Annotated in this window: 52 protein-coding genes and 3 pseudogenes (1 of these 55 only partly in view); 35 read left to right on the top strand and 20 right to left on the bottom strand. The window is 46.6% G+C overall.

Annotated elements, in window-relative coordinates:
• Window positions 1-653 carry the start of an FdhF/YdeP family oxidoreductase gene (locus JK154_RS03350; protein ID WP_211991095.1) on the bottom strand. The gene continues 1,645 nt to the left of window position 1, outside the view, so the window shows 653 of its 2,298 coding nt (coding positions 1-653); the start codon lies at window positions 651-653; the stop codon falls past the left edge of the window.
• A 240-nt stretch (window positions 654-893) separates the two neighbouring features.
• Here JK154_RS03350 and JK154_RS03345 point away from each other — a divergent pair, with 240 nt between their 5' ends.
• The 3 genes from JK154_RS03345 to cybB all read left to right on the top strand — a co-directional run bounded on the left by JK154_RS03345 (window position 894) and on the right by cybB (window position 3,647).
• Entirely contained in the window at window positions 894-2,543 is a 1,650-nt protein-coding gene (locus JK154_RS03345) for a GGDEF and EAL domain-containing protein (RefSeq protein ID WP_211991094.1), read from the top strand.
• A gap of 180 nt (window positions 2,544-2,723) precedes the next feature.
• Window positions 2,724-3,005 (top strand): VF530 family protein, encoded by a 282-nt coding sequence (locus tag JK154_RS03340; protein WP_211991093.1) that lies wholly within the window; start codon window positions 2,724-2,726, stop codon window positions 3,003-3,005.
• Between the two features lie 105 nt (window positions 3,006-3,110).
• On the top strand, window positions 3,111-3,647 hold the full coding sequence (gene cybB, locus JK154_RS03335) for a cytochrome b561 (protein WP_211991092.1): 537 nt from the start codon (window positions 3,111-3,113) through the stop codon (window positions 3,645-3,647).
• A gap of 50 nt (window positions 3,648-3,697) precedes the next feature.
• Here the strand turns inward: cybB and JK154_RS03330 are convergent, their stop codons facing one another.
• From JK154_RS03330 to JK154_RS03320, 3 genes are all read right to left on the bottom strand, one after another.
• Window positions 3,698-3,877 carry a hypothetical protein gene (locus JK154_RS03330; protein WP_211991091.1) on the bottom strand — a complete coding sequence of 60 codons (180 nt, stop codon included), beginning with the start codon at window positions 3,875-3,877 and terminating at the stop codon, window positions 3,698-3,700.
• A 102-nt stretch (window positions 3,878-3,979) separates the two neighbouring features.
• Window positions 3,980-5,011: a methionine synthase gene (locus tag JK154_RS03325; protein WP_211991090.1), complete on the bottom strand. Its 1,032-nt coding sequence runs from the start codon at window positions 5,009-5,011 to the stop codon at window positions 3,980-3,982.
• A 26-nt stretch (window positions 5,012-5,037) separates the two neighbouring features.
• Window positions 5,038-6,021, bottom strand: a complete 984-nt coding sequence (locus tag JK154_RS03320; protein ID WP_211991089.1) for a DUF1852 domain-containing protein — start codon at window positions 6,019-6,021, stop codon at window positions 5,038-5,040.
• Window positions 6,022-6,404: 383 nt separating this feature from the next.
• On the opposite strand from JK154_RS03320, the gene JK154_RS03315 reads away from it, so the two are divergent.
• The 3 genes from JK154_RS03315 (at window position 6,405) to JK154_RS03305 (ending at window position 8,377) form a co-directional block, all read left to right on the top strand.
• Window positions 6,405-6,701 (top strand): hypothetical protein, encoded by a 297-nt coding sequence (locus JK154_RS03315; protein WP_211991088.1) that lies wholly within the window; start codon window positions 6,405-6,407, stop codon window positions 6,699-6,701.
• A 255-nt stretch (window positions 6,702-6,956) separates the two neighbouring features.
• Window positions 6,957-7,232 (top strand): metal/formaldehyde-sensitive transcriptional repressor, encoded by a 276-nt coding sequence (locus tag JK154_RS03310; RefSeq protein WP_211991087.1) that lies wholly within the window; start codon window positions 6,957-6,959, stop codon window positions 7,230-7,232.
• A gap of 26 nt (window positions 7,233-7,258) precedes the next feature.
• Window positions 7,259-8,377, top strand: a complete 1,119-nt coding sequence (locus JK154_RS03305; RefSeq protein WP_211991086.1) for an S-(hydroxymethyl)glutathione dehydrogenase/class III alcohol dehydrogenase — start codon at window positions 7,259-7,261, stop codon at window positions 8,375-8,377.
• Between the two features lie 65 nt (window positions 8,378-8,442).
• Here the strand turns inward: JK154_RS03305 and JK154_RS03300 are convergent, their stop codons facing one another.
• The 6 genes and pseudogenes from JK154_RS03300 to JK154_RS03275 all read right to left on the bottom strand — a co-directional run bounded on the left by JK154_RS03300 (window position 8,443) and on the right by JK154_RS03275 (window position 13,011).
• Entirely contained in the window at window positions 8,443-9,534 is a 1,092-nt protein-coding gene (locus tag JK154_RS03300; RefSeq protein ID WP_211991085.1) for a hypothetical protein, read from the bottom strand.
• Window positions 9,535-9,758: 224 nt separating this feature from the next.
• Window positions 9,759-9,995, bottom strand: a complete 237-nt coding sequence (locus JK154_RS03295; RefSeq protein WP_211991084.1) for a DUF2554 family protein — start codon at window positions 9,993-9,995, stop codon at window positions 9,759-9,761.
• A 209-nt stretch (window positions 9,996-10,204) separates the two neighbouring features.
• A pseudogene (locus tag JK154_RS17700) lies at window positions 10,205-10,402 on the bottom strand (AzlD domain-containing protein); the annotation flags it as partial.
• An 82-nt stretch (window positions 10,403-10,484) separates the two neighbouring features.
• Window positions 10,485-10,607: a DUF2474 family protein gene (locus tag JK154_RS03285; protein ID WP_211991082.1), complete on the bottom strand. Its 123-nt coding sequence runs from the start codon at window positions 10,605-10,607 to the stop codon at window positions 10,485-10,487.
• The gene (gene cydB / locus JK154_RS03280; RefSeq protein ID WP_211991081.1) at window positions 10,607-11,620 is read right to left on the bottom strand and encodes a cytochrome d ubiquinol oxidase subunit II; all 1,014 of its coding nucleotides are present in this window, start codon (window positions 11,618-11,620) and stop codon (window positions 10,607-10,609) included. Before cydB ends, JK154_RS03285 begins: the two co-directional genes overlap by 1 nt.
• Complete coding sequence (locus JK154_RS03275; protein ID WP_211991080.1) at window positions 11,620-13,011, bottom strand: cytochrome ubiquinol oxidase subunit I; 1,392 nt, start codon at window positions 13,009-13,011, stop codon at window positions 11,620-11,622. The genes cydB and JK154_RS03275 overlap by 1 nt, the downstream gene beginning before the upstream one ends.
• 140 nt (window positions 13,012-13,151) lie before the next feature.
• Here JK154_RS03275 and JK154_RS03270 point away from each other — a divergent pair, with 140 nt between their 5' ends.
• From JK154_RS03270 to JK154_RS03215, 12 genes are all read left to right on the top strand, one after another.
• Window positions 13,152-14,570 (top strand): PLP-dependent aminotransferase family protein, encoded by a 1,419-nt coding sequence (locus JK154_RS03270; protein WP_211991079.1) that lies wholly within the window; start codon window positions 13,152-13,154, stop codon window positions 14,568-14,570.
• A 695-nt stretch (window positions 14,571-15,265) separates the two neighbouring features.
• The gene (locus JK154_RS03265; protein ID WP_211991078.1) at window positions 15,266-15,559 is read left to right on the top strand and encodes a hypothetical protein; all 294 of its coding nucleotides are present in this window, start codon (window positions 15,266-15,268) and stop codon (window positions 15,557-15,559) included.
• A gap of 99 nt (window positions 15,560-15,658) precedes the next feature.
• A complete protein-coding gene (locus tag JK154_RS03260; protein WP_211991077.1) occupies window positions 15,659-16,306 on the top strand; it encodes a YjbF family lipoprotein in 648 nt (215 codons plus the stop codon).
• Complete coding sequence (locus JK154_RS03255; RefSeq protein WP_211991076.1) at window positions 16,303-17,049, top strand: capsule biosynthesis GfcC D2 domain-containing protein; 747 nt, start codon at window positions 16,303-16,305, stop codon at window positions 17,047-17,049. The genes JK154_RS03260 and JK154_RS03255 overlap by 4 nt, the downstream gene beginning before the upstream one ends.
• Window positions 17,046-19,142 carry a YjbH domain-containing protein gene (locus JK154_RS03250; RefSeq protein WP_211991075.1) on the top strand — a complete coding sequence of 699 codons (2,097 nt, stop codon included), beginning with the start codon at window positions 17,046-17,048 and terminating at the stop codon, window positions 19,140-19,142. The genes JK154_RS03255 and JK154_RS03250 overlap by 4 nt, the downstream gene beginning before the upstream one ends.
• 136 nt (window positions 19,143-19,278) lie before the next feature.
• Window positions 19,279-20,418: a polysaccharide export protein gene (locus JK154_RS03245; RefSeq protein WP_211991074.1), complete on the top strand. Its 1,140-nt coding sequence runs from the start codon at window positions 19,279-19,281 to the stop codon at window positions 20,416-20,418.
• Window positions 20,406-20,849, top strand: coding sequence for a protein tyrosine phosphatase (locus tag JK154_RS03240; RefSeq protein WP_211991073.1), 444 nt, complete (start codon window positions 20,406-20,408; stop codon window positions 20,847-20,849). Before JK154_RS03245 ends, JK154_RS03240 begins: the two co-directional genes overlap by 13 nt.
• Before the next feature lie 22 nt (window positions 20,850-20,871).
• Window positions 20,872-23,052, top strand: coding sequence for a polysaccharide biosynthesis tyrosine autokinase (locus JK154_RS03235; RefSeq protein WP_211991072.1), 2,181 nt, complete (start codon window positions 20,872-20,874; stop codon window positions 23,050-23,052).
• Between the two features lie 417 nt (window positions 23,053-23,469).
• Complete coding sequence (locus JK154_RS03230) at window positions 23,470-24,585, top strand: anhydro-N-acetylmuramic acid kinase (RefSeq protein WP_349291090.1); 1,116 nt, start codon at window positions 23,470-23,472, stop codon at window positions 24,583-24,585.
• A gap of 153 nt (window positions 24,586-24,738) precedes the next feature.
• A complete protein-coding gene (locus JK154_RS03225) occupies window positions 24,739-26,067 on the top strand; it encodes an MFS transporter (protein ID WP_211991071.1) in 1,329 nt (442 codons plus the stop codon).
• Between the two features lie 211 nt (window positions 26,068-26,278).
• On the top strand, window positions 26,279-26,452 hold the full coding sequence (locus JK154_RS03220; RefSeq protein WP_211991070.1) for a GhoT/OrtT family toxin: 174 nt from the start codon (window positions 26,279-26,281) through the stop codon (window positions 26,450-26,452).
• A gap of 481 nt (window positions 26,453-26,933) precedes the next feature.
• Window positions 26,934-27,590 carry an FCD domain-containing protein gene (locus tag JK154_RS03215; protein ID WP_211991069.1) on the top strand — a complete coding sequence of 219 codons (657 nt, stop codon included), beginning with the start codon at window positions 26,934-26,936 and terminating at the stop codon, window positions 27,588-27,590.
• Window positions 27,591-27,707: 117 nt separating this feature from the next.
• Here JK154_RS03215 and JK154_RS03210 read toward each other — a convergent pair whose 3' ends face one another.
• Together JK154_RS03210 and JK154_RS03205 are read right to left on the bottom strand one after the other, a co-directional pair.
• A complete protein-coding gene (locus JK154_RS03210) occupies window positions 27,708-28,853 on the bottom strand; it encodes a PLP-dependent aspartate aminotransferase family protein (RefSeq protein WP_211991068.1) in 1,146 nt (381 codons plus the stop codon).
• A gap of 27 nt (window positions 28,854-28,880) precedes the next feature.
• A pseudogene (locus JK154_RS03205) lies at window positions 28,881-29,837 on the bottom strand (cysteine synthase family protein); the annotation flags it as partial.
• A 364-nt stretch (window positions 29,838-30,201) separates the two neighbouring features.
• Here JK154_RS03205 and yqfB point away from each other — a divergent pair.
• Complete coding sequence (gene yqfB, locus JK154_RS03200; RefSeq protein ID WP_211991066.1) at window positions 30,202-30,519, top strand: N(4)-acetylcytidine aminohydrolase; 318 nt, start codon at window positions 30,202-30,204, stop codon at window positions 30,517-30,519.
• A gap of 43 nt (window positions 30,520-30,562) precedes the next feature.
• On the opposite strand, the gene JK154_RS03195 is transcribed toward yqfB, so the two are convergent.
• The 4 genes from JK154_RS03195 to ansP all read right to left on the bottom strand — a co-directional run bounded on the left by JK154_RS03195 (window position 30,563) and on the right by ansP (window position 34,175).
• The gene (locus JK154_RS03195) at window positions 30,563-31,657 is read right to left on the bottom strand and encodes a glycerol dehydrogenase (RefSeq protein ID WP_211991065.1); all 1,095 of its coding nucleotides are present in this window, start codon (window positions 31,655-31,657) and stop codon (window positions 30,563-30,565) included.
• 179 nt (window positions 31,658-31,836) lie between these two features.
• Window positions 31,837-32,061, bottom strand: coding sequence for a DUF465 domain-containing protein (locus tag JK154_RS03190; protein WP_211991064.1), 225 nt, complete (start codon window positions 32,059-32,061; stop codon window positions 31,837-31,839).
• Between the two features lie 132 nt (window positions 32,062-32,193).
• On the bottom strand, window positions 32,194-32,646 hold the full coding sequence (locus tag JK154_RS03185) for a GNAT family N-acetyltransferase (RefSeq protein ID WP_211991063.1): 453 nt from the start codon (window positions 32,644-32,646) through the stop codon (window positions 32,194-32,196).
• Window positions 32,647-32,732: 86 nt separating this feature from the next.
• Window positions 32,733-34,175, bottom strand: a complete 1,443-nt coding sequence (gene ansP / locus JK154_RS03180; RefSeq protein ID WP_211991062.1) for an L-asparagine permease — start codon at window positions 34,173-34,175, stop codon at window positions 32,733-32,735.
• A gap of 1,031 nt (window positions 34,176-35,206) precedes the next feature.
• Here ansP and pptA point away from each other — a divergent pair.
• The gene (gene pptA / locus JK154_RS03175; protein WP_211991345.1) at window positions 35,207-35,437 is read left to right on the top strand and encodes a tautomerase PptA; all 231 of its coding nucleotides are present in this window, start codon (window positions 35,207-35,209) and stop codon (window positions 35,435-35,437) included.
• A gap of 95 nt (window positions 35,438-35,532) precedes the next feature.
• Here the strand turns inward: pptA and tyrP are convergent, their stop codons facing one another.
• Together tyrP and JK154_RS03165 are read right to left on the bottom strand one after the other, a co-directional pair.
• A complete protein-coding gene (gene tyrP / locus JK154_RS03170) occupies window positions 35,533-36,744 on the bottom strand; it encodes a tyrosine transporter TyrP (protein ID WP_211991061.1) in 1,212 nt (403 codons plus the stop codon).
• A 225-nt stretch (window positions 36,745-36,969) separates the two neighbouring features.
• A complete protein-coding gene (locus tag JK154_RS03165) occupies window positions 36,970-38,667 on the bottom strand; it encodes an NAD-dependent malic enzyme (protein WP_211991060.1) in 1,698 nt (565 codons plus the stop codon).
• Window positions 38,668-38,880: 213 nt separating this feature from the next.
• Between JK154_RS03165 and JK154_RS03160 the strand changes: the two genes are divergently transcribed.
• From JK154_RS03160 to JK154_RS03145, 4 genes are all read left to right on the top strand, one after another.
• Window positions 38,881-39,804, top strand: coding sequence for an aminoimidazole riboside kinase (locus JK154_RS03160; RefSeq protein ID WP_211991059.1), 924 nt, complete (start codon window positions 38,881-38,883; stop codon window positions 39,802-39,804).
• A gap of 121 nt (window positions 39,805-39,925) precedes the next feature.
• Entirely contained in the window at window positions 39,926-41,473 is a 1,548-nt protein-coding gene (locus JK154_RS03155) for a carbohydrate porin (protein ID WP_211991058.1), read from the top strand.
• A gap of 150 nt (window positions 41,474-41,623) precedes the next feature.
• Window positions 41,624-42,655 carry a LacI family DNA-binding transcriptional regulator gene (locus tag JK154_RS03150; protein WP_211991057.1) on the top strand — a complete coding sequence of 344 codons (1,032 nt, stop codon included), beginning with the start codon at window positions 41,624-41,626 and terminating at the stop codon, window positions 42,653-42,655.
• Window positions 42,656-42,942: 287 nt separating this feature from the next.
• A complete protein-coding gene (locus JK154_RS03145) occupies window positions 42,943-43,242 on the top strand; it encodes an antibiotic biosynthesis monooxygenase (protein ID WP_211991056.1) in 300 nt (99 codons plus the stop codon).
• Window positions 43,243-43,361: 119 nt separating this feature from the next.
• Here JK154_RS03145 and JK154_RS03140 read toward each other — a convergent pair whose 3' ends face one another.
• The gene (locus JK154_RS03140; RefSeq protein WP_349291089.1) at window positions 43,362-44,270 is read right to left on the bottom strand and encodes a DMT family transporter; all 909 of its coding nucleotides are present in this window, start codon (window positions 44,268-44,270) and stop codon (window positions 43,362-43,364) included.
• Window positions 44,271-44,585: 315 nt separating this feature from the next.
• On the opposite strand from JK154_RS03140, the gene JK154_RS03135 reads away from it, so the two are divergent.
• The 10 genes and pseudogenes from JK154_RS03135 (at window position 44,586) to JK154_RS03090 (ending at window position 54,260) form a co-directional block, all read left to right on the top strand.
• The gene (locus JK154_RS03135) at window positions 44,586-45,689 is read left to right on the top strand and encodes an NADH:flavin oxidoreductase/NADH oxidase (protein ID WP_211991054.1); all 1,104 of its coding nucleotides are present in this window, start codon (window positions 44,586-44,588) and stop codon (window positions 45,687-45,689) included.
• 236 nt (window positions 45,690-45,925) lie between these two features.
• The gene (locus JK154_RS03130) at window positions 45,926-46,729 is read left to right on the top strand and encodes a hypothetical protein (RefSeq protein WP_211991053.1); all 804 of its coding nucleotides are present in this window, start codon (window positions 45,926-45,928) and stop codon (window positions 46,727-46,729) included.
• A 206-nt stretch (window positions 46,730-46,935) separates the two neighbouring features.
• Window positions 46,936-47,517 (top strand): TetR/AcrR family transcriptional regulator, encoded by a 582-nt coding sequence (locus JK154_RS03125; protein ID WP_211991052.1) that lies wholly within the window; start codon window positions 46,936-46,938, stop codon window positions 47,515-47,517.
• 32 nt (window positions 47,518-47,549) lie between these two features.
• Window positions 47,550-48,438: pseudogene (locus JK154_RS03120) on the top strand (arginase family protein).
• 189 nt (window positions 48,439-48,627) lie between these two features.
• A complete protein-coding gene (gene hmpA / locus JK154_RS03115) occupies window positions 48,628-49,860 on the top strand; it encodes an NO-inducible flavohemoprotein (RefSeq protein ID WP_211991051.1) in 1,233 nt (410 codons plus the stop codon).
• Between the two features lie 76 nt (window positions 49,861-49,936).
• Complete coding sequence (locus JK154_RS03110; RefSeq protein WP_211991050.1) at window positions 49,937-50,392, top strand: Rrf2 family transcriptional regulator; 456 nt, start codon at window positions 49,937-49,939, stop codon at window positions 50,390-50,392.
• Window positions 50,393-50,667: 275 nt separating this feature from the next.
• A complete protein-coding gene (locus tag JK154_RS03105; protein ID WP_211991049.1) occupies window positions 50,668-50,937 on the top strand; it encodes a hypothetical protein in 270 nt (89 codons plus the stop codon).
• A gap of 709 nt (window positions 50,938-51,646) precedes the next feature.
• Window positions 51,647-53,101 (top strand): DUF308 domain-containing protein, encoded by a 1,455-nt coding sequence (locus JK154_RS03100; protein WP_249215754.1) that lies wholly within the window; start codon window positions 51,647-51,649, stop codon window positions 53,099-53,101.
• A gap of 2 nt (window positions 53,102-53,103) precedes the next feature.
• Complete coding sequence (locus JK154_RS03095) at window positions 53,104-53,874, top strand: DUF4105 domain-containing protein (RefSeq protein WP_211991048.1); 771 nt, start codon at window positions 53,104-53,106, stop codon at window positions 53,872-53,874.
• Between the two features lie 194 nt (window positions 53,875-54,068).
• A complete protein-coding gene (locus JK154_RS03090) occupies window positions 54,069-54,260 on the top strand; it encodes a CopG family transcriptional regulator (protein ID WP_211991047.1) in 192 nt (63 codons plus the stop codon).
• 34 nt (window positions 54,261-54,294) lie between these two features.
• Here the strand turns inward: JK154_RS03090 and dauA are convergent, their stop codons facing one another.
• Window positions 54,295-56,007 carry a C4-dicarboxylic acid transporter DauA gene (gene dauA, locus JK154_RS03085; protein ID WP_211991046.1) on the bottom strand — a complete coding sequence of 571 codons (1,713 nt, stop codon included), beginning with the start codon at window positions 56,005-56,007 and terminating at the stop codon, window positions 54,295-54,297.
• A gap of 464 nt (window positions 56,008-56,471) precedes the next feature.
• On the opposite strand from dauA, the gene JK154_RS03080 reads away from it, so the two are divergent.
• Window positions 56,472-57,653 carry a 5-methyltetrahydropteroyltriglutamate--homocysteine S-methyltransferase gene (locus JK154_RS03080; RefSeq protein ID WP_211991045.1) on the top strand — a complete coding sequence of 394 codons (1,182 nt, stop codon included), beginning with the start codon at window positions 56,472-56,474 and terminating at the stop codon, window positions 57,651-57,653.
• Window positions 57,654-57,671: the final 18 nt, after the last annotated feature.

The raw sequence follows: 57,671 nt of genomic DNA, 5'->3' as shown, positions 1-57,671 counted from the left end.
TGACCGAAAACAAAAATGGCATCCGTTTTTTCAAAATCGCTAAGTTTGACGGTGCCTTTCCCCACGCCAAGACTGAGTTTTAACCCACCACCACTGGCTTCATGGCACAAGTTAGAACAGTCAGGAAAATGCGCGGTACCCACCATGCGCCCGAAAAGCTGATAAAGATAAGAGGACTCATTACTGGCACGCCCGGAGGTGTAGAGTACTAAACCGTCCGGTGTTGCCATCTCGGCGATATGTTGCGCAATCAGTTTAAAGGCGTCATCCCAGCTAATGGGTTCATAGTGGTCTGTGAGAGGGTTATAGCACAGGGGTTCCGTCAGGCGTCCTTGATATTCAAGAAAATAGTCGCTTTGCTGATAAAGTGTGGACACGCTGTGCTGCGCAAAAAATTCCGCGTTGATCGCACTACGCGTTGCTTCCCAGGCCACAGCCTTGGCTCCATTCTCACAGAAACTAAAGGTGCTTTTATTGTCGTCACCCCAGGCGCAACCCGGACAATCAAAGCCCTTCGCTTTATTCATGCGCATTAAATTACGCATATTCTTTATTGCATGTTTACTGTCAAATACAAAGCGTGCGGTTGACTCTAAAGAGTCCCAGCCTCCCGCTGCCTCAGTATAAGGTTTTATTGCCGATTTAAATTTCATACGACGGCTTCCTGTTTCATTACCAATGGCACGCATTAGGCGTGAAAACGATAAACATAGTTTACTGCAGAACAGGAGGAAACGGTAAAAAGAGTATTTTTAATAGCACATCAAATGATTAATAAAGGAAATAAATTATCCGTCCCGGTGTTCGTACTTATAAGTCCTCATAGCAGGTAAGTACAAAATACGGTAGATTAGTCTCCTTTGTTGTTTACGCTGATACGACATGTAGGTCTGATGAGTTCTGAAAATTTAACTGATATTGCCTATCGCCATTTTATTGAAAGCGTTAAAGATTATGCGATCTATATGCTTAATGTCGATGGTACCGTTGCCACCTGGAATGAAGGTGCTCGTCGTGCAAAGGGCTATACGCGTGATGAAGTGGTCGGTAAGTACTACGGGCTCTTTTACAGCGAGTCAGATCAGAACAACGATTTGCCAGCACGAAACCTGGAAATGGCCACAAAGAATGGGAAATTTGAAGGCGAAGGCTGGCGCTATCGAAAAGATGGTCGTCGTTTTTGGGCCCATGTCATTATTGATGCTATTTATGATGAAAATAATATCCTGCTGGGTTTTGCCAAAATAACCCGAGATATCAGTGAGCAAAAAGAGGTCATTGATAAAATTTCCTGGATGGCGCGTTTTGATACGTTGACGGGCTTGCCTAATCGGGTTGAATTTTTCACGTTTGTAGAGAAAATATTTCTTGAGTCTGACTACAGTCGGGTAGCTGTTTGCACGGTTGATTTAGATAAGTTTAAAGAAATCAATGATGCCGAGGGGCATTTAGTCGGTGACCAGTTGCTACAGCGGGTTTCAACAGCGGTTCAAAAAATACTGAAACAGGATGAAATTGTTGCCCGTTTTGGCGGGGATGAATTTGTTGCCGCCAAGCCTTATAACCACGATAGTGAATTGATTGATTTCACCGACAGGCTTTATGCCTGTTTCAGTGGAAAACAGTCATTTGCTCATTCTGAAATCAATGTCAGTGCCAGTATCGGCGTGGCAGTTTATCCTGACGATGCGACCGAAATTAATAAACTTATCAGCAACTCTGATTTGGCGATGTACCGCGCCAAAGAGAATCTGGATACCAAAGTGTGCTGGTATGAAAAGGATATGGATGAGAAAACCCGCCAGCGTAATATGCTGGCTGCGGATATTCGGCGGGGTATCAAGGAAGGTGAATTTTTTATTCATTATCAGGAAAAACGTGCCATCAAAGATAAGTCTATCACTGGTTATGAAGCCTTATTGCGCTGGAATCATCCCGAAAGAGGTTTGATCCCTCCTGATGTTTTTATCCCGATTGCGGAAGAGAGTGGCGCGATAGTCCCCCTTGGGTATTGGGTTATCGAAGCGGTTTGTAAGGAATCACTGGCCAATAAACTGGATAAGAAAATCTCCATCAATATTTCGCCGGTACAGTTACGCAACAGAAATTTTATTGAAAAAGTTCGGGAAATTTTAATGCGTACAGCCTGGCCAATAACCTTGCTGGAATTTGAAGTCACAGAAACCGCGTTTATTATCAATAAAAAACTGACGTTCAATATTCTTAATCAGTTCCAAAAAATGGGGATAAGTATTGCCCTGGATGATTTTGGCACGGGGTATTCTTCTCTTAGTACACTGCGTGAATTTCAGTTTGATGTGATTAAGCTCGACCGGAGTTTTTTGACCCATGTTGAGTCCAACCAACAGGCGCGTTCGTTTGTTCGGGCGATAATTTCACTGGGTAACTCAATTAATACACCATTGATAGCTGAAGGTGTTGAAACCACGGAACAGCTACGCATCCTCGAAGAAGAAGGATGCACGGAAATCCAAGGTTTTCTTTTTGGTCAACCTGTTGATATAAAAGAAATTAATCGCTGAGTGCCCACAGGGTGATCTCTTCTTTTTGTTGCCCTGTGGTTTTTCCATGATCTTCGAATATTGCACTATATTGCTTAATGTACTGATACCTATTGTGAAAAATTCTGCCATGACGTGAGTTGCATAATACTTTCACCCTCAGTAAGGTGTGCCCATCGATCACGTCATGCAGGTCCCACAATGGCAACGCAACAGAGTAACGATCCCTTACATGGGGTGACACTTGAGGCTTTATTAAACGCACTCGTGGAGCATTATGGCTGGGCCAGGCTCGCGCAAGAGGTCAAGATTAACTGCTTTAAGAGTGATCCCAGTATCAAATCCAGTCTGAAGTTTCTGCGACGTACCCCCTGGGCCCGTAAAGAGGTTGAAACGCTCTATCTTGACATGCTGGAAGAGGCGCCCAAGTATAATGAGGCCATTTCCGCAGAGGGCCCCTGGGCGAACTGGCATAAAAAATAGGTCATAACACTGATGCGCCTGAAGCATCAAATTACAGGGTGAGCGCGGTGTTGCCCACTGACGCCATTCCCATCAGCATTATTGGTATAATGTCAAAGGTCGACTATGCGTAGTAAATACACGACATTACAGATTTCAGTGCACTGGCTGGTATTTTTACTGGTAGTTATGGCTTATTGTGCGATGGAGTTACGGGGTTTTGCTCCTCGTAGTGACCGGCCACTTTTTAACGCGATTCACTTTACCTGTGGTATTTCTGTGCTGGTGCTGATGGTTGCCCGTTTGCTGGTGAGAGTGCGTTACCCGGCACCGCCTATTGTCCCTAAACCCCATCCGGCCATGACAGGGGTATCGCATTTGGTTCACACCCTGATTTACCTGTTGTTTATCTGCCTGCCTGTGCTGGGATGTCTTGCGGTTTATTATCGAGGCATGGAGTGGCATGCTTTTGGCCTGACTATGCCTTTTCGCCCCGAAGCGGATGAGGATGTGGAGTTTGCCCTTAAATCCTGGCATGGGGTACTCGCGAATACCGGGTATTTCCTGGTGGCGATTCATGCGGGAGGCGCACTCTTTCATCACTATTTTATCAAAGACAACACATTATTGAGAATGATGCCGAATAAAGGAAAGCGCCCGTAAGCTTCCCGGCTGACATGAATTTCAGATGTTATCCATTAGGTGATGAGAGGCTACTGGCGCGATTGTTCGCATTGCTGTCGTAATGCTGCTGCCGCGTCAGGAGAGAGTGGTGCCGTCATCATTGTACGGTACTTCATACATGCACGGGTTTCTGGTATTGGGGCATGGGAGGCGGCACAACCAGCCACCATAAGGGAAAGCGTGATGATCAATGGGGGAAGATATTTCATGTCAGATTCCCTGGAGTGTCTGGAATACGCGTACCCGGCCGGAAGCAAAACGATGACTTCATTCCGACTTGATACGCGTTACCTTAGCTGAGACTGACGAGGTTACTGCCCTAAAATCTCTTTGCGGACGATATCCGCGCCAGCGGTTAACGCCTGTAATTTACCTCTTGCTACCTGACGAGGTAAGGGAGCCATACCACAGTTGGTGGAAGGATAGAGCTTATCCGCATCAACAAACTGTAAAGCTTTACGCAGTGTACTGGCAACTTCTTCTGGCGTTTCAATAGTGTGATTTGCCACATCAATGGCACCGACCATGACTTTTTTACCACGAATAAGTTCAATTAAGTCCATAGGAACGCGTGAATTCTGGCACTCCAGTGAAATAATATCGATGCCTGAAGTTTGCAGTTTAGGGAACGCTTTTTCATATTCACGCCACTCTGAACCCAGCGTTTTCTTCCAGTCAGTATTGGCTTTAATACCGTAACCATAGCAGATATGCACCGCGGTTTCACATTTAAGCCCTTCAATGGCGCGTTCCAGGGTGGCAATACCCCAGTCATTAACCTCGTCAAAGAATACATTAAACGCGGGTTCATCAAACTGGATAATGTCGACACCGGCAGCTTCCAGCTCTTTGGCTTCCTGATTCAGGATTTTTGCAAATTCCCAGGCCAGTTTTTCGCGACTTTTGTAATGATTATCATACAGTGTATCGATCATCGTCATCGGCCCTGGCAGAGCCCATTTAATAGGCTGGTCAGTGAGCTTGCGCAGGTAACGGGCATCATCAACAAAAACAGGCTGCCGACGGGCGACAGCACCGACGACAGTCGGCACACTGGCATCATAACGATTACGAATTCTGACGGTTTCACGTTTCTGAAAATCAACACCATCCAAGTGTTCAATGAACGTCGTCACGAAATGCTGGCGGGTCTGCTCCCCATCACTGACAATATCGATACCAGCAAGCTGTTGATCCTGAAGCGATAAACGTAAAGCATCGTATTTGCCTTCGACAAGTATCTGATCTTGCAATTTCCATGGCGACCAGAGTTTTTCCGGTTCTGCCAGCCAGGAAGGTTTAGGCAAACTTCCCGCAGTGGACGTAGGTAATAATTTTTTCATTACAGGTGACCTTATCTTTTTAATTATTAAAGCGTGTAATTATCTGACCACTGTTCAAGCAGCGCTTGATGGGGCGTGATAAACAATTCTTTAACAAACAACCCCTGTTCAATCGCCAGTTGGCTGCGTTCTTCCCGATCATAAACAATGCGTGTTAGCGAATAATCCTGATGTTTCAGGCTGGGTTGAAAAGCCTGCCCGGCAGCGGAGTTTGCATTGTAAATTTCAGGGCGATAAATTTTCTGGAACGTTTCCATGGTACTGATCGTGCTGACAAGTTCTAGGTTGGTATAATCACTCAGCAAATCACCAGCAAAATAGAATGCCAAAGGTGACACACTTCCCTGAGGCATGAAGTAGCGAACGTTTAAGCCCATCTTCTTGAAGTAGTCATCCGTTAAAGAGTATTCATCTTGCTGATATTCGATGCCCAACACGGGGTGCTGATTCGCGGTACGGTAATAGGTTTTGGTGTTTGAAACACTGAGGCAGATAACCGGGGATTTATTGAAGTTTTCTTTATAAGTATTTGAGTTTATAAAGCTCTTGAACAGATTACCATGCAGAACACCAAACTTTTCAGGTACACTGAATGAAGGCTTGTCTTTGTTGTGTTCTAACAACCAAACGCTAAAATCATAATCCCTTAAATAAGAGGAGAAATTGTTTCCAACAATTCCTTCAATGCGCTCACCTGTTTTTCTGTCAACAATAGTCGTTTTCAATATTTCAATCAATGGCAGAGGATCATGGGTATTTTCAGCATTCAGTGCGATCTCCGCAGAGATAATATCCAGTTCGACAGCATAGCGATCGGCTTTCGGGTTATCCCAATGGATCAGGGAATTAAAGCGATTATCAATCATCTTTAAGGTATTGCGCAGGTTTTCCTGACGGCTTTCACCCCGAGCCAGGTTGGCAAAGTTGGTGGTGATCCGCGTATTGTCTGAAGGATGATAATTTTCATCGAAACGGATGCTTTTAACTGAAAATGTAAAATCGTTACTCATCTTTTTTGTACCTTAATACTGAAAAGGAAGCTGAAGTTATCTCTTGTGCCATTCTGAATGGCCCCATTTTCTTTCTGGTTATATTATTCAGCCGTCTTCAGATTCTCTATAATTAACAATAGAGTGTATCTTATGCCTGACTCATGGCTCGGGTAAAAGTGATTTAATTTCATTTCTGCATGAGTCATCTTCATGATTTGCTGTATACCAGGACAGATCATCCCCTCAAAAAATTTTAGATTTATAATTTATTTGATGTAGATCAATACGTTGAGTTTCAATCGTTCCTGAAGTGCGGTCAAGATAGGGGGAGGAGGGGCTATGTTAGTCAGTCTTTATCGTGATGTTAAATATGGGGCGTCCACTGGCCGGGAGGTACTGCCGTGAAAATAGCAGCCATGTTATTCGTTTTTCTGTTGGCGTCATGCTCTGCTCATAAGATGCCAGACAGGGCTGGTAATACTGAGCGTCTGATAGTCAGTTACTCGAAGGAGAGCAAAAGTGAGATTCTGGCTGATGTCATTAAAAATGGGATTCCGGTGGTTTATGATCTGCAAAATATGAATATCATCGTGCTGAATATTCCTGAAGAAGACGCAGGGAAAGAGATCAAACACCTTGAAAGCATGAAGGGGGTACTTAGTGTTCAGAAAGATGATGCGATGGTGATTCTCCAGTAAATCTTACCCGGGATAGTATCCTCAGTATCACCGTGCTGGACTTTTTATGCCTTTTTTGATTGATAAAACTATTATCTTCAACGAATTAGTGTAGCAACCAAACAGATTATGCCAGGACAAATCGTTAGTAAAACATCCCTTTTGGATGGTCAGACTTTTCTTGATTAATATGAAGTTAATGGCTTTGGACATTTATGTTTTACAGGGACGGATAATTTTTGGTACTATACCCCCCTACAGTATGGAGAGGCATCTATGCCACACTCAGACAAAGATAAAAAACGTATTCTTACTCGTGTCAGACGTATTCGTGGCCAGGCTGAAGCGCTGGAACGAGCCCTCGAAAGGGGAGACACCTGCCTTGATATTCTGCAGCAGATTGCTGCTGTGCGGGGGGCTGCCAATGGGCTGATGGGCGAAATGATGGCCATTCATCTTAAAGATGAACTCGTCAGTGGTGAGACCACTGAACAGCAGCGATCTTTGCGAATGGCAGAAATTGACAGTTTGATTCGTTCTTATCTGAAATAGAAACCCATTTACCAACGGAAAATATAATGAAATCACGTGCAGCAGTGGCCTTTGGGCCAGGAAAACCACTGGAAATAGTTGAACTCGATGTCGCGCCACCTCAGCGCGGTGAAGTACTGGTTAAAATCACCCATACGGGGGTTTGTCATACGGATGCGTTTACATTATCAGGGGATGATCCTGAAGGCGTATTTCCTGCCGTACTTGGTCATGAAGGGGGCGGTATTGTGGTTGAAGTGGGGGAAGGTGTCACCAGCCTGAAACCTGGCGACCATGTGATCCCACTTTATACGGCCGAATGTCGTGAGTGTAAATTCTGTAAGTCAGGTAAAACTAACCTTTGCCAGGCGGTTCGTGCCACACAAGGCAAAGGCTTGATGCCGGATGGCACAACACGTTTCTCTTATAATGGCGAGCCAGTCTATCACTATATGGGGACCAGTACTTTTAGTGAATATACGGTGGTGGCAGAAATTTCACTGGCGAAGGTTAACCCAGAAGCGCCATTGGGAGAAGTCTGCTTGTTAGGGTGTGGCGTCACGACGGGGATTGGTGCCGTACATAACACGGCCAAAGTACAACCCGGTGACACGGTAGCCGTGTTCGGGCTAGGTGGGATTGGTCTGGCGGTTATTCAGGGAGCCGTGCAGGCGAAAGCAGGGCGTATTATCGCTGTCGATACCAACCCGGAAAAGTTCAAACTGGCACGTGAAATGGGAGCCACTGACTTTGTTAATCCACTGGACAGTGACAAACCGGTTCAGGATGTTATTGTTGAATTAACCGATGGCGGTGTTGATTTCAGTTTTGAGTGTATCGGTAATGTCAACGTGATGCGTGCAGCATTAGAGTGCTGCCATAAAGGATGGGGCGAAAGCGTCATCATCGGTGTGGCTGGGGCGGGGCAGGAGATTAAAACTCGCCCATTCCAGCTGGTTACCGGTCGCGTATGGCGTGGTTCAGCATTTGGTGGTGTTAAAGGCCGGACTCAATTACCCGGTATGGTTGAAGATGCAATGGCGGGTAAAATTAATCTTGACCCTTTCATTACCCATCGTATGCCTCTGGAACAGATAAACGAAGCATTTGATCTGATGCATGAAGGTAAATCTATTCGTACCGTGATCCACTTCGGTCAGGAATAATAGATTAATGGTTCCCCGGGGCTCCGGGGAACCATGCATTCAAAACCAGGAGGCTAACATGTCAGTCATGCGGCAGTATGATATTTTTCATATTGTGATATAAGATGTTGTTTTCTGAATTCAAAATCAGCAATGTTTATTTCAGCGATGTCGCTGACTTTTTTGTTATATTCCTTGGTTACTGCGCCAAATACTCCGTTCACTTCGCCCGTTAAATTCATCTGTTTGAATCTCTCATAATGAGCCGGGTCAGGAAAAAACTGATTAATTTGCTCATACGTGAAATGGGGTGTGCGCCGGCCATTTTTCAAACAGCCCTCGTGGTCAATTGAAAAAAGTTCGCAGTCATCACGAACAATGATATTTGCATAGGTCGTTGAATTTATTTTTGCATGAGGATGGTTTATCAGGTAATGAAATATGGGTAACTTGGAATCACGATAATTTTTTATAAAAGAGTGATGATTGGGTAATTCACTGAACCCATAAATAATATTTGTATGATCCGTCGCATTATTCTCAATATATTCTGAAATAACCGTCGTGTTTTTGACACTGGCATTGGTTAACATCCAGCTTTTAGGCACATTGACATTAAGCCTTTTACCCAGTGCTGCGATATAGACTTCCATTGTGGCATCTATCTGTTGGTACATTCTGTCTGCTTCGTGGATGACGGCATCGGCAGCAAAATCTTTCACCACTAGCTGGCCTTTGGTGGACGTCGAGTAGAGTAGCGTTGAGTTTGTTGAGCTCATATCTTTAACGTAATTAGCACTAACCAGCCCATAGCAAGTGAGATCCTCCGTAATTTCAAACGGCACAGAAATGAGCATGGTCTGTGGTTTTGCTTCCATATACGGGGAACCCGTGAGTATCCCAAATTCGGCATGTAAACCATTTGTGTAGAAAGGTTCTTTTTTTATCAAAGATGTGGGAGTATTTTCAATCGAATTAATATGTGAACAAAGAAGATCGGTACTGCCCGTTATCGGTTTTGATAATACGGATGCATAAACAGCACTGTTCGTGCTTTCCCGATTAATGGCATCATATGGCATGCTATATATTTCAGACGATGGTTTTAATTGACTGGCTCCCAGCCTTTCAGGCAATGTGTAGTTATTATTTACCTGTGCGTTATTTATTTCTAACATTCTGTAAAGTCCTTTTTATTCTTGCTGGAAAGGCAATGCTAATTCATCGCGTGCTCATTATCATATGAAAAACAATTGTGTTAATTATGTATGAAGTCATATTTTTTTATATTACATATCGTGCATCTGTCATGCTGTATTTAAAATGAAAACTCGAGTAGTGGATGAAATGAAAAAAGAGTCAGGTTGGTGGCAGAATATGTATTAATTAAATCATTGCGCATTCAACGAACGAATAACCGGGGCGTTCCCCGCAGGTGCTTTCGATAGCGTTCTCTAAAATTTTCTGCGGAATTATGTGCGGTGACGCGGATTTCCTCACTGTCGGCATTATGTCGTAATTGTGCATCAGCACTCTGCACATAGAAATATTTATGTCCCGGGATGCCCGCCATCGTCTGACCCGAAAAGAGGGCTAGAATAATAAGTAACATATTGATGTTATGACGTATTTTAATCATAAATAAGGTTCCCCGGAAAGTGATGCCACTAATCTATCGGTCATTCACGAGGTTATCTAGCGGGGTTTTCAAAAGTGATTAAAAGTTTTGTCAGTATCCTGAAAAGCATTCACTGGGGTTGTTGCAATATGCATAGTAGCGCCCTTGCAGAGGCCGCTACTACGATTATCAGAAAGGGAGTAATGGGTTCTCTTTTCTGGCATAAGCCAGGGAATGCCCAGAAAACGCAGTGAAGCGGTGACGACAGCTGCAGAGAGGATCACAAATATGAGGGGAACTTTACGCCGGGCAAGAATGATGGCCACCGAAATACCGGTTAAACGAGCAAATCCAGCAAAGTGATCACTTTCAAAAAATGCTGCTGCCAGGGCAACAGAAAATAGCAGTGTGGTTGCAGCATCATTGAGTTAGCGGCAATGATCGTTGAACAGAACTGATCACCTGTCCGATGCAATAATGCCGCGCTCGGGAAGGCGCGGCATTTTTTTACTAACTGGTCAAGCCAGCGGAATGCATTAATAAACGGAACAGGCTACTGACTGCAGCCAGAGCAAGGACGCTGGCTGCCCATAATCCCACCATCCACAATACGCGTTTTAGTGTCTGATTCATCAATGATACCCCTCACCGTGTCTGACTTTACCCCGAAAAACGTAGTAACTCCAAAAGCTGTACACCAGGATAATTGGAATGATGAACAGGGCGCCGACTAGCATAAAGCCTTGACTCTGTGTCGGGGCAGCAGCGTCCCATAAGCTGATATCAGGTGGAATGATATTCGGCCAAATACTGATACCCAGGCCACTGAATCCAAGAAATACCAACCCCAGGGTGAAGATAAAGGGCAAAGCGTGGGGCGTTTCGGGGCGGGCAATGCCCCGCCAGAGTAGCCAGCTACAAAGCAATACACAAACGGGCACAGGAAGTAAGTAGTAAACATTCGGTGTGCTAAACCAGCGTCCGGCTATTTGTGGGTGCTCAAGCGGTGTCCAGGCACTGATAACGGCAAAGATAACCAACAACGATAACAGCAGAACGGGGGTCAGGACACGCATCTGGTGTTGCAGTGGATTTTCACTTTTCATCACCAACCAAGTTGCACCTAACAGGGCATAGGTCACGACTAATCCCAGGCCACAAAACAGGTTAAAAAACGTCAGCCAGTCTAAGGCCCCACCCGTGAATTGGCGTCCGGTAACATGAAAACCAGAAATAACCGCGCCGACCACCACTCCCTGACAGAATGTGGCTAATATGGAGCCTACCTGAAAAGCCAGATCCCAAAATGGGCGATGAGTTGGCGTGGCATTAAAACGAAACTCAAAAGCGACACCGCGAAAGATTAACCCGAACAACATTAAACTCAGTGGTAATGTCAGAGCGTCAATAATAATTGCATAAGCTAATGGAAAAGCACCAAATAGCCCTGCGCCACCCAGCACTAACCAGGTCTCATTACCATCCCATACGGGCGCTACGCTGTTCACCATGGCATCCCGGCTGGTTTTGTCACGAATAAAGGGAAAGAGAATACCGATTCCCAGGTCAAATCCATCCATAACGATATACATCAGGGTGGCAAAAACGATAATCACGAACCAGATAACAGATAAATCAATGCCCATTAGCGTAGCCCCTCTTTAGTCAGGGTTATCTTCTCATCATGTTCTGACGACGTATTGGTGGAAAAATGTTCAGGGGGGAGTGGGCCTTTCTTGATCAGTCGTATCATATAGCTGTAACCGACACCGAATACTGACATATAAATGATAAAGAACAGTATGAGGCTAATGGTCATTTGCAAATCACCATGTGCAGATACAGCATCTCGAGTACGCATGACGTTATAAACGACCCATGGCTGGCGGCCGACCTCAGTTGTCACCCAGCCGGCTAAAATAGCGATGAGTCCCGATGGCCCCATCCAGAGGGCAAAATGCAGGAAGCGACGATTACTGTATAAACGGTCTTTATAGCGTAGCCACAAACTGATTACCCCCAGTAACAGCATCAGCATGCCCAGCCCGACCATAATGCGGAACGACCAGAAGACAATGCCGACAGGCGGGCGGTCTTCTTTGGCAAAAGAAGTCAGGGCGGGGACCTGTTTATCCAGGCTATGGGTAAGGATAAGACTCCCCAGGGCTGGAATACCGACAGAATAAAGGGTTTTTTCTTGTTCCATATCGGGAAAACCAAACAGCAGGAGGGGCGTTGCTTCTCCGGGTTTATTTTCCCAGTGACCTTCGATAGCTGCAATTTTTGCTGGCTGGTATTTCAAGGTGTTCAAACCATGCATATCACCAATGAAGGCCTGGATGGGCGTGACGATGACCGCCATCCACAGAGCCATAGAAAACATGGTGCGAATCGCCGGAGTATTATTGCCGCGTAGCAGATGCCAGGCTGCAGAAGCGCCGACGAAGAAAGCACTGCTCAGAAATGCGGCCACGGTCATATGCAATAAACGGTAAGGGAATGACGGGTTGAAGATAACTTCCAGCCAATTTTCCGGAACGACCTGGCCGTTAAGAATGCTGTAACCTTGTGGTGTTTGCATCCAGCTGTTGGAGGCGAGGATCCAGAAAGTGGATATTATGGTCCCGAGGGCAACCATGCTGGTGGCGAAGAAATGTAGCTTTGGGCCAACACGATTCCAGCCAAACAGCATCACACCAAGGAAGCCGGCTTCCAGGAAAAAAGCGGTCAGAACTTCATAGGTCAGTAATGGGCCGGTGATACTGCCGGCGAACTGTGAGAAACCGCTCCAGTTAGTACCAAACTGATAAGCCATCACGAGGCCTGAAACAACGCCCATACCAAAGTTCAGGGCGAAGATTTTTGACCAAAACTGATAAAGGGAGCGATATACCGGATTGTTTGTCTTTAACCAGAGACCTTCAAGCACAGCAAGGTAGCTGGCAAGACCAATTGTTATTGCCGGGAAAATAATATGGAAGGAGACCGTAAAAGCAAACTGGATCCTTGCCAAATGAAATGCGTCTAAAGCAAACATGCCTACCTCTGGACCAAAAAAGACTTGGTCATAGTAATGTTATGCGGGAAAAGTTATCAGAGACAGAAAAGTGATATTTGACTATAACAGTTGCAAAAAAAAACGTTATTTTGTTAGCCTGATATAAGTGAGGAAAACAAATGAAAAAATATCAGCGACTGGCAGAACAAATTCTTGAACAAATAGCGATGGATATCTGGAAACCAGGGGATCGCTTACCTTCGTTACGTGAACAGGTGCGGCACAGCGGGATGAGCTTTATGACGGTAGGCCATGCCTACCAGCTTCTTGAGAGCCGTGGGGCTATCGTGGCACGCCCGCAGTCTGGTTATTATGTTGCTTCCCGTCCCCGGTCTAATCATCATCATGGGCAACAAGTGACACGCAATGAAGCCGTGGACATCAACACCTATATTTTTGATGTGCTGCAAGCCAGTTGCGATGCTACGGTGGTACCTTTCGGCTCCGCCTTCCCGGATCCTCGACTCTTTCCTTTACAGCAACTCAATCGTTCCTTATCTACCGTCAGTAAAACGGCGACGGCAGTGAGCGTGATTGAAAACTTGCCGCCAGGTAACTCAGCATTACGTCATGCGATTGCACAACGTTACGCACAACAAGGTGTCCCCGTCTCTCCTGATGAGATTGTGATCACCGCAGGCGCGCTGGAAGCGCTGAATTTGAGTCTGCAAGTAGCGACCCAACCAGGAGACTGGGTGATTGTAGAAAATCCTTGTTTCTATGGTGCCCTGCAGGCACTGGAGCGACTGGGCCTGAAGGCTCTGGCGATAGCAACCGACCCTGTCACGGGGATTGATCTGGATGCCCTGGAGCAGGCCCTGGAGCAGAATCCGGTTAAAGCCTGCTGGCTGATGACAAATAGCCAGAATCCTCTGGGGGTCACCTTGACTGTGAATAAAAAGCAGGCATTAATGCGTCTGCTCGAACGTTACCAGGTCACTGTCATTGAGGATGATGTCTACAGTGAACTCTATTACGGACGAGAACGGCCGTTGCCATTGCGTGCGTTTGATGAACAGGGGATCACTTTACACTGCTCTTCTTACTCAAAATGCCTGGTAGCCGGGTTCCGCATTGGTTGGGTTGTTGCGGGGAAATATGCGCGTCGTATCCAGCAACTTCAGCTGATGAGTACCTTATCCACGAGTTCACCCATGCAACTGGCGCTGGTGGATTTTTTAGCAACTCGTCGCTTCGATACCCATCTACGACGATTACGCAGAACGCTTGCCGAAAGAAAACAACAAGTCTTGCTGGCACTGAGTCAGCATTTTCCCCCAGAAGCGAAAATTCATCATAGCGAAAGTGGCTATTTTCTGTGGGTGGAACTCCCAAAACAGATTGATACCCGACGGCTTTATCAACAGGCGTTGAGGTATAACATCAGTATTGCTCCCGGCAGGATGTTTTGTACTGATGATTGCTGGGATCACTGCTTCCGTCTGAATGCGTCATGGAGCTGGGGAGAGCGAGAGCAACAAGCCATCATGACACTGGCACGATTAATTGCGCAACAAATGGAACCAGGATCGGTTTGAATATTTTCAGTGAAGGGAAAGGTAATAAGACAAGGGGAATATTTTCATTTTTATCTTGTTGCCTGATACAGGATCCCGCACCCAGAAATATTCCAGCGAGGGCTGGTGTTGTCAAATGCATAAAAAGTACCCTGCGTAAATTATAAATATACTTAAGGCGCTAATTGGTGCGGTACTTGGAGTTATTTGGAGTGCTGAAAGTAAGAATATTACCTACTAATGGTATGGTTTTAAGTCTGCGCCATAGTGGGGGAATCACTTCACTCATGATGCTTCATTTTAAGTGTCTTGATTTTTATATGATTATGCGGCCAAATCAGGATATTGAACTATTTATTCCATTTCTGCGTGAAGGCGACGGCAGTATGCGTTGTTTTTGAGCATTAGCACCTAATATTGTCTATTTCAGTTGTATTTTGATATTTATGGAATTATATTTCTTGAAAAAATTATTTACCTTTCTTCTCAAAAATCACCTGGTTATACATTTACGTTTTGACCGGGCCCGGGTGGAGAAGAGATTGTTTTAATCTGTATGCAAAACTCTTTAAAGCGAGCTTAAAGTGTGTTCAGCCAGTGTCTGTTTAAGACTGACATTTTTTGTTTCTAATGGGCACCACTTAATTGGGGGTATTACCCAATACCATGGCCTGAACGTCAGGCTCTCTTTGTTTACCACTGAATAAGGAACGTATATGAAAAAAGCAATCTATGTTGCTCTGACAGCGATCGCTTTGGCGACATCGCCGGTTGCTATGTCTGCAACTGAAGGCGCAGCAACTTCTGCAGGTACTGCAGGTTCTACTGTAAGTTCTTCAGGTGCTGCAGCTACTGCAGGTGGTCTCAGTGCATCAGCAGTTAGCGTCGGTACTATCAGTACTGTTGCTGCTGCTGGGTTTGCGGCAGCCATCGCTGGTGTTGCGATTGCAGCAGCGAGTGATAGCTCCTCTTCCAATCCAAACACGACAACGACGACTGCAACTCGTTAATCCGACGTGTTAAATGAATCTCGTTAGCTAATCAGGCTTAACGGTTCAGACCCGGAGGTAGCCTTACTCCGGGTGTATTGTCTTAACAAGGGAAGTCCGGTGCGCCTAATTGTCTTAACTTTTCTCGTGTTACTCACGGGATGTACCCCAAGTCAGCAAGGGATGGTCGATACCCTCAATAGTGCGATCTGGGGAGTAAAAGACGCCAGCGTCACTGATGAACGAATCGAATCCATCCCTTTCTCCACGATGTATTTACGACTTAATGATGGGCCACGCGTGTTGGTTGGCCTTGGGTATATTGAGCAGGATAATAGTAAGTGGCTCTCCCAGGACAATGCTATGCTGGTCACGCATCAGGGGCGTTTGCTAAAAACAGTTAAACTGTATGGTAGCAATCTGTCAGAGGTGCGGTTCACCACCCCCGACCCACTCATTAATGCCAGTAAATTAAAGAATGGTCAGACTTGGTCACGCACTATTTTGTGGACGGAAGGTGACCAGCGCCGTTCTGCTGCACTCACCTCACATTTTACCCGGTCGGAAACGGATCAAGTATTAACGATTGCCGGAGAAGCAATACCTTGTCAGGTTTGGTATGAGGATGTGCAATCTCTTGCCCCTGATAGCCGGTGGAGAAATATTTTTTGGATAGATAGCCGAAATGGCCAGGTACGCCAAAGTCATCAGATGTTGGGTGCCGGAATTTATCCCGTTGAAATGACCATGCTGAAACCTGCGCCATGAATAAACTAACCCATCTCCTCTTCGGTTGTTCACTTGGAATATTGAGTGCATGTGCCTCTGCTACCGGAACGGTAACTCTGGATAACGGGCATTACACTGAACCACAACGTATTGATAATCTTCTAACGCTATCCCAGCTAGTTACCCATCCTGCACTGCCGAAGAATATCTGGTGGGCCGGAGCTGTGATTGCGAATCAAGCCGCAACTGAAAAAGCAGAGCAGGATAAGCACAGGATTCTTACCCGCCTGGCTGCCTGTAAAGTGGACGCCTCACCAAAACAGGCTGTTATGCTGCAGTCAGTCATTGATCAACTGAAAAACATTAAGGTTACGGGGCGTCTGTTCACCCCCCTGGATCCTGATGCCGTTCGCAGCCTTAGTGGGGCAGATGTTGCCCTGGAAGGTGAATACCAGCTCTACACTCGTCTGCAGCCTGAAACGGTACTTTTGATGGGGGCTCTTAGTGCGCCAGGCCCAGTGAAGTGGCAGCCAGCGACCAGCGCCAGTCATTATCTCGACTCACAAGAGCGACTGTCAGGTGCAGACCTCAGTATGGCCACGATTATTTATCCTGACGGTAAAACAACCGCCGTGCCGGTTGCCTACTGGAATGACCTGCACCGTGAAGCCGTGCCAGGCAGCATTATATGGGTTGGTTTTACACCCTGTGCAGATAACGAGGCCGGTAAACTATTACAAGATGATATTGTTTCATTGCTAACTCGTCGGGTTCCTGATTGATGAAAAAAGTCCACGTTCTCAGTTTCCTGGCGCTGGCCGTTTCTACTGCCTGTCATGCCGATGGACAAACCTATCCGGATCCTGTGTTTTACTCCCAGTCTGATTTTGGTGGCACGGGGTTGATGCAGTTGCCTACTGCACGTATTGCCCCTGAAGGTGAATTTAGCCTGAGTTACCGTAATAACGATCAGTACCGTTTTTATACCACGTCGATTGCACTGTTTCCCTGGCTTGAGGGGACTATCCGCTATACGGATGTTCGTACCGAGAGATATAGCCAGAATACAGCGTTCAGTGGTAGCCAAAGTTATAAGGATAAGTCTTTCGATTTTAAAGTACGGCTGCTGAAAGAGAGTTATTACCTTCCTGAACTGGCTTTTGGCAAACGAGATATTTCCGGCACCGGGTTATTTGATGGCGAGTTTTTTGTTGGCAGTAAGCGAGCAGGGCCACTGGATTTCACGCTGGGAATGGGCTGGGGCTATATAGGTAATAGCGGCAATGTGACGAATCCCCTGTGCCGGGTTTCGGATAAGTACTGTCATCGTAGTGAACTGCATGATGCGGGAGATATCAGTTTCGATGGTATGTTTAAAGGCCCTGCATCCATCATCGGTGGGGTTGAGTACCAGAGTCCCTGGTATCCTTTACGGCTGAAGCTTGAGTACGATGGCAACGACTATAAAGGTGATAAATCTAAAAATATTCAACAGTTTACCCATTTTAACTTTGGGGCTGTTTACCGGGTCACTGACTGGGCTGATGTTAACCTCAGCTATGAGCGTGGTAATACGCTGATGTTTGGTTTCACTTTACGTGCAAATCTTAATGATCTACGCCCGGTCAACAAGGATAACCCGAAACCGGCTTATCACCCGGAAATTACAGAGAATGCGCCTTCTTACACCGCAGTAGCCAATCAGCTGACCCAGCTGAAATATAATGCCGGTTTTGATGACCCGGAAATTAAGTATCACGATAAAACCCTTTATATGTCAGGCCAGCAGCAACGTTATCGTGATCCTCGAGAAGCGGTTGATCGTGCCAACCGAATTTTGGTCAATAATTTGCCAGCAGATGTCGACACAATTAACGTCACACAGACTAAAATGCATTTACCTCTGGTGACCACGGAAACGAATGTTGCAAGCCTGAAAAAGGAACTGGCGGGTTATCCGTTAGGTCATGAAGATAAACTGGAACAAAAACGCATTGAGCCAAACGATCCCGTACCGGATGAACGGGGGTATCGCATTAAGGCATCTCGTTTTAACTACGCTTTTGAACCGAAGCTGATTCAGTCATTAGGCGGTCCGGAAGATTTCTACATGTACCAAATAGGCGTGATACCGAGCGCCAGTTATTGGGTGACTAACCACTGGCTGGTGGACAGTGGGGTATTCATCAATATTAATAATAATTACAACAAGTTTAACTCATCACTTTTACCTTCAGATTCAAATTTACCGCGAGTGCGCACCCATATACGTGATTACGTTCGTAATAATGTATATATCAGCAACTTACAGACTAACTACATCACTGATCTGGGGCATGGCTTCTATGGACAGGCGTATGGTGGTTATCTTGAAATGATGTACGGTGGCGTGGGCGCAGAGCTGCTCTACCGCCCACTGGACAGCCAGTGGGCTATTGGTATTGATGGCAATTATGTGAAGCAGCGCGACTGGAACGACATGATGCGCTTCAATGATTACAGTGTAAAAACAGGCTTTATCACCACTTACTGGACGCCATCAGAACTTAATGGTGTTGTGCTAAAAGTGGCCGTTGGGCAGTATCTGGCCGGGGATAAGGGTGTCACTGTCGAGATGGCTAAACGGTTCGACAGTGGGGTTCAAGTGGGTATCTGGGGTGCTAAATCTAATGTCTCAAAACAGGACTATGGTGAAGGTGGATTCAGTAAAGGTTTCTATATTTCGATACCTTTCGATTTGATGAGCGTTACCCCGGACCAGAACCATGCGGTGATTTCCTGGACGCCACTTACCCGTGATGGGGGACAGTCTCTTAACAGAAAATATCGACTCTACGATATGACCTCCGAACGTGAGTTACCGTTAGGCCAGTGATCAAGGTAATGATGTACTACAAACGTCTCTATTCACGGGTTTGCCCGCCATTAATACGGGGATAATGGCACTGGTGAACCTCTTTTTTAACGCCTGTTTAGGCATAAGTATTTTGATTAAAAGACGATAATAGCAAATGAAAAAGCGCATTTTAAAATTATCAGTTCTGGCTCTGACATTGGCCACCTTAAGCGGTTGCACAATAATACCAGGGCAGGAGTTAAGCACCCGTGGTAAAGATGTTATTGAATTGCCTGATAATAACTATGACCTGGACAAACTGGTTAATGTCTTTCCGGTTACTCCAGGCCTGATTGATAAGCTGCGCCCGGGCTATATTTCGGCACGTGCAAACCCAGAACTTGATGCGCAATTACGAAATTATGAATACCGGATTGGTGTTGGTGACGTCTTAATGGTTACCGTTTGGGACCATCCTGAATTGACGACACCAGCGGGGCAGTATCGTAGTGCGAGCGACACGGGTAACTGGGTCAATGCAGACGGCACTATTTTTTATCCTTATATCGGTAAATTACCGGTTGCTGGTAAGACGCTGAGTGAAGTGCGCAGTGAGATTTCGCGCCGTCTTGATGCCGTGATTGAAAGTCCTCAAGTTGATGTGACTGTGGCGGCGTTCCGTTCACAAAAAGCCTATGTTACCGGTGAAGTGGCCAAGTCAGGGCAACAACCCATTACCAATATCCCCTTAACCATTATGGATGCCATTAACGCCGCAGGCGGTTTGTCGGCGGATGCTGACTGGCGAAATGTCGTATTAACCCATAACGGGCAAGATTCGCGAGTTTCTCTCTATGCTTTGATGCAGCGTGGGGACTTGACCCAAAATAAACTGCTTACCCCAGGTGATATTCTGTTTATTCCCCGTAACGATGACTTGAAAGTTTTCGTCATGGGGGAAGTCGGGAAACAGAGCACGCTTAAAATGGACCGCAGTGGCATGACCTTGGCTGAAGCTATCGGAAGCTCAGACGGTATGAAACAAGATATCTCCGATGCGACAGGTATTTTTGTTATCCGTTCAGTGAAGGGGCGTGAAGCGGGTAAAATTGCCAATATCTATCAGCTGAATGCTAAAGATGCTTCTGCGATGGTGATGGGGGCGGAATTCCAGCTTGAACCGTACGACATTGTCTATATCACGGCAGCCCCAGTTGTTCGGTGGAATCGTGTGATATCTCAGCTAGTACCGACAATCACCGGTATGCGTGATCTAACCGAAACTGTGAGATATATCAGAAGATGGCCAAATTAATGTTTCAATCGGTACTGGTAGTTTGTACCGGCAATATTTGCCGTTCTCCCGTTGGAGAGCGGTTACTGCGTCAGCTGTTGCCGAATATGACGGTCGACTCTGCAGGCACCTATGGGCTGACAGATGAGCCTGCTGATGACACGGCTGCTGAAATTGCTTTACGGCATGGACTTTCACTTGATGGTCACAAGGCTCGCAAACTGACATCTACTATTGCCCGTCATTATGACTTGATCCTGGTGATGGAGCCTTCTCACATTGAAGAGGTGACCAAAATTGCACCGGAAGTCCGTGGCAAGGTGATGTTGTATGGACAGTGGCTGGGTAAAAAAGAAGTCCCGGACCCTTACCGGAAAAGCCATGACGCACATGAGCATGTGTATGACTTGCTTGATAAAGCTTCACAGGAATGGGCGCGGCGGCTCAGTTAACTAAACGAGATATTCAGGCGTTATGACGACAAAAAACACTCAAAAACAAAACCTCGATTCGGCAGAAAATGAGCTGGATCTCGGGCGTTTGTTAGGCGATCTCATTGATCATCGTAAACTCATCACTGGTGTGACCTTATTATCGACAGCCTGTGCACTGGTTTATGCCTTATTTGCGACACCAGTTTATCAGGCAGATACCTTAATTCAGGTAGAGCAGAAAAAAGGCAACGCGATTTTGAGCAGCCTGAGCCAGATAATGCCAGATTCCTCACCGGAATCAGCACCTGAGATTCAGTTGTTACAGTCCCGTATGATCCTGGGGAAAACGGTCAATGATCTTAATTTGCGTACCGTTGTATCCCAAAAGCACTTCCCCATATTTGGGCTGGGCTGGGCACGTTTATCAGGTGAACCGCAACAGACACTGGATGTCAGCTGGCTGAATTTGTCTCTGGGTCATGACAGCATGAGAAGCGTTATTGTCACCGTAGGTGATGATGGACACTATCAGGTTGAGCTGGATGATAAAACCTTACAGGGTACAGTAGGTGAAATCCTTAACAGTAATGGCATTAGCATTAAAATCAGCAAAGTAGATGCTAAACCAGGCACCGAGTTTGTGGTGACACAGTATTCGGAGCTTGCTGCTATCAACAACCTTCAGCAAGACTTTACGGTTACTGAGAAAAGTAAGGATAGTGGCATGCTGGGCCTGACAATGTCAGGTGAGGATCCCCAGCTGATAGAGCAAATCCTGAATAACATCAGTGATAACTACTTACAGCAAAACATTGCTCGTCAGGCTGCCCAGGATTCGAAAAGCCTTGAGTTCCTGCAGAAAAAAATGCCTGAAGTACGTAATGAGTTAGATGAAGCTGAAGACAAACTGAATGCTTATCGTAAGCAACGAGACTCCGTAGATCTTAATCTCGAAGCAAAATCTGTTCTTGAGCAGGTCGTTAATGTTGATAACCAGCTAAATGGTCTGACATTCCGTGAGGCTGAGATTTCACAGCTCTACAAAAAAGATCACCCGACCTATCGTGCCTTGATAGAAAAGCGTCAAACACTGGAGCAGGAAAAAACACGCCTGAATAAACGCGTGTCCGGTATGCCAGCGACTCAGCAAGAAGTTCTGCGTTTGAGTCGGGACGTTGAGTCCGGGCGTGCAGTTTATGGTCAGTTACTTAATCGGCAACAAGAGCTGAGTATTGCTCAGTCAAGTGCTATTGGTAACGTACGTATCATTGACCCGGCACTTACCCAGCCTAAACCTATCAAGCCTAAAAAGGCACTAATCGTTATTCTTGGTTTCTTTCTTGGGTTGTTTGTTTCTGCGGGCCTGGTTCTGGGGCGTTCAGTATTACGCCGGGGTATCGAAACCCCCGAGCAGCTGGAAGAGCAGGGGATCAACGTTTATGCAACTGTTCCCACATCCGAATGGTTGCTGAAACGCACCCGCTTGCGCAATAAAAATATCTTCTCCAGTCGTATACGGCACCGTACTAAAAACGTTCCTTTCCTGGCGGTTGATAACCCGGTTGACCTTTCGATAGAAGCGATCCGTAGTCTGCGTACTAGCTTGCATTTTGCCATGATGGAAGCGGCCAATAATGTCCTGATGATCACAGGGGCAACGCCTGACAGTGGGAAAACGTTTATCAGTAGCTCACTGGCAGCGATTATTGCCCAGACGGGGCAAAAAGTATTATACATTGATGCGGATATGCGCAGGGGTTATGCCCATGAACTGTTCCAGGTGGGTAACGGCAAAGGGCTTTCTGATATTTTGTCCGGAAAAATTGCCACCGCTGATGCCATCGTACCCTTCACTAAGGGGGGATTCGATGCGATTACCCGTGGTCAGGTTCCTCCCAACCCGTCAGAACTGCTAATGCACGAGCGTTTTAAGCAGTTGCTGGCCTGGGGTTGTGAGCATTACGACATGGTTATTATTGATACCCCGCCTGTTCTGGCGGTTACTGATGCTGCAATTATTGGGCGTTCAGCGGGTACTAGCCTTGTTGTGGCTCGTTTTGAAATGAATAGCGTCAAGGAAATTCAGGTCTGTGTACAACGGCTTGAGCAGTCAGGTGTTACCGTTAAAGGGGCTATTCTTAACGGCGTAATGAAACGAGCCAGTAGTCATTATGGTTATGGTTACAATCATTATGGTTACAGCTATACCGACAAAGCCTAGCCTGAACAAGTGACACAGGTAATAGCCTGATTAATATAAAACCCGCATATAAATGTTATTTTGTGCGGGTTTTTTTTATCTCTCTTGTTACCCGGGCTTCTTTTTCGTTATTTACGGGTATCTTTAATGAATAAGAAAAGCCTATGGTTATCACCTGAGCGATTCAAATAGCGCCTGTGTAACGATATGAGTGACGCTCTTTTTCCACTATTGTTTTCCTGTGGTATACAGCCTGTATGCGCCTTTCTCCATACCTTTTGTCAGTCAAACGAAATATCTATTACAGGCAATAATTAAGTGTGATAAGCATCCCATCCCTTAAAGGAATACAATATTCCCTATTGACGATTTTTTAGAATAATTTATTTTTAATACCTATGAAGAAAGCAATTCCATTCCTGGTTATAAGGGGGCACCGTGGATAAAGAACTTTATCTGGGCATCATGTCAGGAACCAGTCTTGATGGTGTCGATACTGTTGTTATGGATTTTTCACAGAACCATTTTCAGATGGTTGCTTGTGGTTTCACACCTATGCCTGAAACGTTACGCAAGTCACTGGCGGCCTTGTGTTTACGGGGGGAAGGGACGCTACGTGAGTTGGGAGAACTGGATAATCAGCTAGGCCATCTTTATGCCAAAAGTGTGCAAGACTTACTGCTGTCTTCTGGCATAAAGGCGGCAGATATCAGTGCGATCGGTTGCCACGGTCAGACCATCTGGCACGCCCCTCAGGGGGATGTCCCTTTCACGATGCAGATTGGCGATGCGAACGTCATCGCGGCCCAAACCGGCATTACCACTATTGCTGATTTTCGTCGCAAAGATATGGCTTATGGTGGCCAGGGTGCTCCGCTTGTCCCGGCGTTTCATCAGGCATTGTTTTCTGATCCACAACAGCTGACCGTCGTTCTGAATATTGGTGGAATGAGCAATATTTCAATACTACAGGCAGGTGAACCAGCCCGGGGCTATGACACGGGCCCGGGTAATGTCCTTATGGATGCCTGGATAGAACGGCATCTTGGCCTCTCTTATGACAATGGAGGGCAGTGGGCACAACAGGGTGAGGTGAATAACGCACTGCTACAGCAACTATTGAGTGAAAGCTTTTTTGCCCAGCCAGCCCCGAAAAGTACCGGCCGGGAGTTATTTAGCCTGGTGTGGTTACTGGATAAACTGGCGTCATTCCCGGATGTCAGCCCTGTTGACGTGCAGGCCACGCTGGTCGAATTCACCGGAGTATCGATTCGCGATGAATTATTAAAACTGCCACACACCAAGCAGTCAAGGTCGTTACTGGTTTGTGGTGGCGGGGCGAAAAACCCGTTATTGATGGCGCGACTCGCAGACATGTTACCAGACTGGACGGTCGGGACGACTACGGAGTCGGGGTTGGATATTGACTATGTTGAAGCGGCGGCTTTCGCCTGGCTTGCCTGTCAGCGGATGCATAATCTGCCAGGAAACGTTCCTGAAGTAACCGGGGCAACCAGAGCGGTTCCGCTTGGCGTTATTTACCCGGCTGACTGATACCTGTTCACCCAGCGCAGCGCCCGTGTTTCTTCTGGCCCTGGCCGATTGACACCCTGGGCCAGGATAGGGCCGGGTGAACTGAACATGTTTATGGTTACACTTAAAATGGCGTCGCTGCCTGTTCCTCATCTTTTTAGAAGAGTGCTTTCAATGCAAACACCTCAACACACTGTTGCCGCACAAAAACGAGCTTTGGTAGCCGGTTCGGTTGGTAATTTTATTGAATGGTATGAATTTGCCGTTTATGGATTTCTGGCCACGATTATTGCTCAAAACTTTTTTCACCTTGAAGGCGAAGCGGAAATTACCGCGCTAATTTTAACGTACGCTTCATTTGCGATTGCTTTCTTTTTCCGCCCGCTTGGTGCGATTGTCTTTGGTCGCATGGGCGACAAGATAGGGCGTAAACCCACATTGTTGTTTGTTCTGATTATGATGACTCTTGCAACCACGGCACTGGGGCTGGTACCCGCCTATGCCAGTATTGGTATTGCCGCACCGCTGATCGTCACCGGGCTGCGAATTCTGCAAGGGTTATTTGCCGGGGGTGAATATGGCGGTGCAGTATCGCTGATGACAGAATTTGCGCCTCGAGGTAAGCGTGGATTTTTTGGTGCATGGCAATCCTTTACCGTCGCGCTGGGGTTATTAGCAGGTGCGGGTATCGTGGCTCTGCTCTCGGTCTTACTTAGCCCGGAAGATATGCTCGCCTGGGGCTGGAGAATTCCATTCTTTCTGGCCCTGCCATTGGGTGGTGTTGCACTATGGCTGCGTTTCCATATGGAGGAAACCCCCAGTTTTATTCAGCAGAAAAAAAACCAGCAAGCGCAGCCTGTTCGTGTGAAAGCGGACATTACGGCGACCTTGAAGACGATTCTGATCGGCGTCAGTCGCGTTATGGTCTGGTCTGCCGCGGGCTATACCTATCTGGTGATTATGCCGACTTATCTACAGTCGTCACTCCATACTGGCTTTAATCAGGCATTATTGATTGCTGTTATCTCCAATATTGGCTTTGCCGCAACGATTATTCCGGCCGGTATACTGAGCGACCGAATAGGGCGGCGTGCGGTAATGGTCAGTGCGGCTATCTTACTCTTCATCCTGGCCTTACCCCTGCTACATATTCTTCAGGATAGCGCTTCAACATTACTGACGAAGGCTGTGGTGGTGTTTATCGCCGGTGGCCTGGTCGGGCTGCTCGCCGGACCTGGCCCTGCCATGCTTTCTGAAATGTTTCCTACCCATGTTCGTTACACTGGGCTGGGGCTTGCCTACTCGTTATCGAATGCTATCTTTTCGGGATGTGCGGGGTTAATCATTACCGGACTGATTAAGCAAACGGGCAATCTGGATATTCCTGCCTGGTATGTGATGGTGACGGCAGTGGTCAGTATTTTTGCATTACTGAGCCTGAACAAAAATGATCACCTGCGTACCCTTGATGAAGAACAGCCTGCCGATTTTCGAGGTAAATAACACAACGGTTTGTTAATGGCAAAAGGAAGGCGCTGTTGGCGTCTTCCCTCTGCCCGCTGAATTTCACCCTGCATTAGCGTGTTTTTCTCCTGTTAATTTCCCCGCAAATTTGATGAATGGCTGAAAAATGACCGTCCATCACGACAAACCTTGATCTAAAATAAAAAAAAGCGCATATTTCACAAGTTTTTCACCAATCCATCTTTTTTATATGACCTTATATCAACACATGTTGGTGTTCTACGCCATAATGGCGCTGATTTGTGCAGGTATCACCTGGCTACTGGCTCGTGATACTTGGCGGATAAGGCTGTTATGCTCGGTTCTGGTGGGCGCCACCTGGCCGATGAGCTTCCCGGTAGCACTACTATTCTCCCTGTTTTAAAATAACGCATTGCAAAGCCGGTTTACGGCTTTCGCTTTTTATGCCGGGTGATAAATGATCCGACACAAGGCATTCCTGAGGCGTTAATGGTCGTAGTTTTTGTCAAAACTGGAACTAAAAATTACTTTCACGCAATCGTTAATCTGACGAGCCTTTTTTAAAAGTAAAAAAATCATTTAATTATTTCAATCCGCCGTTAAGCGCAAGTTTAATGCCTTGATTCGTTTTATGGTAGTTAACTTATTGAATATATGTACTGAATAGAGGGGATAATATTGCAGTCAATGCCAATTTATCATCAAATAATATTATTAATTTAACCTTCTGCTTTACGATTCACTAACTAGATATATAGAATCAGTCTTGCCTGTTTACAGGTTTAATCAACATTTGGAGATATATAATATATCCTGTGAGCCATATCTATGGCAGGGAAATGAGAGCACTGAAAATGCAGATAGTTTTTCTATAGGGAAGAAACATGTTTGATTTAGATAAAGCGCAACGATTGAGTTTAACCGTGCAAGTTGAATCACGGTTAAAGAGCGCGCTCATTTTAGGTATGCTAAAACCGGGTGCTCGCTTAGTAACGAAAGAAATTGCGCAACAATTGGGAACGAGCATAACGCCAGTTCGTGAAGCACTATTGAGGTTGGTCGCCTCGGGTGCTTTAGATGTCACGCCGGCTCAGGCTTTTTTGGTTCCAGCAATCACAGTATGTCGTTATCAAGAAATAACCAGCCTTCGTAAGACGTTAGAAGGCATCGCAGTAGAAAAAGCAGCACGAGAAATAAATAAAGCAGGACTGATTCGTTTAAACGAACTGAAGGACAGCTTTCTGAGCGCCAGGCAAGTGAGTGTAGAAGCGGTATTAAAGGCAAATCGGGATTTCTATTTTCAGTTATTTCAATATGCCGCTATGCCCACTTTGATGGAGCTTATTGAGCAGCTTTGGGTTCGTATTGGCCCTAGCTTCAATTATCTTTATCCTCGTTTTGATGAAGTATCAAAAATGTCTCATAATTATGATGCTCTGATTATGGCACTAACGGAGAGTGATGTGGAAAAGAGTATCGCCGCTATTCATAAAAGTATTTCGGATGATTCCGATGTCTTACTTCGTCAGTATATTGGTTAAATGATAGCAAAACTCGCTGTTTTTTAATCGCTTTCCAATGGCCTTTCTGAATTCTTATATTTTAAGAAATACAGTAAAGGCCATTGTTTTTACTTTAAGTAATGATCACTGTATCGTTTATTCTTCAAGTGCTTGTGCCAAGTCCGCTTTTATATCTTCTATGTCTTCAATGCCAACAGATAAACGAATCAGTTGCGGTGTAATACCGTTGCTCAGGCGTTGTTCTAAAGGTATTGAAGCATGTGTCATGGTGAAGGGCTGGCTTACCAGGCTTTCAACGCCTCCTAAGCTTTCAGCCAGCGTAAACAGTTTTAATTTGCTAATCACTTTATTCGCGCGTTGTTCGTCTCCGTTGACCACAATGGAAATCATGCCACCTGACTGGCGCATTTGTTTGCGGGCCAGTTCATATTGTGGGTGCGATTCAAGCCACGGGAAGTAGACTTTCACGACACCGGGATGAGACTCCAGCCATTCAGCTAAGTGCCGGGCGTTACTACTGTGGCGATCCATACGCAGTGCCAGAGTGCGGATCCCGCGTAATGTCAGGAAACTACTAAAAGGGTCCAGTACACCACCGATGGCATTCTGCAAGTACCCCAACCGCTGTGCCAGATCCGCATTGTCACCGATGACAGCCAGGCCCGCGACCACATCTGAGTGACCATTCAGATATTTGGTTGCTGAGTGCACCACAATATCAAAACCAAACTCCAGTGGTCTCTGTAGTGCGGGGGAGGCGAAAGTGTTATCAGCCACGCTGAGAATGTCATGACGGCGGGCGACGTCAGCAATAGCTTCAAGATCTGCCAGTTTAAGCAACGGGTTAGTGGGCGTTTCGACCCAAATCATCCGTGTGTCAGGGCGTATTGCTGCCTCCAGGGCACCCACATCATTCGGTTTGACCCAGCTCACACTAATTCCCGCACTACGTTTGCGTACATTTTCCAGCAAGCGCCATGTTCCCCCATAGACATCATCAATGGCAACAATATGGCTGCCGCTGTCAATCAACTCCAGTACGGTGCCTATGGCTGCCAGGCCAGAAGCAAAGGCAAACCCATAATTGCCGTTTTCCAGTTCAGCAATAGCATTTTCTAGTACCTGCCGTGTCGGGTTGCCACTACGGGAGTATTCAAACCCGGTGTGCTGTCCAGGGGCTGGCTGTGCAAAAGTTGAAGTGGCATAAATGGGGGGCATGACGGCACCATGGGCGTCATTAAAGCTGCCACTATGAACACTGGAGGTTGCAAACTTACTCATAGAATACCCTTACTGTTAATCCAGATTTTGTTGGTTTAGCCATTGGTCATTGAACATTTTCGAGAGATACTTGTTGCCACTATCACACGCAAAAGTGATCACCCGTTTCGGGGTCGTTTGTGACTGACAGTAGCGTAATGCTGCCGCAAGAAGGGTACCGGTTGAGGAGCCTGCCAGAATACCCTCCTGGGTTAACAGTGCCCTGGCATGGGCAAATGAAGCTTTGTCACTGACACGGTAAGCACGAGTGACGCCCTCTATCTGGGCCAGCGGAGGAATAAAATCTTCTCCAATCCCCTCAATCAACCAGCTGCCCACCGGGGAAGGTTGTTGGTGCTCTACATGGTCTGCCAGAATAGATCCCTCCGGGTCGGCCAGGATGAATTCTGTCTGGGGGGAATGAACACGAAAAAACTGTTGTAGTCCGCCCAGTGTTCCACCCGAACCGACACCCACCACAATAGCGTCAACATGCCCACCGGTTTGTTGCCATAACTCCGCCGCTGTACTTTCAGTATGCGCCAGGGCATTGGCTGGGTTAGAAAACTGGTCGATGTAATAAGTATCCGGAATTTCATCCGCCAGTCTCCTGGCATAATCCTGATAATATTCAGGATGTCCTTTCACCACATCTGAACGTGTCAGGCGAACATCGACCCCCAGCGCCTGTAGATGGGATATTTTTTCCTGACTCATTTTATCCGGAACAACCAGAATCAACGGATAGCCCTTCTGGGTCGCTATCAATGCCAGCCCCAGCCCGGTGTTACCCGCCGTTGCTTCGATGATGGTCATACCTGGTTTCAGCATGCCACTGTGTTCAGCGTGCTCAATCATTGACAGTGCCACCCGATCTTTTATGGAGCCGCCGGGGTTCTGATTTTCAAGTTTTATCAACAATTCACAACTGCCTGTATCAAGGTGATTAAGGCGAAGGAGCGGTGTGTTTCCGATGAGATCCAAAATAGAGTCGACAATCATGATTTTCTCGCAACATGAAAAGTGTTCATGTGCGGATAATAAAGCGCGAAATTAATCGCCAAAAAGAACATAAACCCAATCCATATACTAAAAAGTTATATCATCTTCCTTTTTAGACGTTAAGAAGTTAGGGTGTTTAGATGTCTGGATATAGAGATGCCTGAAAGTAGCCATTTTATGGCCATTCTCTGCTATTTCGGGCACCAAAACTCAGTGGGTTATGCTGGTAGCAGAATAGGAAATGATTAAATGTACTAAGTGGCAAGTGTCATAATGACGCATGATTGAAAAAATAATGAGGATAATGTCCTGCTGTTTCTCTGGGTTATGAGATGATTACCCAAATGAATTTGAGACAGGATACTCCATGGCTAATGACATAACTTTTTTTCGCCGTTTTCAGGACGATATCATGGCGGGGCGTAAGACTATCACGTTACGGGATAAGAGTGAGTCGCACTTTGTCAGCGGGCAGCGTTTACGTACGGGGTGTTACGAAGATGACCTCTATTTTTGTACTATTGAGGTGATCAGTGTGACAGCCGTTAGTTTAGCGGCGTTGAACGAACATCATGCCAGACAAGAGAACATGACACTGGAGCAACTAAAGCAAGTTATCGAAGAGATTTATCCCGGGGAACAAGCACTTTGGGAAATAGCATTTAAAGTGGTTACGCCGATTTAAAGGGATATCCCGCCGTGAGACGGCGGGAAGAAGAGCAGAGGGGTTATACCGACTGACTCAGGGCGTCAACAGCCACAATCGCATTGGCAATATCTTCCCCAGTCAGATGTGGGTTAAGATTTTTTAACGTATCCCCGTCACTGTTGGCGAGCTCCCCGACTTTAATCAATTCCTCACGACTGACATTTTCCAGGTGCAACTCTTTGAGCGTCGTTGGCATGTTGATGGAGCGGTAAAAATGAATATATTCAGCAATTTCCTCATCCGGGCGCTGTTCAAGCACCATTTGGGTGAGTGTCCCGTAAGCCACTTTTTCGCCATGGGTCAGATGGTGAATATCCCCTTTGATGGCGGTAAACCCATTATGAATAGCATGCGCTGCAGCCAGCCCTGCATTTTCAAAGCCCAGCCCGGAGAGTAGGGTATTGGCTTCAACTACTGCCTCGACGGCAGGGGTGACAACTTTACGAGAGACTGCCTGGCAGGCACTGAAACCATAGGTTAGCAAGGTTTCTTCACAAGCTTTAGCGATGGCCATTGCAGCAATAGTAGGGGAACCATTCACCATTGACTGGGAGTGCGATTTTTGCACTGCCTGGGCCTCAACAAAGGTTGCCAGCCCATCAGCAATACCGGAAGCAAAAAGGCGAACCGGAGCCTGTGCACAAATTTGAGTATCAACGAAGACTAAATCAGGGTTTTTACTGTAGAACCGGTAACTCTCAAAAACCCCCTGATCACTATAAATTACGGATAACGCACTGCAAGGCGCATCGGTTGACGCAATTGTCGGAACAATAGCAACAGGCAATTTGCATTCATCAGCTATCGCTTTGGCGCTATCCAGTGTTTTGCCTCCCCCGAGGCCGACAATCACATTACTACCGGCTTTTTTGGCCAGAGCAGACAGACGGATAATTTCATTGGCTGAAGCCTCACCCTCAAAACGCTCATAGCTGAGTTCAACGTTCGCGACTTTCAGCGAGGATTGAACCTGATCCGCGGTGAGTGACCAAACAATATCATCGGCGATGACGAAAGCATGGTTACCCAGTTCAGCCAGATAAGCGCCCAGCTCACTTATGACCCCAGCACCTTGAACGTATTTACCTGGTGAAGAAAAAACGAATTTATTCATAGTGTGTATCCGTCCTTATATCCGTAATAACGTTAAAATAAATAACCTGATTCCATACTCTACTATGTGGCAGAAATAAACATCCTGTTTTTACAGAGTTTTTGGCAATACATGCTGTCTGTCACGTAACGGAAAAAGGAAGGGCGCACCCTTCCTTGACAGGCAACCAGACGTTGTCGCTATGCGGTCTGCTGGCTGGCATGTTTTAGCATTTGATATAACGCGTCTTTCAGGCGCAATTTCTCTTTTTTAAGCAGGGCGATATTCAGGTCAAATCCATTCCCTTTCTTACCTTCCCGGCGCATTATCTCGCTATCAAGCTGATGATGTTTATTAAACAAACTGAGAAAACGCGGGTTGACGCTTTTTAGATGGGTAATGAGTTCTCGATACTCAGGAAACATGGGGCCTCCTTGACAGTTGATGGAAAGAGGGGCAGCGTTGTTAAACACTGACTCTGAAAGTCTAACTGCTGGGGCGATAGAAGGGGGGAAAACGCTTATTTAATTTGTCACAGAAGGTTTCAATGATGGCGGTTAGGGCTGTCCGACAGCCTGTCTTTGTTTCTCATAACGCTTATCGCTACCAGGCAGGTCGGCCATCACACTCCAGCCGCGGTGCTGATAAAATTGAGCCGCCTGACTCAGGCTGTCTGTTTCCAGCCAGATGACTGAATGGTGTTCAAACAATGCGGCTTCCGCGTGATCCATTAAGCATTTGCCTATCCCAGTGCCCTGATACTCTGGCAGAACAAACAGTGCAAATAGCGACCCTTCATCTTGACTAATGATGGCAAAACCCACGGTTGTGCTATCAATGTCAGCAACCCAAATACAAGGCGGGGTTACCAACATGTCAAGTATCTGTTCTGGCGTTATCCCCATTTCTGCCAGTTGTACCAGTGAAAGATGATTCTCTTTTACTGAGGTCCGAATGGTAAAAATGGCGGCGATATCTGTCGCTCTGGCGGGACGTATTGAGACATTCATAAATAATAGCCCCGGAGGCAGGGTTAATGTGGCTCACTGTTCATAACGCGTTACACCGAGACGGGTGTAACGCTTATACCATAAGATCAGGGTTCAGGGTTTTCTGCTGCCAGCTGACTGACCCGTTTACGAGCACCAATCCAGCCTATCGCCAGCACGACGGCTATCACCGGGATAGAGGCAATGGTGTAGGTGCCATTCGGGTAGTCCAGAGCCATAAGAACCAGAACGCTGACTAAAAATAGCAGTGTCAGCCATGAAGTAAAAGGCGCTCCCGGGAGTTTAAAACTCACTTCATCAGCTTTACCTTGTTTAATCGCCTGACGCAGGCGGATCTGGCAAACCACAATGAAAGCCCAGGATGAGATAATACCCAATGACGCCACGTTTAATACCAACTCAAAGACTTGGGAAGGTACCAGATAGTTAAGAAATACCCCGACCAAATAGACTGAGCTGGTGGCGAGGATCCCTGCATAGGGAACCTGGCTTTTGCTCATTTTTGACATAAACCGTGGTGCCGATCCTCCCATTGACATGGAACGCAGTATCCGTCCAGTAGCATAAAGCCCGGAGTTAAGGCTGGAAAGTGCCGCTGTTAACACCACAATATTCATGATATCCCCAATATAGGGCACACCAAGGCGAGAAAAGAAGGTCACAAAGGGGCTTTGGTTTGCCTGGTAAGCATTCCAGGGTAACAGCAGAACTAACAGCAGTACGGAACCCACATAAAACAGACCAATACGCCAGATAACGCTATTGATGGCTTTCGGCACCATGGTCTTAGGATCCTTACACTCCCCGGCAGCCGTACCAACCAGCTCTATTGAGGCAAAGGCAAAAACGACACCTTGTACTAAGATAAGCGCGGGGAGTAAACCATGAGGAAACATGCCGCCGTTATCGGTAATCAGATGGAAACCGGTACTGTGCCCATCCAGGGGTTTACCGCTGCCCAGAACCAAGGTTCCGACCACCAGAAAGCTGACTATTGCCAGAACTTTTACCAGAGCAAACCAAAACTCCATTTCGGCAAACCACTTCACACCAATCATGTTCATTGTGGCAACGATCGCCAGAGCGGCAAGTGCAAATACCCACTGGGGAATATCGCCAAAACTATGCCAGTATTGCATGTACAGAGCCACGGCAGTGATATCCACAATACCGGTCATAGCCCAGTTGATAAAATACATCCAGCCACAAACATAGGCGGCTTTCTCACCGATAAACTCCCGGGTATAGGAGACGAAACTGCCGCTGGAAGGCCGATGCAGCACGAGTTCGCCTAATGCACGTAAAATAAAAAATGAGAACATGCCACATACTAAATAGACCAGTGCTAAAGCAGGGCCTGCTGCTTGTAGACGCGCTCCCGCGCCAAGAAAAAGACCGGTACCGATTGCGCCACCGATAGCAATCATCTGTACTTGACGATTACCAATGGCTTTGTGGTATCCCGAGTCATGGGAATTAAGCCATTGACGCTTAGCGGCTCGTTGCTCCGCTTCTGTTTTTGTTTTCATAAGACTCCCGTCTGCCTGTTAGCATAAAATAGCCCCCTTCAATTGTTCTGTCTTAGCGCAGCGTTAATTAAAAGAGGGCGAAGGATACTAGCTGGAAACTGGGGTAGAAGTAAAACCAGAAATAAGTCATTTACGACATATGAAGTAGGTTAAAACGACCAGATGTGACATTTTTGCGTCGGGGTTACTGGGCATGATGCTGTTTGACGTGGAAGATGCATGCTGTCATGCAAAGGGGAATCCTCGCAACCATGCGCCTTTGGCGCCGATGTGACAAAAAGTGATACTTCTGTCGCCCATGGGTGACAGTCGAATCTTCACCAGTAGGTAATAAACCATTATTTATGGATAAAACTCCTAAAAAAGTTCTAAATTTGCAAAATCCCATACCCCTTTAAGGTATTTTCTTTTAGCATATCGGGCAGTTTTAGATGCTGGCTGTGGATTCTGTTTGACATGAAAAATATTCTTTTCGCGATCCTCCTTGCTTTAATGGTTTTTGGTGCTTTTGCCCATGATCCCCAACCTGGTGCAACAACGGACATGCTGACGATGATGACCTCCAGGTAAGTGGGCACAGTGACAGATTGTCGCTGCTATCCTGACTCACCCGGTGCGGTGAAAAATGCGGTAAGAAGAGTGTCAGACATAAACAGCACACTATTTTCTGGTGTGTCGTTTTATATCTTTAATAAACGACACCGACTGTTTGAAAAGGGCAGGCATATTATTACCAGGCCATGACTCCCCTCTGGCAAGCTCTGACGGTAAACTTCAAGACTGCACCCGTTTCACGGAATAATATTCTGTATTTTGACGACGTCCTCCTTTCTGTTCCAAACGGTATCCTGCCGAGTTTTTTGGTATACAGCTACTCACGGCCGAATGCCCACGACCAGACCATACTTTTCAGTTGTATTCATGCCGCATCGTAATACATGGTGTTACAGAAATATGTAAAAAGAGGGCTTGCTCCTTCTTGTCTGTTTACAGTAAAACAAAAAGATTCACCTACCATCAGAGAAACACTTATGCCACATGTTGAAATTAAATGCTTCCCACGTGAGTTGACTGAACAGCAGAAGCAGGCGATAGCATCAGAGGTTTGTGACGTATTGAAAAAGTACCTGGGCTCAAAGGATTCGTCATTATCTGTATCGTTACAGATGATTGAACAGGACTTATGGAAGTCAGAGGTGTGGGATAAACAAATAGCCCCCCGGATGGAGCAACTGCTTAAAAAGCCTGGTTATCAGCTGTAATAAATATACCGGCCGTGACGTTTACCATCCTGATGAAAAACACCGACAGGTCACAAGCGTTGCGTGTGTGACTCTGTCGGGAAACGGCGAGGCTATCAGCCGACTTTAGGCAATACACCGACAGTGATAGACAGCTGTATCAGGACAATAATCACCCCACAGGCAAATACCGTAGCCAGTAGCGGCTTGCCTCCCATGACCTTAAAGGTTCGTTCAGGGTGTTGCTTACGACTCTGCCAAACCAGCATTGAAGGAATGATCAAGGCCAGTACTGCCAGCGCCACGCCAGCATAGCCCAATGCCATGACAAATCCCTGGGGGTAGAACAGCGCAAAGACCAGGGGGGGCAGGAAGGTCATTACCCCAGTTTGCAGTCTGCCGGAAATGTGCCGGTTACGGGAAAACAAGTCTGCCAGATAATCAAATAAGCCTAAAGAGACACCAAGGAAGGAGGTCGCGAGGGCAAAATCAGCAAATAACTGAATCGCCAGTCCCACTTTTGGGGTTGCCACCACGTTGTGAACCACCTGCAGAAAACCATTCAGTCCACTGTGCTGGGTGGCCAGATTATCAAATGCGGCGCCATCAATCGCCCCGAGGGTGGCCAGTTGCCAGAATATATAGGCCACTAATGGGATCGCACTGCCAATGATGAAAACCCGTCGCAGTTTAGGCAAATTACCGCCCATATAACTGATGATACTTGGCACGCTACCATGAAAGCCGAAAGAGGTGAATATGACGGGAATAGCAGAGAGGGCAAGGCCTTGCTCGACAGGCAGTGTGAGCAAGTTAGTTTGATGGATATGTGGCATCATCAATGCCAGCATGACTATCAACAGAACAATTTTTGCAGTGAACAATACCCGGTTAAACATATCGACCATATGGGTACCGATACAAACAATACCCCCGGCAACCAGGGTAAACAACAGAACCCCCGATGTTGGCGGAACAGTCATTGACAGCCAATGACTCAAACTGGCGGCCAGTAGTTCACCCGCACCACTGATATAAGCCGCTGTCAGTGCATACATCAGGAAGAGCATACTAAATCCCGTCAGCCATTGCCCATAGCGACCAAGGTAACGTTTAGCCAGCGTTCCCAGACCCGTATCCGCTGATCCGTACTGATAAACTTCCACCAGCAGCAGCGCGGTGTAGCACATGAGCGCCCATAGCCCTATCAGCATGAATAAAGTGACACCAAAACCAACGCCAGCAGAAGCTAATGGCATCGCCAGCATTCCTGCTCCAATTGTGGTGCCCGCGACAATAAAAATACTGCCCAGGGTGCGATTCTTCACGCTTTCCTCTTTATCTGTAAACATAAACCTGTATTTATGTCGCGCAGAGTAAGGTAAAAGTTATTTTTCGTCAAATTGGGCTTACGACTGGTGTAATTATTTATTTACGACAAGTTTTTGTTACGCTGTCACTTTTTGTGGCATTGAATGGCGTTCGGAATAAAAAACCGCCACTGGGATGAAGTAATCAGTGGCGGTTTTGTGGGGAAGGGTCAACAACCAGGGTTAAACAGAAGTGCGGCGATAGGCACGGTATTCTGGTTTCCAGAAGTTTTCATCAATCGCCTGGTGTAACGCTTTGACTGAGGTGACCACGGCAACCCCCTGTTGTTGCGCCGTTTGTGCCACAGCAAAAGCGATCGCCCGGGAAACGACCTGAATATCTTTCAGTTCAGGCAGAACCAGCCCTTCACCATTTTTAACCAGCGGTGAGTGTTCTGCTAAAGCAGCGCTTGCCGCCATTAGCATTTCATCCGTGATACGTGAAGCCCCTGAGGCGATAACCCCCAGGCCAATACCAGGGAAAATATAGGCATTGTTACACTGGGCGATAGGGAATGTTTTATCCTGCCATTGTACCGGTGCAAAGGGACTGCCTGTTGCAATCAATGCCTGACCGTCGGTCCAGCTGATGAGGTCTTGTGGCGTGGCTTCAACACGTGAGGTTGGGTTAGAAAGGGGCATAATGATAGGGCGAGGGCAATGCTTGTGCATTTCACGAACCACTTCTTCGGTGAAAAGCCCTGTCTGGCCCGATACCCCAATCAGAATATCAGGCTTCACATTACGAACTACATCCAGCAACGAGATGGCTTCGTTAGTGATATCCCAGGTTGCCAGTTTGTCGTGTTTCTGTACCAATTTGCTCTGGAAAGGCAGTAAGTTAGGCATGTTGTCGGTTAACAGGCCAAAACGATCCACCATATAAACATTTTCACGAGCCGTGCTTTCACTGATCCCTTCACGCTGCATTTGGGCGATGATCTGTTCAGCGATCCCACACCCAGCGGAACCGGCACCGAGGAAGACTACTTTTTGTTCACTGAGCTGGTTTCCTGCCGCCTTACTGGCTGCAATTAATGTGCCGACAGTGACGGCCGCCGTTCCCTGAATATCGTCGTTGAATGAACAGATTTCATCGCGATAGCGGGTCAACAGTGGCATGGCATTTTTTTGTGCAAAATCTTCAAATTGCAGTAGCACGTTTGGCCAGCGATGACGCACAGCCTGAACAAACTCATCAACAAAGGCGTAGTATTCATCACCAGTAATACGAGGATGGCGTGAGCCCATATACAGGGGATCATTAACCAGTTGAGGATTATTTGTGCCGACATCCAGCACGATTGGCAACGTATAGGCTGGGCTGATCCCACCACATGCGGTGTAGAGTGAGAGCTTACCAATCGGGATACCCATTCCCCCGATACCCTGGTCGCCAAGCCCCAAAATACGCTCACCGTCAGTGACCACGATAACTTTTATGTTGGGAGTCGTGACATTCTGCAACAGATCGTCCATATGCTGACGATTTTCATAGTTAATAAATACCCCACGTGCCCGGCGATAGATCTCAGAGAAACGCTCACAGGCAGCCCCTACTGTAGGGGTATAAATCACTGGCATCATTTCTTCCAGATGATTATCTACCAGCCGGTAGAACAGGGTTTCATTGGTATCCTGGATATTACGCAGATAGATATGCTTATCAATTTCGTTTTTAAAACCCTGATACTGTAGCCATGCTCGTTCAGCCTGCTCTTCGATAGTTTCAACAACACTGGGTAGTAATCCCAGCAGATTGAAATTCAGGCGTTCTTCAAAACTAAAAGCACTGCCTTTGTTGAGCAGGGGAAACTCGAGTAAAACCGGACCGGCATAAGGAATATAAAGAGAACGGTGCTGCTTTTGCTTGATGTTCATGTGGTTACTCTACTTTTTCAATATGAAGGCTTGTCAGAAAAATCTGGCGAATTGACCTGTATCCGTATTACACAGGATAGGTTAACGGGAAGAAAGCAATAAGTGATAGTGGTGTGATACAGGAAGAAGGAATTTTTTACTTAATCACGCATATTAATTGTGATTAAATGAGCTAAATGGTTTTAGCAAAATTTAGCAACCTGGAGACGTAACATGAGCGAAAAAGTGTGGGTACTCGGCGATGCAGTGGTTGATCTGCTGCCTGATGGTGATAATCATCTCCTTAAATGCCCGGGAGGCGCCCCTGCCAATGTGGCGGTAGGGATCGCAAGACTCGCAGGACAGAGCGGTTTTATAGGACGAGTGGGGGATGATCCCTTCGGACACTTCATGAAACAAGTTCTGGATGAAGAGCAGGTTGATACGCATTACATGCGCTATGATCCATTGCACCGTACTTCCACTGTGGTCGTTGCCCTGGATGACGAAGGAGAACGGTCATTTACGTTTATGGTGCGTCCCAGTGCCGATCTGTTTATTGAGCCTTGTGACCTACCGTCATTCAAGCCCAATCAGTGGTTACATACTTGTTCTATTGCCCTGAGCGCAGAACCCAGCAGAAGCACGACTTTCACTGGGATGGAGCGTATTAAGCAAGCGGGTGGAAAGGTCAGCTTCGACCCCAATATACGTACCGACTTGTGGCAAGACCCCGAACAGTTACAGCACTGTTTGTCCCGGGCACTCTCATTAGCGGATGTGGCAAAGTTATCCGTTGAAGAGTTGCAGTTCATTACTGGTGAGTCTGAACTACAGGCAGGGATCGACAAGCTGATTTCATGCTATCCACTGGGCTTACTGCTTGTAACTCAAGGTAAAGAAGGGGTAATGGCGCACTATCAGGGTAAAACCCATCACTTCCCTGCCAAGCCGGTTGTTTGTGTTGACACGACTGGGGCGGGTGATGCTTTTGTTGCGGGCCTGCTGTGCGGCCTTGCCGATCAAGGCATGCCTGAAAACGTGACACAATTAGAACAGATCTTAGCCCAGGCCCAGCTTTGTGGCGCTTTAGCCACGACAGCAAAAGGGGCGATGACGGCGCTCCCTCGCCAGCAGGATTTAGCTAAATCACTGTAATTAAATGAATTATATTTAGATTTAACACAATTGTTGCCATCGGCTCGTTTTTTGATAGTTTGGTGTGAAGTGACATGTTTATCTCGCTAGCTTGATGATAATTATCAAGGAGATGATAAACATGCATCACCATAAAAAACGTACTGTGATAACAGCCATCTTCATCGGGTCAGTTTCGCTGTATGCTCAGGCTGATCCGATGAGTGTGGAAGCGCGTTTGACTGCCCTGGAACAAAGACTTCACTGGGCTGAACGTCGCGCATCAATGGCAGAACAGCGTGCTGACGCTGCTGAGAGAAAAACGCAGCAGCTGGTAACACAACAGGGGGTAAACTCAGCAGTAACGGCACCGGTTGCTGAGAGCACAGCAACACCTGTAAACCAATCAGGCAGTACCCGACATTTTGAGTTTCATGGCTATGCCCGTTCAGGATTGCTGATGAATCACTCAGGCTCCAGCACGAAAGGTGGCCCCTACATGACGCCAGCAGGGGACACGGGTGGCGCTGTAGGACGTCTTGGTAATGAACCCGACACCTATGTCGAATTGACTCTTGAGCATAAACAGACACTTGATAATGGCGTAACCGCAGGTTTTAAAGCGATGTTTGCCGACGGGCAAAAAACCTATAACGACTGGACAGCCGATTCCAGTGACGTGAATATTCGCCAGGTCTATGCTGAACTCGGAAACTTGTCGACATTCGACGGCGCTCTGAAAGACAGTACGTGGTGGGCAGGTAAACGCTTTGACCGTGATAACGTTGATATTCACTGGATTGATTCCGACATTGTCTTTCTTGCTGGTACGGGGGGCGGTGTGTATGACGTGAAATGGAACGATGTGTTCCGGAGTAACTTCTCTCTTTATGGTCGCGATTTTGGACCCATGAATGAGCAGAACAACAATACTATCCAAAACCATATTTTGACTGCCAATAACTTCATTGGGCCCCTACAGCTGATGATCTCCGGCCTGCGGGCTAAAGATAACGACAATCGCAAAACGGGGCATGGGGAGGCGACTCCTGAGGGGGCCTCTAAAGCCCATAGTGGTTCCCATATTCTTTTGGGGTGGCATAACGATAGTTTCTATGGTCTGGGGGAGGGGTCTGCCAGAACCGCGTTGCTTTATGGTCATGGTTTAGGTGCTGAAGTTAAGGGCATCGGCAGTGATGGTGCGCTTTTATCGGAGGCGAACACCTGGCGTTTAGCCACCTATGGTATTACTCCCCTGGGGCGGGGTTGGTACATTGCCCCCTCGGTGATGGCTCAAAGTAGTAAAGACCGTTATATGAAAGGCGATAGCTATAAATGGCTGACGCTGAATACCCGTTTGATCAAAGAAGTGACGCAGAATGTTGCTCTGGCGTTTGAAGGGTCCTACCAGTATATGGATCTACAGCCCCAGGGCTATTCACCCGATGGGAAAGCAGAAAATAAGCGCCAGGCCGTTAAGGGCGATTTTTATAAACTGACTTTCGCTCCAACCCTGAAGGCGGAAAAAATCGGTGACTTTTTTAGCCGCCCGGAACTGCGAATATTTGCGACCTGGATAGACTGGAGCAGCAAGCTGGATCATTACTCAACATCAGGCAGTCTGGGCCATGACGGTTTCACATCGGGTGGTGAATGGAACTTCGGTGTACAGATGGAAACGTGGTTCTAGGCCTCACTGGCCTTTCGTTTTACCGGAAGGCCAGCGTTAACGGTTTCTGAAGATTTTCCTGACGAGGAGTAAGAGCCCTCTTACCTTACTGATTCTCAGCTGTTCGCGTGATAAACTCTGCTGTAGTTATTGCCAGATACAGGTTCTGTTGTGCACAAAACTAAACGCATCACGATGAAGGATATTGCCTCCCTGGCTGGCGTCTCTGTTGCCACGGCAAGCCTGGTATTAAATGGGCGGGGGAAAGAGCTGCGCGTTTCAGCCGCTACGCGTGATCGTGTCCTGAGCATTGCCCAGCAGCAACAATATCAGCCGAATATCCATGCCCGTTCATTGCGTGATGAGCGCACACGTTCCCTGACGTTGGGGTTAGTCGTTCCGGAAATGACGAACTATGGTTTTGCGGTATTTTCATTTGAACTCGAAACGCTGTGCCGTGAAGCAGGCCTGCAGCTAATCATTTCCTGTACTGATGAAAACCAGGGGCAGGAAACGCAGGTAGTAAACAATATGATTTCCCGTCAGGTGGATGGCTTGATTGTCGCGTCCTGTATGGCCTCCGATGATTGGTATTTGAAGATCAGTGAACAAATACCGGTGGTACTGTTTGACCGTTATATACCAGGCAGTACGTTACCGAGTGTCTTCACCGAATCAACCCAAATCGTCAGTCAATTAGTGGCCCCGATTGCCCGTCAGTCACCTGATGAGATCTATTTTTTCGGGGGGCCTGTTCGTTTGTCCCCGACAAGGGATCGTCTTGAAGGTTTTAAACAAGGTCTAAGACAGGCAGGGGTGACTTTACGTCCTGAGTGGGTTATTCATGGGCATTATCATCCCAGTGCAGGATATGAAATGTTTGCTGCCTTGTGTGCAGAGCTGGGACGTCCGCCGAGGGCCTTATTTACCGCAGCCTGTGGTTTGCTGGAAGGCGTATTACGCTATATTAACCAGCATAATTTGCCCTGTGAGCCAATCTATATGGCCAGCTTTGATGATCACTATCTCTATGACTCACTCTCGTTACCTATTGACACTGTTCAGCAGGATAACCGCCAGCTGGCGTTACATTGCTACACCTTAATAAATCAGCTTATTCAGGGCGAGAAGCCTGAAGAACGTCATACCAGCCTTCCTGGCCGTATCAAAAGACGCATACGAATAGCAGAGCCTGACAGTTAATATCTGCCACCCTGTTTTTTGGGTATTGCCACGGTATTCTGGTACTGACAGTACCAGGCTAAAAATACCAGTGCAGGTTAATTATGGGGGATACCATTCCCGGGGCGAGGCATTATAAACACAGGGTCCCTTAACCATATCATGCAGCTTGTTTATTCCCTGCCTACTCTGTGTTGCCTGATATTCCCCCGGTTATTGATAAATAAAATGGTTTATTGTAAGAAATGAAACGTTAATTTTCCGAAACTGTTCGCCCAACAGGTTTGCGACTAAAATAAAGGTGGACGATGAAAACCCCAGGTCATTTTATTACAGCAAAAGTACTGATTGATCCTCAATGGTCTGTTGCTGAAGGGCGACAGGCACTGGATGATTATTGCCAGGCAATGCGGCAAGAGAGTGGTTGTACACTGGCCCTGGCGCTACAGGATAATAGCCAACCCCGGCGCTTCATACTGTGGGAACGGTATGAAAACCAGGAAGCTTATCAGCAACACTTTACCCGGTCACATACCGCGGCTTTCATCAAAGCAGGTTGGGTGAGTCTGGTTGACGTGGTAGAAACAACCCTTCCCGCGAAAGATTAGCGGGTAATCCACCCCGGGACATTTTCTTTCCCATCAGTGCGGCTCTGCATTTAGAATAATGAGGCGTGCACCGGGGTGCAAAGCCCATTAATGGATGAACGCAGGCCACTCCGGCTATGTTATTTACTGGCCAGGGCCACACCGCAGAAAATGGCCAGAATCCCCACCCCATGAAATAAATGTAATGGTTCCCCTAATAATATAATGGACAGCACAACGCCAAATACAGGGATAAGATGAATGCTCAGGCCCGCTTTGGCGGGGCCAATAAGTTCGACACAACGGCTGAACAACAAGTATGAAATAAACGAAGGGCCGAACCCCAGAAAAAGCAGTGCCAGTACGATGCCCGAACGCCACTGTACCGCTGGTCCAGTGGCATACTCCCAGGGCCATAATACCCCGACGACGATCAATGTAACCATGATTTGCATAGCGAGCAGACCTAACCGATTAATATCAGAAGGTATCTTTCGGAGTAACAGGGTATAGCATGCGAAGCAAGCCATGGCGGTCAGTAACAGGAGGTCACCGACGGAAAAGGTCAGTGTTAATAAGCCAGTGAGCTTGCCCTGGAAGATAATGACCAGCACGCCCAGGCAGGATAGTACCAGTCCAGTAGCCTGACGCCAGCTTAAGCGTGTACCGTAAAAAACGGCGGAAAACAGCATGATCAATACTGGGATGCATGAGTTAAGCAGTAAGGCATTCGTGCCGGAGGTCGAATGGAGTCCAAAGTAGACCAGCAGGCTAAAGGCCACAATTCCCAGCAATGAAAGAATAATAATCTGCCTGGCATAGGTGCGATAGCGGGGGAAGTCCCGTCTGATAAAGGGGAGCGCAAAGGGCAGAATCACAACCAGTGCGATAAGCCAGCGTAAAAACGTGAGTGTGATGGGGGGGACATCATGGCGTATTGCACGTCCGACAATAAAGTTACCTGCCCACAGGAGCGGCGGTGTGGCAAAAACCGCCAGTACCAAAAGTCGTGAAGGTACAGGACGAGAAATGGGGGGAGGTGATGACACAGCGGCATTCCTGAAGAAGGTCGGGTGGGAAGACATTATTGCTTAATTTCCGGGGAGGCTTCCATTGATATCGGTATCTTATGTCCAGGATATTCCTCGTGACGGGGATCTTTTCTTCAGTCAGGTTTCCTCTGCCTGGCGGATAAACGCCTGTAATGACGCCAGCATGCCCATATTTTCCTCTCCGATTGTTTCATTGATCATTGCCTCCGGAACAAAGCTGTATTGCGTGCCAGTTAAATCGTCAAGCGAGACTTTGACCTATAATACGAAGAACGATGGTAATTTTATATTCAGTAGCCTGGAGAAATGAGAATGTCAGCACCTAAGCTATTTTCACCATTACGTATCAGAAATCTGGAACTTGAAAACAGGATTGTGATAGCCCCTATGTGCCAGTACTCAGCAGAGAATGGTTGTATGAGTGACTGGCATGCTATGCATCTGGGGCAACTGGCGCAGTCGGGCGCGGGGTTGCTTACCATTGAAGCAACGGCTGTATCCCCTGAGGGGCGAATTACTTACGGCGATGTTGGTCTCTATGATGATCAATCTGAAGCAGCGATTAGGAAGGTTCTCCAGTCCGTCAGGAAATGGTCCGGCATACCTGTTGCTATCCAGCTGGCGCATGCGGGCAGAAAAGCCTCTACTTATAAGCCGTGGGATAGACACGGACAAATCCCACCCGATCAAGAAGGGGGGTGGCAAACCCTGGCTCCGTCATCCATTCCTTATAGTGAAGGGTATACGGTTCCAACGGCCCTCGACGATAAGGGGCTGGCTGAAATTCGTTCTCAGTTTTCCAGTGCGGCAAAACGTGCGGCCAGTCTTGGTATTGATCTGATTCAAATTCATGCCGCGCATGGTTATTTGCTGCATCAGTTTTTATCGCCATTATCAAACCAGCGTACAGATAACTATGGTGGCTCATTTGAAAATCGGGTTCGTTTCCCTCTGGAAATTTTTGATGTCGTTCGTGATGCTTTCCCGTCAGAAAAAGCAGTGAGTGTCAGGATCTCAGCAACGGACTGGGTTGAGGGAGGGTTCTGTCTTGAGGAAGCCGTTGCGTTTTCAAAAATGCTGGAAGCCAGGGGGGCTGATGCTATCCATGTATCAGGCGGGGGGCTTCATCCAGACCAGGAAATTCAGGTGTATCCTGGGTATCAGGTGCCATTTGCCAGAGCAGTCAAAGCGGCTGTGAATATCCCCGTTATCGCTGTCGGGTTAATTACAGAGCCTGAGCATGCTGAAGCGATTGTGTCGGGAGGGGATGCTGATTTCATTGGTGTCGCCCGTACTGTGCTTTATGATCCTCGCTGGCCATGGCATGCCGCAGCGAAGCTGGGGGCGAGGGTACATGCAGCTGATCAGTATTTACGGTGTCAGCCTCATGGTTTAAAGGATCTCTTCAAAGCTTGATTCTGCCATTATCCCGGTCTGAAAGGTACCGGGATTCCTTTTCAGACGATGGTTGCTGTACGCGGATAAGCGTTCCTGGCCCCATAACAAAAGTCATACTGTATACTGTCTCTCTGTGCAGCCAGTCGGATAATCCTCCCGGTTGCCTGACCCATGTTATGTCGTTGCGAAGAGATAGCATCAGTGTCGAATCGTAATGTGTTCATTCACCCTGTCAAATACAGTGAATCTTGAAAATGAATATTACTGACAACATTTTAGATCTTGTCGTGATGAATTCGGTTGTGCTTTTTGTTGTGATATTCCTGCTAATGTTCGGCGCCTCTCTGCTGGGAAAATATATTTGTAAGAAGCGGAAACGTGATGACGAGCGGGCAGATGATGAGGCAAAAATTATTCTGGGTGCGTTATTATCATTACTTTTTCTGGTGATGGGTTTTATTCTCTCTATTGCCATTGGTGGCTATAACGCGCGTGAACAGACGGAAGAGCAGGAAGCCATCGCTATTGCTAATGCCACACAAAGCACTGCCATGCTGAGCGAAGAAGATCAGAAAGTCGCTTATCCTTTATTGCAGCAGTATCTGACTACCCGTATCGCTTTTTTTAACTCGGGGACGCATGTTTACTCCCGAGTATTGCAGAATCAATCCATTGATATCCAAAAGGCACTGTGGACCATTGCGATGGCAGAAGCTAAAACTACCCCGGTGAATGGATTCAGTCTGGTATTGAGTTCCTATACGGAGCTGTACAACTCCCAGGCAAGAACAACCGCCGGCTGGCGAGATCAAATTCCCAAAGCAGCCTGGCTCCTTTTGATTATCTTTTCTGTCGCAGCAAACTACCTGATAGGGCATAACATTCGTGGATTGCGTGGCCGAAATTCATTGATTCTGACCTTACCATTATTGACCACAATGGCACTCTTTATGATTGCTGAAATTGATGTCCCCGGGGAAGGGGTCATTTATGTTAAACCCGATAATTTAGTGACGTTACAAGAATCGCATTTTATTCCTTCTCTGACTGAACACTGAGTCTGGTATTTCGGCACCGTTTGTCGAATGGCAACCTGTGCCTGTGTGTATTACACAGAGGCTGGTGGGTTTACCGCCCCCCATTACGCCAGTGAGGCGTGGGGGGTATAGCAGACGAGTGATCGGTTTATTCTTTTTCATTTGCAAATCTGCATTTCTCTTTTAAAATGAATGAACGTTCATTCATAAATGAGGTAACAGTGACTATGGCCTGTTCTACTCGCGATAAAGTGCTTCTGGCTGCGGCGCAAAGTTTCTCTCAAAAAGGCTTCAGTGCTACCAGTATTGGTGATATAGCGCGGTGCGCGGCCATCAGCCAGGGTGCCATGTACAACCATTTTCGTAGCAAAAATGAATTGATTGTGGCTATCGTGAATGACGCAACAGAGAGTGCCCTGGCAGTATATGCGGAGCCCTATGTGGGATCGTCACTTGATCACCTTTGTGAACTTATGAATAACTGCATCACCAAATCAGGTTATCCGATTGAGCCGGCCCTCTGGATAGAAATCATCGCGGAAGCAGCAAGAAACAGTGATGTAAACAGGGCGTTTACTGAGGCAGATATTGCGATGCGTGGCGCATTAAAGAACATAATTACACGAGGTATCGAACGGGATGAATTCAGGGAGACAGACCCGGAAGAAATATCCATTGTCTTGTTTGCCATGCTTGATGGTTTGCTGGCAAGGCGCGCTTACATGCCGAATTTTAAATTACAGGAAAACCTGACCTCATTAAAAAAAGTGGTAGCCAGAATAATGGGGGTCCCCGAGGCTGCCTGCTAATTAACATATCACACATTATTCTGGAGTGACTTATGAGCAATGAAACATCAACCCTGCGCCTGGTTTTCCCGCAATGGCAGGGAGGGAATAACCCGCCTTATTATCTTGGGTCTCTTATGCTGGAATGGCTGGCACCGGAAACGCGTAGTGCCGTTGAAACGGTCAGGGTGCCGGCTCCACAACCGGGACACACAGAACTCAAAGAAGAAAACGGTATTAATGGTCGTTCTGCTATTAACATGCAGCTGGCGGATGCCCGGAACCTTATTCATAAACATCAGCCAGAGAATATTGCCACTCTGGGGGGGGGATTGCCTCGTTTCGCTGGCTCCTTTTGCATGGTTGCAAGAAAAGTATGGTGATAAATTAGGGGTGTTGTGGATAGATTCTCACCCGGATGTACAAACACCGGCGCAATTTTCTAATGCTCACGCCCATATTCTGGCCGCATTGATGGGGATCGGAGATACTGATTTAACCTCCGTGGTGAGTAGGCCTCTGGCCGCGGAAAAAATAATGATTGCTGGTATTCATGACCCTCTGCCATATGAAGCTAAATTCATTTCTGAACATGGGATAGCGACATGCTCGCCTGATGAAATCCGCAGCGGGGTGAGCAAGGTCGTCGACTGGATCACAGAACAAAAAATAGAATATCTGGCAATCCACATTGATCTTGACGTGCTGGATCCTCAGCTATTTCGTTCGGTTTTATTTGCTCGCCCGGGGAGAACAGCCGGAGAATTCGGACATGTAGCAGAAGGTAAACTGACGATAACAGAAGTGCTCGATATTGTCAGTGAAGCAACGTTACAAGCCAGGCCAGTTGGCCTGACAGTATCAGAGCACCTTCCCTGGGATGCCATCAATATAAAAAATATGCTTGAACGCTTGCCCTTATTGGGAGGAAAGAGTCAGTGATGCATGATTCAGCACTCTGAATCAAAAGAACCATCTGATGATCTGGGTTTTTTATGCGGCCAGATTTTCAGATGGGGTCATTTGTATTAGTACATACATCAGTCGGTTCCCGGTGGAAAGCAAAGCAATTGTCATTCCACGCTTAAAGGTGTATTTTGAATGCATCTTTAAGCGTGAGGAGTCGATAACATGTTGACCACAGAACAGAAAGCGTTGGTTAAAGCCACCGTCCCAGTATTAAAAGAGAGCGGGGTTGCCCTGACTGATTACTTTTACAAACGTATGTTGGGAAACAATCCGTCTCTTAAAGAGACCTTTAACCTCGGGCACCAACGGAGCGGAGCCCAGGCCCAGGCGCTTGCTGGTGCCGTGCTGGCTTATGCTGAAAATATCGATGATCCTTCAGTGCTGGCTCCCGTTATTGAGCTTATCTGCCATAAGCATGTGAGTTTAAATATTCAGGCACCTGACTATAATATTGTCGGGGAAAATCTGCTCCATTCGATCAGTGAAGTGCTCGGCATCCCGATGGATGACAAATTAATCGTTGCCTGGGGGGCGGCTTATCAGCAGCTGGCTGATCTCTTTATAGAGACGGAAAAATCACTCTATCAGCAACATGAGAAAAGTCAGGGCAGTTGGCTGGGCTGGCGTGAATTCGTGGTTGAACGTAAAGAACGTGAAAATAGTGAGATAACGTCGTTCTATCTGGTACCTAAAGATCAGCAGGCACTACCCGACTACCAGCCAGGGCAATACATTACGGTGCGCGTTACGGTGCCTGAATTAGGCATTAAGCAGCCTCGGCAGTATACATTGTCAGACAGCCCGTCAGGCAAGTATCTACGAATTTCAGTAAAACGAGAAGATGCCCATCGTGAAGGGCAGGATCCTGGCTATGTCTCTTCAACACTGCATAATGTGATCAATGAAGGCGATGTGATTGAAGCCAGTGCGCCAACGGGGAATTTTTTCCTGGTGAATCAGAAAAATAACAATGTGCTGATCAGCGCAGGTATTGGTCTGACACCAATGATAGCGATGTTAAACCAGCTTATCTCACAGACGGATTCTGATAACGAGGTTAAAAAGCAAATCAGTTTTATCCATGCTGCACGTAACCCTGAAGTGCATGCTATGCGTAAAGAGGTCAAAACGCTCAAAAACCTGTACAATAATCTGCACACCTATATCGCCTATGAGGCGGTGACTCAAAATGAAGTATTGGGTGAAGATTATCAGGCCCAGGGCCGTCTGGATCTGCAACAGGTTCCGGCAGAATGGTTACCAAAAGATGCTGATTACTATATTTGTGGCCCCATTCCGTTTATGCATCAACAGAATGCAGCCCTGCGGGCGATAGGTATCCCACAACAGCAGATCTATTGTGAGGCATTCGGTACCGGGGGAGTAACACCATAATATTATCTGACTTCCTTTGCCGGAAGCGCAGATGACTCGCCAGGGGGGAAGTTTGCCCCTGGCATGAGAGGACACCATGAAGCTTCACCAGTTTACTGATCTTGGTTTACGCACGCTGATCTTCCTGACGCAGCCTGCCAGAAGTACGCCATTTACTATCAACCAAACGGCTGGTGAACTTCAGGTATCAGTAAACCATCTTGTCAAAGTGGTCCATTTTATGGGACAGCAGGGATGGGTAAAGACCGTGCGTGGTCGTAATGGTGGCATTTATCTGGCTAAAGCATTAAAAGAGTATTCTCTTGGCGATATTGTTCAAGTACTCGAGGAACGAGCGGATGAATCAAAACATATTGTTAACTGTTACAGTCCTCTTTGCCCACTGATCAATCACTGTAATCTGAATGGCATGCTGCAGGGTGCTATGCAGGTGTTTATTACCCATCTGAATCAATACACGCTTGCAGATGCTGTGCGTAACCGACAAACATTGAACGAATTAATGCGTATCCCCCTGACTACACTCGAATGAACCAACATATAACCATCTGTTTTTAATGAAAAAATAGAGAAACACAAGATTTCATGTGTCAATACATGACATCTGATAATGTAGAAATATTACAACAGAATACGTTATAAAGTTTTTGTTCGCATGTCATTTAATAATGACGAACATATTTCTGACACTATTATTTAATAAATACTCTTGATAGCAATGGACTATTTTAAGTGTCAGATCATCATGAATAAATCCATAAGTCTTAATAGTGAAAGACAGATGCACTTAACCGCTATGGAATAAATATGAAAAAATATATTTTCTTTATCAGTGGTGATAAAACTAAAATAATACCCAAAGAGGCTCTTAACCGTGTGTTACTCCATAGCTTAAAAGAAGAGGGGTTTAAAAGACATTATGTGGAGATCAGTGCTGAAAATAAAAAACAAGCTATCGCTATACTCCATAAAAACAATGAAGATAATTTAACTGCGTTGGCGGAATTTTCTGGGGATATATTGCTTTATGTCTTTCTTGTTTTCTTATGCTTAGTGGTTTTCTATTTTAATATTTAAAATCAGCCCACAATATTACTCCAGGTTCTGTTTTCGCATAGAAATAATGATACAGGTATATTTTACTGATGTAGCCCGTCACTTAATGGTATAAGTTGATAGCACGTGGGATATTGACAGTTAAAATACTGTTAGTGTTTTGCAGTCTACCAACGTCATTTCTTGCACTCTACGAACCTGACATGGATGTATTGTAAAGAGTAAAAAAAGGTCAATATCTGAACGGATATTGACCTTTTTTTACATCAGAATAAGGGGCCTATGAGAAGCGTGGTATCAAACTATCCGTAAAAAAGTATTTTTTTATAAAATACCGCAATTATTAAATTAACAGCATAAATGTTTGATTTCTGTGGTGGCTGTTACAAGAATCTTCGGGGCTGTATTTTTCAATTCAGCAGATTATGCTGAAAAGCATGTGGATGTGTTACCCGGGGGAGATATCAAGATAAATCATGATACGGCTTAATTCATTGAAAAAATGAATACTTATAAAAGTATATGTTTCCAGTGAGGTGATGTGAATGAGGTCTCGATAGATGTCCAATTAACAGGAGGTAACAATTTGACTTTACTGTAGAAAGACGTGTTTATTAATTTAATTTATTATAATAGAATAAAATCCAAGTTTGTTAAATGATTTAACTTAAGTCGCAAACATTGTTAACGTGCTGATTTAAAATAAAGTTTTCTCTGGAATGTGCTGGCAATGGCTCAATATCCGGAGCAGAAGACGTTGTTAAATTTGGAGAATAGTATGGTTCAGCTAGTGATGATTCTACTGGGTATAGACTATCTACGTGCTCGCTGGCGCAGTGTTTTTATTGTCGGCGCGGTGGGTATCTTCGCTGGCCTGATTATCTTTATCGATGCGCTGGATAACGTTATCTTTTTTCCTTTAATGCCTTTTGCCTGTCTTCTGTTAATAGAGGGAATAGCCACATTGTTGGTTGCTCATACGGGGATTGGTGGGCAGCGGACATTACGCTATGTTAAAGGTGCGGCGTTTGCCCTTGCGGCGATATTAATTCTCGGCGGGCAGGCTTACGGTAATTTTATTCTGGCGCTTATTTTCGGCACTCTTTTCCTGGCCGACGGGCTATTACAAATTATCACCGCCGCTGTGGTGCGTTTCAGAAAATGGAAGCTGGTGGTGGCTGGTGGAGTCGTCGAAATCTGTTTAGCTATTTTCTTCTATCAGCCTTATCCAACGCATTATAAAGGAACCGTTGCTTTTGGTTTAGGACTGGGTCTGATGCTGGGTGGGCGTAATATGATAGCCCTGGCTATGCGTGTTAAAAAGATGCATTCAAATCCAGCATTTCGTGGTGATAAAGCGGCTGAAAAGTCCAGCAGTGTGAAGACTAACCCTGATATGGTTGAATGGTGGGACGGCCCGCCAGCAGATGATGAACCCGCTCTTACCATACATGTGTGGACACCTGCCGGGACATCTAAAAGTAGCGTTGTGCCACACCCTATCATTGACAGATATATTGCAGCGGTTGATAGCGATGGTGTTATTTCAACCGGGCACGCTGCTCTTGAATCACCAGATGGTGTTTACATCAGTCTCTATCCTGCGGAAGACTTGGATCGTTCACCGGATCAGTTTGCCCGTTTATTACGGGCAACCGTTGATAATAATGTCGCTGGAGTTTTTCAGCCTGATTACAAAACGGAGTCCAGTCAATGGTGCCATTCAACAATAAAAGTCAGAATAAGGAATTATGACGCACAAAGTTTAAAACTTTTCTGGGATAAGTACCGTCAGGACAATACCTATAACCTCACGCATCGGAACTGTTCCAGTAGCGTTGCCAGAGCATTAGAAGCGGCACTTGAGGGCGTGATTGGGCGAATTTGGAGCCATCGGGGGCATTGGTGGATACTGACCCGTATGATGCTAACGCCTGAACTTTGGGTTGCTATACAAATACGTAAACGGGCCAAAACAATGGCCTGGACTCCGGGCCTGACTCTTGATTATGCACGAGCGCTCAGCATGCTGGCTGATCCTCGCCCTGCAGGCTGGTGGGCGACCATTAAGCGTGGTGTTAAAAAAATACTTTCCTCACGTAACCGTCAGGAAGAGAAAAAAGAGAAGGGGAGCCGTGCTTATTTCGGGGGCCGTCATTCAGTAAAAAACAAAAGTGAAAAATAACTATGCCATGGTTGACGTCAGCAGCACCAAGTAATGATAAAGACTGGATTCTGGAATACGCCAAGTTACCACAGGTGGAATGGTTAGGGGAGCATGACATCATGCTACGTAATATCAGGAATTTTAGGTATAACGGTAGCGTGACGGATTATGTCCCGGCCTGGTATGATGATGAATTCAATCTGAAAGAACTTGATTCTGTTGATGTCATTGCCTCCTACTGGTCAGGTGAGGCTATTGCTCACTTATTTTTAAGCTTTGGTTTTAAAGATGGTCGCCATCTGGCCATCTCTATTGAAACACGCCGTAGCGCTGAACAGCGGTATTCTACCTGGCGCGGCTTGTTCAATCACTATACCCTGACTTACGTTCTGGCCGATGAACGGGATTTAATTGGTGTCAGGACAGACGTGCGTAAAGAACGCGTGTATCTTTATCCTATTAATATTTCACCGGAGATGGTTCAGGCTCTTTTTTTAAATTATTTAGATCGAATAGATAAGCTCAACCAGCACCCGGAGTTCTACAATACATTCCTCAACAATTGCACAAGCAATATTTTAAATCATGCTGCATCAGTTTCTTCAGATATCAAATATAACTGGAAGGTATTAGTGAGTGGTTATGCTGACCGATATATATATGACATGGGACTGCTGGATAGTACTCTGCCATTTAAAAAATTAAAGGAAACATGTCTGATCCAGCGGTTACCGGATGCATTGATTGACTGTGGGTATTCAGAGGCAATACGCTCAAAAATATCAAAATAGCACAGTGGGAAAATATTATAGCCGATGATTATTTTCTGGCTGGAATGATGATGCCACCATGCGGCCAGCAGGGGCTGATATTATTCTTAGTCAGGTCGTTACGCTGCTGCTGCCCTGTCGTTGTATGAATTATTTCGAGTATATAGCAGGTATGCTATTATCATTTGATTATCATAACAGCGAGTAAAAGTATCATGGAAAAGAAGACTGCGCGGCTTACTGTCCTGATTGATCCACAAAAAAAGAGCGCACTGGAAACGCTCTGCCAGCAGCAAGATTTGACCCCCTCACAGGTAGTTCGGCAATTAATTCGCGACTATCTACAGAAGCATGGTGTTGAGTACAGTACCCGGAGTGACTCTGCCACGACCAGGAACAATAACTGATATTAGCAGAGCGTCTGTATGGATCCCTGTGCAGCTATTTCGACACGTTGGCACAGTCTGGCATGTTTAATGCGTGAAATGCTTCCGGAAGCGTGGCATAGAATGACAGTCTTCCCTCAATGGGCTGTATCTGCGCCCGTGCCAGTGTTTTTAAGGGCTGGAAAGGAATATCCGTAATAATCAATTGCCTGCCTTCAGGTAATACTTCAATAAAACGCTGTAAAGCATTCAGGCCGCCAGCATCGAGCACGGGTACAGCATCCCATTGCAGTATAATGATCGGGTTATCTTTGGCGTAAACCAGTAGTTCATCAAAAATACGTTCGGCTGCCGCAAAAAATAATGGCCCGTTAACCCGTAATACCAGCACCCCTTCTTCGGCTCCCCGCTGACTCAAACGTGTCATTCTTGCTATGCGGCGCATAAAAAGCAATGAAGCCAGGACAATACCGATTGTGATCGCAATGACCATATCGAACAGTACTGTCAGGCTCAGGCATAGCAGCATCACCAAAATATCATCCTTAGGTGCCCGCCGTAGCAGATAGATGACTTTATGCGCTTCACTCATATTCCAGGCCACGATGAGAAGCAGGGCCGCCATCGCTGCCAGTGGTAAATAGGATAACCAGGAAGCCAGTGCCAGCAGGGCCAGAAGTACCAGTAGTGCATGGATAACCGCGGCAATCGGGGACGTTGCACCGGCCCGGACATTTGCGGCGGAGCGTGCAATCGCGGCGGTGGCCGTAATACCGCCAAAAAATGGGGCAATAATATTCCCTATACCCTGGCCCAGTAATTCGCCATTGGCACTGTGCTTGGTTTTTGTCATGCCATCCAGAACGACGGCACAAAGTAATGATTCAATTGCCCCCAGCACTGCCATAGAAAAGGCCACGGGTAACAAGGCTGAAAGTGTCTGCCAGTCCAGGGCTAATGGCTGGCCATTGGCCGCGGGTAAATTCCAGGGAAGTAATAAATGGGGGAGAATAGGGGGAATACCTTGCCCCTGACTGCCATCTGCCAGCTGATAAGTAAAACTGGAACCAATGGTCGCCACATGGTAACCACACAAACTGAGTAGCCCCATCACTGCCGTACCGGCTAATAACGCCGGCAGGTGACCGGGGAGACGTAACTTTAGCCTGGGCCAGTAGATAAGAACCGCCAGAGTGACAGCGCCAATGAGTGTATCCCCAGGATGCAGGGATGGAAGTGCTGAGAACAAGGTCTGGATTTTACTGACATAAGTTTCAGGCATATGGGAAATTTGCAGCCCGAAAAAATCTTTGATTTGCATGGTTGCAATGGTAATGCCAATGCCCGAAGTGAAGCCCAGAGTAACTGGCAGAGGAATGTATTCAATCAGACGACCGACCTTTGCCAGCCCCATAACGACCAAAATGATCCCAGAAAGCAAAGTTGCCACTAATAGACCAGATAAACCGAATTGTTGCGAAACGGGGTATAAGATGACCACAAACGCTGCCGTCGGCCCGGAAACACTATAACGAGAACCGCCACTCATGGCGATGACCAGGCCGGCGACCGCCGCGGTGTACATACCGTATTGGGGGGGAACACCACTGGCAATCGCCAGGGCCATTGCCAGTGGTATCGCGATGATTCCCACGGTAATACCGGCAATAGTATCTTTTAACAAACGTTGTCGGGAGTAGGGTTCTTTCCAGCAGGCAGCAATCAATGCGCTAAACGGGCGAACGGTACTAATTTTGGGTGTAGTCATGACAGATATGAGCCAAATCAGTTAAAGAAAACGACATGGCGGGCCGGATAAGGTCCGTCGTAGTGAGACCATATACTTGGTGTCTGGATAGCAGTGATGATTTTCGCGTATTTCATGCTAATAACATTATAATGTTATTAGCATATGATACTGCTAACACCAGATAAAATCCAGGTCAGATAATGACCTGGATCAGAAGCGCTTCTTTTAGATGGTTTTCTTTCAATTGGTCGAATAACGGCAGGTCTAAAAAGGAGTAGAAATAGCCAAAACCCGTACTTAGTTACATCATACATAAGATTATGCTATCTAAAACAACCGACAATCTGAGCACCAGTGATAGCCATCGGCTCATTAAGGTCAGATGAATTTTCTCGAATACAGGATGACTAATTTTCACCATCTTTCCACTGTGTTCGGGTGTAGTATTTCCATTACCCTATAAAAATTCAGAGAGTCTCGTTTTGAAAAATAACCACTATATTCCTCCTTTCCGTGCTGATGTCGTAGGAAGCTATTTGCGACCGGATTATTTGCATGCGGCACGCAGTCAATTTACGTGTGGCGAAATAGACCAGGCGGCGCTCACTCGGGTTGAAGATCGTGCAATAAGCGAACTTATATCTAAACAGAAATCCCTCGGTTTACATGTGATAACGGATGGTGAGTTTCGCCGTAGTTGGTGGCATCTGGACTTTATGTGGGGGTTGCATGGCGTTGAAAAAGCAGAACTTAAGCAGGGATATATTTTTGATGGTATCGAAACACGCCCTGAAACAGCTCGCCTTACAGGCAAAATTAGTGGTAAGAATCATCCCTTCATTGAACATTTTAAATTTCTGTTACCTTATGCGGATTCCAATACTGTGCCCCGGTTGACAATTCCGGCGCCTGCACAGTTCTTCAAGGAACTTTATCGCCCTGAAAATAAGCAGGCCACTGCAGATATTTATCCGCAACAAGATGAACTCATTGCCGATATTATTAAGGCATACAAAGAGTTCATCGATGATCTCTACAAAGCAGGATGCCGTAATTTACAACTTGATGACTGTACTTGGGGAATGATGGTTGATGCTCGTTACAATAATGCCGGTGTTGCTATTTCGTCTCAAGAGCAAAATAATCATTGTGATTGCCATTCTTCGTCCCACACGGTCATTAGTGATGATATTAACGCGCTTACAGAACTTTTATTGCGTGTCAATAATGGGGCCATTGAAGGCTCTCCCCAGGACTTAGTTATTACCACCCATGTGTGCCGTGGTAACTACCGTTCGACCTGGGCTGCAAGTGGGGGATATGCCCCGGTTGCTGATGCACTGTTCGGACGTGAAAATGTCTCTGCATATTATTTAGAATTTGATACTGAGCGTGCAGGTGATTTTTCGCCCCTGGCAGCCGTGTCAGGCAACAAACAAGTCGTGCTGGGCCTGATCTCTTCTAAATTTGGGCAATTGGAAGATAAAGCGAGTGTCATTGGGCGTATTCGTGAGGCAGCACAATATGTTCCGCTGGAACGCCTGTGCTTAAGCACACAATGTGGTTTTGCCTCAACAGAGGAAGGTAATGCACTGACTGAAGAGCAACAGTGGGCCAAAATCGAACTGGTTAAACAGATTGCTGCAGAGGTCTGGAAGCCATAAGCTCAATCACACTTCCAA

Source organism: Citrobacter sp. JGM124, assembly GCF_018257795.1.
GTDB lineage: Bacteria > Pseudomonadota > Gammaproteobacteria > Enterobacterales > Enterobacteriaceae > JGM124.
The sequence above is the reverse complement of the archived record's forward strand: the minus strand, read 5'-3'. Positions and strand labels throughout refer to the sequence as shown.

Bases quoted from the DNA above. Each gene is read 5' to 3' on its own strand.
- JK154_RS03255 (WP_211991076.1), top strand. From the start codon at position 16,303: ATGAATAAACTAACCCATCTCCTCTTCGGTTGTTCACTTGGAATATTG.
- JK154_RS03235 (WP_211991072.1), top strand. From the start codon at position 20,872: ATGACGACAAAAAACACTCAAAAACAAAACCTCGATTCGGCAGAAAAT.
- JK154_RS03125 (WP_211991052.1), top strand. From the start codon at position 46,936: ATGGCCTGTTCTACTCGCGATAAAGTGCTTCTGGCTGCGGCGCAAAGT.
- JK154_RS03345 (WP_211991094.1), top strand. From the start codon at position 894: ATGAGTTCTGAAAATTTAACTGATATTGCCTATCGCCATTTTATTGAA.
- JK154_RS03160 (WP_211991059.1), top strand. From the start codon at position 38,881: ATGAGCGAAAAAGTGTGGGTACTCGGCGATGCAGTGGTTGATCTGCTG.
- ansP (WP_211991062.1), bottom strand. From the start codon at position 34,175: ATGAAAACAAAAACAGAAGCGGAGCAACGAGCCGCTAAGCGTCAATGG.
- JK154_RS03225 (WP_211991071.1), top strand. From the start codon at position 24,739: ATGCAAACACCTCAACACACTGTTGCCGCACAAAAACGAGCTTTGGTA.
- JK154_RS03130 (WP_211991053.1), top strand. From the start codon at position 45,926: ATGAATATTACTGACAACATTTTAGATCTTGTCGTGATGAATTCGGTT.
- JK154_RS03300 (WP_211991085.1), bottom strand. From the start codon at position 9,534: ATGTTAGAAATAAATAACGCACAGGTAAATAATAACTACACATTGCCT.
- JK154_RS03320 (WP_211991089.1), bottom strand. From the start codon at position 6,021: ATGAGTAACGATTTTACATTTTCAGTTAAAAGCATCCGTTTCGATGAA.
- JK154_RS03340 (WP_211991093.1), top strand. From the start codon at position 2,724: ATGGCAACGCAACAGAGTAACGATCCCTTACATGGGGTGACACTTGAG.
- cydB (WP_211991081.1), bottom strand. From the start codon at position 11,620: ATGGGCATTGATTTATCTGTTATCTGGTTCGTGATTATCGTTTTTGCC.
- JK154_RS03240 (WP_211991073.1), top strand. From the start codon at position 20,406: ATGGCCAAATTAATGTTTCAATCGGTACTGGTAGTTTGTACCGGCAAT.
- JK154_RS03155 (WP_211991058.1), top strand. From the start codon at position 39,926: ATGCATCACCATAAAAAACGTACTGTGATAACAGCCATCTTCATCGGG.
- JK154_RS03190 (WP_211991064.1), bottom strand. From the start codon at position 32,061: ATGTTTCCTGAGTATCGAGAACTCATTACCCATCTAAAAAGCGTCAAC.
- dauA (WP_211991046.1), bottom strand. From the start codon at position 56,007: ATGACTACACCCAAAATTAGTACCGTTCGCCCGTTTAGCGCATTGATT.
- JK154_RS03145 (WP_211991056.1), top strand. From the start codon at position 42,943: ATGAAAACCCCAGGTCATTTTATTACAGCAAAAGTACTGATTGATCCT.
- JK154_RS03330 (WP_211991091.1), bottom strand. From the start codon at position 3,877: ATGAAATATCTTCCCCCATTGATCATCACGCTTTCCCTTATGGTGGCT.
- JK154_RS03265 (WP_211991078.1), top strand. From the start codon at position 15,266: ATGAAAAAAGCAATCTATGTTGCTCTGACAGCGATCGCTTTGGCGACA.
- JK154_RS03135 (WP_211991054.1), top strand. From the start codon at position 44,586: ATGTCAGCACCTAAGCTATTTTCACCATTACGTATCAGAAATCTGGAA.
- JK154_RS03105 (WP_211991049.1), top strand. From the start codon at position 50,668: ATGAAAAAATATATTTTCTTTATCAGTGGTGATAAAACTAAAATAATA.
- JK154_RS03215 (WP_211991069.1), top strand. From the start codon at position 26,934: ATGTTTGATTTAGATAAAGCGCAACGATTGAGTTTAACCGTGCAAGTT.
- JK154_RS03195 (WP_211991065.1), bottom strand. From the start codon at position 31,657: ATGAATAAATTCGTTTTTTCTTCACCAGGTAAATACGTTCAAGGTGCT.
- JK154_RS03270 (WP_211991079.1), top strand. From the start codon at position 13,152: ATGAAAAAATATCAGCGACTGGCAGAACAAATTCTTGAACAAATAGCG.
- JK154_RS03310 (WP_211991087.1), top strand. From the start codon at position 6,957: ATGCCACACTCAGACAAAGATAAAAAACGTATTCTTACTCGTGTCAGA.
- JK154_RS03165 (WP_211991060.1), bottom strand. From the start codon at position 38,667: ATGAACATCAAGCAAAAGCAGCACCGTTCTCTTTATATTCCTTATGCC.
- JK154_RS03185 (WP_211991063.1), bottom strand. From the start codon at position 32,646: ATGAATGTCTCAATACGTCCCGCCAGAGCGACAGATATCGCCGCCATT.
- JK154_RS03295 (WP_211991084.1), bottom strand. From the start codon at position 9,995: ATGATTAAAATACGTCATAACATCAATATGTTACTTATTATTCTAGCC.
- hmpA (WP_211991051.1), top strand. From the start codon at position 48,628: ATGTTGACCACAGAACAGAAAGCGTTGGTTAAAGCCACCGTCCCAGTA.
- JK154_RS03100 (WP_249215754.1), top strand. From the start codon at position 51,647: ATGGCTCAATATCCGGAGCAGAAGACGTTGTTAAATTTGGAGAATAGT.
- JK154_RS03090 (WP_211991047.1), top strand. From the start codon at position 54,069: ATGGAAAAGAAGACTGCGCGGCTTACTGTCCTGATTGATCCACAAAAA.
- JK154_RS03285 (WP_211991082.1), bottom strand. From the start codon at position 10,607: ATGAATCAGACACTAAAACGCGTATTGTGGATGGTGGGATTATGGGCA.
- pptA (WP_211991345.1), top strand. From the start codon at position 35,207: ATGCCACATGTTGAAATTAAATGCTTCCCACGTGAGTTGACTGAACAG.
- JK154_RS03095 (WP_211991048.1), top strand. From the start codon at position 53,104: ATGCCATGGTTGACGTCAGCAGCACCAAGTAATGATAAAGACTGGATT.
- JK154_RS03305 (WP_211991086.1), top strand. From the start codon at position 7,259: ATGAAATCACGTGCAGCAGTGGCCTTTGGGCCAGGAAAACCACTGGAA.
- JK154_RS03325 (WP_211991090.1), bottom strand. From the start codon at position 5,011: ATGAAAAAATTATTACCTACGTCCACTGCGGGAAGTTTGCCTAAACCT.
- JK154_RS03110 (WP_211991050.1), top strand. From the start codon at position 49,937: ATGAAGCTTCACCAGTTTACTGATCTTGGTTTACGCACGCTGATCTTC.
- JK154_RS03275 (WP_211991080.1), bottom strand. From the start codon at position 13,011: ATGTTTGCTTTAGACGCATTTCATTTGGCAAGGATCCAGTTTGCTTTT.
- JK154_RS03245 (WP_211991074.1), top strand. From the start codon at position 19,279: ATGAAAAAGCGCATTTTAAAATTATCAGTTCTGGCTCTGACATTGGCC.
- cybB (WP_211991092.1), top strand. From the start codon at position 3,111: ATGCGTAGTAAATACACGACATTACAGATTTCAGTGCACTGGCTGGTA.
- JK154_RS03220 (WP_211991070.1), top strand. From the start codon at position 26,279: ATGACCTTATATCAACACATGTTGGTGTTCTACGCCATAATGGCGCTG.
- JK154_RS03210 (WP_211991068.1), bottom strand. From the start codon at position 28,853: ATGAGTAAGTTTGCAACCTCCAGTGTTCATAGTGGCAGCTTTAATGAC.
- yqfB (WP_211991066.1), top strand. From the start codon at position 30,202: ATGGCTAATGACATAACTTTTTTTCGCCGTTTTCAGGACGATATCATG.